Annotated in this window: 57 protein-coding genes (1 of these 57 running past the window's edge); 29 read left to right on the top strand and 28 right to left on the bottom strand. The window is 65.2% G+C overall.

The annotated features are described in order from the left end of the window. The 4 genes from queA to lpdA all read left to right on the top strand — a co-directional run. Positions 1–743: the 3' portion of a tRNA preQ1(34) S-adenosylmethionine ribosyltransferase-isomerase QueA gene (gene queA, locus EV662_RS06245; RefSeq protein ID WP_132461301.1), read on the top strand. The gene continues 346 nt to the left of window position 1, outside the view; only the last 743 of its 1089 coding nucleotides appear in the window; its start codon lies off the left edge, out of view; it ends in the stop codon at positions 741–743. Between the two features lie 52 nt (positions 744–795). Beyond that, positions 796–2070 (top strand): MFS transporter, encoded by a 1275-nt coding sequence (locus EV662_RS06240; RefSeq protein WP_132461300.1) that lies wholly within the window; start codon positions 796–798, stop codon positions 2068–2070. 83 nt (positions 2071–2153) lie between these two features. Further along, a complete protein-coding gene (locus EV662_RS06235) occupies positions 2154–2732 on the top strand; it encodes a DUF924 family protein (RefSeq protein WP_132461299.1) in 579 nt (192 codons plus the stop codon). Between the two features lie 44 nt (positions 2733–2776). Beyond that, positions 2777–4171: a dihydrolipoyl dehydrogenase gene (gene lpdA, locus EV662_RS06230; RefSeq protein WP_132461298.1), complete on the top strand. Its 1395-nt coding sequence runs from the start codon at positions 2777–2779 to the stop codon at positions 4169–4171. A gap of 126 nt (positions 4172–4297) precedes the next feature. Here lpdA and EV662_RS06225 read toward each other — a convergent pair whose 3' ends face one another. Next, a complete protein-coding gene (locus EV662_RS06225) occupies positions 4298–4672 on the bottom strand; it encodes a rhodanese-like domain-containing protein (RefSeq protein ID WP_132461297.1) in 375 nt (124 codons plus the stop codon). Positions 4673–4851: 179 nt separating this feature from the next. Between EV662_RS06225 and uvrA the strand changes: the two genes are divergently transcribed. Together uvrA and EV662_RS06215 are read left to right on the top strand one after the other, a co-directional pair. Next, positions 4852–7710 (top strand): excinuclease ABC subunit UvrA, encoded by a 2859-nt coding sequence (uvrA, locus tag EV662_RS06220; RefSeq protein ID WP_132461296.1) that lies wholly within the window; start codon positions 4852–4854, stop codon positions 7708–7710. A gap of 141 nt (positions 7711–7851) precedes the next feature. Next, a complete protein-coding gene (locus tag EV662_RS06215) occupies positions 7852–8232 on the top strand; it encodes a hypothetical protein (protein ID WP_132461295.1) in 381 nt (126 codons plus the stop codon). 40 nt (positions 8233–8272) lie between these two features. Here the strand turns inward: EV662_RS06215 and EV662_RS06210 are convergent, their stop codons facing one another. From EV662_RS06210 to EV662_RS06180, 7 genes are all read right to left on the bottom strand, one after another. Further along, positions 8273–8476: a YgaP family membrane protein gene (locus tag EV662_RS06210; RefSeq protein ID WP_132461294.1), complete on the bottom strand. Its 204-nt coding sequence runs from the start codon at positions 8474–8476 to the stop codon at positions 8273–8275. Positions 8477–8659: 183 nt separating this feature from the next. Further along, positions 8660–8854: a YgaP family membrane protein gene (locus EV662_RS06205; protein ID WP_132461293.1), complete on the bottom strand. Its 195-nt coding sequence runs from the start codon at positions 8852–8854 to the stop codon at positions 8660–8662. Positions 8855–8951: 97 nt separating this feature from the next. Then, complete coding sequence (locus tag EV662_RS06200; protein WP_132461292.1) at positions 8952–9611, bottom strand: Crp/Fnr family transcriptional regulator; 660 nt, start codon at positions 9609–9611, stop codon at positions 8952–8954. Further along, positions 9608–10480, bottom strand: coding sequence for a 3-hydroxyisobutyrate dehydrogenase (gene mmsB, locus EV662_RS06195; protein WP_132461291.1), 873 nt, complete (start codon positions 10478–10480; stop codon positions 9608–9610). The genes EV662_RS06200 and mmsB overlap by 4 nt, the downstream gene beginning before the upstream one ends. Further along, positions 10477–11523, bottom strand: coding sequence for an enoyl-CoA hydratase/isomerase family protein (locus EV662_RS06190; protein ID WP_132461290.1), 1047 nt, complete (start codon positions 11521–11523; stop codon positions 10477–10479). The genes mmsB and EV662_RS06190 overlap by 4 nt, the downstream gene beginning before the upstream one ends. Beyond that, positions 11520–12665 carry an acyl-CoA dehydrogenase family protein gene (locus tag EV662_RS06185; protein ID WP_132461289.1) on the bottom strand — a complete coding sequence of 382 codons (1146 nt, stop codon included), beginning with the start codon at positions 12663–12665 and terminating at the stop codon, positions 11520–11522. Before EV662_RS06185 ends, EV662_RS06190 begins: the two co-directional genes overlap by 4 nt. A 74-nt stretch (positions 12666–12739) precedes the next feature. Then, on the bottom strand, positions 12740–13873 hold the full coding sequence (locus tag EV662_RS06180; RefSeq protein WP_132461288.1) for a carboxylate-amine ligase: 1134 nt from the start codon (positions 13871–13873) through the stop codon (positions 12740–12742). 318 nt (positions 13874–14191) lie between these two features. Between EV662_RS06180 and EV662_RS06175 the strand changes: the two genes are divergently transcribed. Continuing rightward, the gene (locus tag EV662_RS06175; RefSeq protein WP_243695789.1) at positions 14192–14854 is read left to right on the top strand and encodes a VPLPA-CTERM sorting domain-containing protein; all 663 of its coding nucleotides are present in this window, start codon (positions 14192–14194) and stop codon (positions 14852–14854) included. A 61-nt stretch (positions 14855–14915) separates the two neighbouring features. On the opposite strand, the gene EV662_RS06170 is transcribed toward EV662_RS06175, so the two are convergent. Then, positions 14916–16415, bottom strand: a complete 1500-nt coding sequence (locus EV662_RS06170) for a CoA-acylating methylmalonate-semialdehyde dehydrogenase (protein WP_132461287.1) — start codon at positions 16413–16415, stop codon at positions 14916–14918. Positions 16416–16520: 105 nt separating this feature from the next. Between EV662_RS06170 and EV662_RS06165 the strand changes: the two genes are divergently transcribed. The 3 genes from EV662_RS06165 (at position 16521) to coaD (ending at position 18500) form a co-directional block, all read left to right on the top strand. After that, positions 16521–17414: a LysR family transcriptional regulator gene (locus EV662_RS06165; protein ID WP_132461286.1), complete on the top strand. Its 894-nt coding sequence runs from the start codon at positions 16521–16523 to the stop codon at positions 17412–17414. Positions 17415–17473: 59 nt separating this feature from the next. Continuing rightward, positions 17474–17908: a CBS domain-containing protein gene (locus tag EV662_RS06160; RefSeq protein WP_132461285.1), complete on the top strand. Its 435-nt coding sequence runs from the start codon at positions 17474–17476 to the stop codon at positions 17906–17908. A 100-nt stretch (positions 17909–18008) separates the two neighbouring features. Next, positions 18009–18500 (top strand): pantetheine-phosphate adenylyltransferase, encoded by a 492-nt coding sequence (gene coaD / locus EV662_RS06155; RefSeq protein WP_132461284.1) that lies wholly within the window; start codon positions 18009–18011, stop codon positions 18498–18500. Positions 18501–18595: 95 nt separating this feature from the next. Here coaD and EV662_RS19475 read toward each other — a convergent pair whose 3' ends face one another. Then, positions 18596–18739, bottom strand: coding sequence for a hypothetical protein (locus tag EV662_RS19475; protein WP_165915541.1), 144 nt, complete (start codon positions 18737–18739; stop codon positions 18596–18598). A gap of 251 nt (positions 18740–18990) precedes the next feature. Here EV662_RS19475 and EV662_RS06150 point away from each other — a divergent pair, with 251 nt between their 5' ends. Continuing rightward, the gene (locus EV662_RS06150; protein ID WP_132461283.1) at positions 18991–19479 is read left to right on the top strand and encodes a hypothetical protein; all 489 of its coding nucleotides are present in this window, start codon (positions 18991–18993) and stop codon (positions 19477–19479) included. Beyond that, entirely contained in the window at positions 19472–19879 is a 408-nt protein-coding gene (locus tag EV662_RS06145) for a cell division protein ZapA (protein ID WP_132461282.1), read from the top strand. The genes EV662_RS06150 and EV662_RS06145 overlap by 8 nt, the downstream gene beginning before the upstream one ends. A 573-nt stretch (positions 19880–20452) precedes the next feature. On the opposite strand, the gene grxD is transcribed toward EV662_RS06145, so the two are convergent. From grxD to EV662_RS06120, 5 genes are all read right to left on the bottom strand, one after another. Next, positions 20453–20815: a Grx4 family monothiol glutaredoxin gene (grxD, locus tag EV662_RS06140; RefSeq protein ID WP_132461281.1), complete on the bottom strand. Its 363-nt coding sequence runs from the start codon at positions 20813–20815 to the stop codon at positions 20453–20455. Between the two features lie 5 nt (positions 20816–20820). Further along, the gene (locus EV662_RS06135; protein ID WP_132461280.1) at positions 20821–21063 is read right to left on the bottom strand and encodes a BolA/IbaG family iron-sulfur metabolism protein; all 243 of its coding nucleotides are present in this window, start codon (positions 21061–21063) and stop codon (positions 20821–20823) included. Between the two features lie 139 nt (positions 21064–21202). Beyond that, on the bottom strand, positions 21203–23362 hold the full coding sequence (purL, locus tag EV662_RS06130) for a phosphoribosylformylglycinamidine synthase subunit PurL (protein ID WP_132461279.1): 2160 nt from the start codon (positions 23360–23362) through the stop codon (positions 21203–21205). Positions 23363–23440: 78 nt separating this feature from the next. Then, positions 23441–24235, bottom strand: coding sequence for a lytic murein transglycosylase (locus tag EV662_RS06125; protein ID WP_132461583.1), 795 nt, complete (start codon positions 24233–24235; stop codon positions 23441–23443). 367 nt (positions 24236–24602) lie between these two features. Further along, positions 24603–25502 carry a LysR family transcriptional regulator gene (locus EV662_RS06120; protein WP_132461278.1) on the bottom strand — a complete coding sequence of 300 codons (900 nt, stop codon included), beginning with the start codon at positions 25500–25502 and terminating at the stop codon, positions 24603–24605. 155 nt (positions 25503–25657) lie between these two features. Between EV662_RS06120 and EV662_RS06115 the strand changes: the two genes are divergently transcribed. From EV662_RS06115 to EV662_RS06065, 12 genes are all read left to right on the top strand, one after another. Beyond that, positions 25658–29062, top strand: coding sequence for an indolepyruvate ferredoxin oxidoreductase family protein (locus EV662_RS06115; protein WP_132461277.1), 3405 nt, complete (start codon positions 25658–25660; stop codon positions 29060–29062). Between the two features lie 557 nt (positions 29063–29619). Next, positions 29620–30432, top strand: a complete 813-nt coding sequence (locus EV662_RS06110) for a glutamate racemase (RefSeq protein WP_132461276.1) — start codon at positions 29620–29622, stop codon at positions 30430–30432. Between the two features lie 54 nt (positions 30433–30486). Continuing rightward, entirely contained in the window at positions 30487–31515 is a 1029-nt protein-coding gene (gene argC, locus EV662_RS06105) for an N-acetyl-gamma-glutamyl-phosphate reductase (protein ID WP_132461275.1), read from the top strand. A 15-nt stretch (positions 31516–31530) separates the two neighbouring features. Further along, the gene (gene ccmE / locus EV662_RS06100; RefSeq protein WP_132461274.1) at positions 31531–31992 is read left to right on the top strand and encodes a cytochrome c maturation protein CcmE; all 462 of its coding nucleotides are present in this window, start codon (positions 31531–31533) and stop codon (positions 31990–31992) included. Positions 31993–32252: 260 nt separating this feature from the next. Next, complete coding sequence (locus EV662_RS06095) at positions 32253–32864, top strand: holin-associated N-acetylmuramidase (protein ID WP_132461273.1); 612 nt, start codon at positions 32253–32255, stop codon at positions 32862–32864. Beyond that, positions 32855–33490: a holin family protein gene (locus EV662_RS06090; protein WP_132461272.1), complete on the top strand. Its 636-nt coding sequence runs from the start codon at positions 32855–32857 to the stop codon at positions 33488–33490. Before EV662_RS06095 ends, EV662_RS06090 begins: the two co-directional genes overlap by 10 nt. Then, entirely contained in the window at positions 33487–33633 is a 147-nt protein-coding gene (locus EV662_RS19470) for a hypothetical protein (RefSeq protein WP_165915540.1), read from the top strand. Before EV662_RS06090 ends, EV662_RS19470 begins: the two co-directional genes overlap by 4 nt. 82 nt (positions 33634–33715) lie before the next feature. Continuing rightward, entirely contained in the window at positions 33716–35692 is a 1977-nt protein-coding gene (locus EV662_RS06085; RefSeq protein ID WP_132461271.1) for a heme lyase CcmF/NrfE family subunit, read from the top strand. 7 nt (positions 35693–35699) lie between these two features. Further along, positions 35700–36161 carry a cytochrome c-type biogenesis protein gene (locus EV662_RS06080; RefSeq protein WP_132461270.1) on the top strand — a complete coding sequence of 154 codons (462 nt, stop codon included), beginning with the start codon at positions 35700–35702 and terminating at the stop codon, positions 36159–36161. A 438-nt stretch (positions 36162–36599) separates the two neighbouring features. Beyond that, positions 36600–37484, top strand: a complete 885-nt coding sequence (locus tag EV662_RS06075; RefSeq protein WP_132461269.1) for an ABC transporter permease — start codon at positions 36600–36602, stop codon at positions 37482–37484. Continuing rightward, entirely contained in the window at positions 37484–38287 is an 804-nt protein-coding gene (locus EV662_RS06070; RefSeq protein ID WP_132461268.1) for an ABC transporter permease, read from the top strand. Before EV662_RS06075 ends, EV662_RS06070 begins: the two co-directional genes overlap by 1 nt. Continuing rightward, positions 38284–39393 carry an ABC transporter ATP-binding protein gene (locus EV662_RS06065; RefSeq protein ID WP_243695788.1) on the top strand — a complete coding sequence of 370 codons (1110 nt, stop codon included), beginning with the start codon at positions 38284–38286 and terminating at the stop codon, positions 39391–39393. Before EV662_RS06070 ends, EV662_RS06065 begins: the two co-directional genes overlap by 4 nt. Before the next feature lie 190 nt (positions 39394–39583). Here EV662_RS06065 and EV662_RS06060 read toward each other — a convergent pair whose 3' ends face one another. From EV662_RS06060 to metA, 6 genes are all read right to left on the bottom strand, one after another. Then, positions 39584–40207: a TetR/AcrR family transcriptional regulator gene (locus EV662_RS06060; protein ID WP_132461267.1), complete on the bottom strand. Its 624-nt coding sequence runs from the start codon at positions 40205–40207 to the stop codon at positions 39584–39586. After that, on the bottom strand, positions 40200–41072 hold the full coding sequence (gene ppk2, locus EV662_RS06055; RefSeq protein WP_132461266.1) for a polyphosphate kinase 2: 873 nt from the start codon (positions 41070–41072) through the stop codon (positions 40200–40202). The genes EV662_RS06060 and ppk2 overlap by 8 nt, the downstream gene beginning before the upstream one ends. A 37-nt stretch (positions 41073–41109) precedes the next feature. Further along, positions 41110–41340 carry an alpha/beta fold hydrolase gene (locus EV662_RS19850; RefSeq protein ID WP_243695787.1) on the bottom strand — a complete coding sequence of 77 codons (231 nt, stop codon included), beginning with the start codon at positions 41338–41340 and terminating at the stop codon, positions 41110–41112. Between the two features lie 25 nt (positions 41341–41365). Continuing rightward, on the bottom strand, positions 41366–41923 hold the full coding sequence (locus EV662_RS19845; protein WP_243695786.1) for an alpha/beta fold hydrolase: 558 nt from the start codon (positions 41921–41923) through the stop codon (positions 41366–41368). A gap of 204 nt (positions 41924–42127) precedes the next feature. Next, positions 42128–43000: an alpha/beta fold hydrolase gene (locus EV662_RS06045; protein WP_132461265.1), complete on the bottom strand. Its 873-nt coding sequence runs from the start codon at positions 42998–43000 to the stop codon at positions 42128–42130. Positions 43001–43002: 2 nt separating this feature from the next. Next, entirely contained in the window at positions 43003–43929 is a 927-nt protein-coding gene (gene metA, locus EV662_RS06040; protein ID WP_132461264.1) for a homoserine O-acetyltransferase MetA, read from the bottom strand. 139 nt (positions 43930–44068) lie between these two features. Here metA and EV662_RS06035 point away from each other — a divergent pair, with 139 nt between their 5' ends. Both EV662_RS06035 and EV662_RS06030 read left to right on the top strand, forming a co-directional pair. Then, positions 44069–44992, top strand: coding sequence for a hypothetical protein (locus tag EV662_RS06035; RefSeq protein WP_132461263.1), 924 nt, complete (start codon positions 44069–44071; stop codon positions 44990–44992). A 3-nt stretch (positions 44993–44995) separates the two neighbouring features. Beyond that, the gene (locus EV662_RS06030) at positions 44996–45355 is read left to right on the top strand and encodes a hypothetical protein (protein ID WP_132461262.1); all 360 of its coding nucleotides are present in this window, start codon (positions 44996–44998) and stop codon (positions 45353–45355) included. Here the strand turns inward: EV662_RS06030 and EV662_RS06025 are convergent. From EV662_RS06025 to guaA, 5 genes are all read right to left on the bottom strand, one after another. Next, positions 45348–46214 (bottom strand): ATPase, encoded by an 867-nt coding sequence (locus EV662_RS06025; protein ID WP_132461261.1) that lies wholly within the window; start codon positions 46212–46214, stop codon positions 45348–45350. The two genes, EV662_RS06030 and EV662_RS06025, sit on opposite strands and share 8 nt — an antisense overlap. A 102-nt stretch (positions 46215–46316) precedes the next feature. After that, on the bottom strand, positions 46317–47420 hold the full coding sequence (locus tag EV662_RS06020) for a hypothetical protein (protein WP_132461260.1): 1104 nt from the start codon (positions 47418–47420) through the stop codon (positions 46317–46319). A 77-nt stretch (positions 47421–47497) separates the two neighbouring features. Next, positions 47498–48394 (bottom strand): DMT family transporter, encoded by an 897-nt coding sequence (locus tag EV662_RS06015; protein WP_132461259.1) that lies wholly within the window; start codon positions 48392–48394, stop codon positions 47498–47500. Further along, positions 48391–48666 (bottom strand): putative quinol monooxygenase, encoded by a 276-nt coding sequence (locus EV662_RS06010; RefSeq protein WP_207903597.1) that lies wholly within the window; start codon positions 48664–48666, stop codon positions 48391–48393. Before EV662_RS06010 ends, EV662_RS06015 begins: the two co-directional genes overlap by 4 nt. Beyond that, positions 48663–50222, bottom strand: a complete 1560-nt coding sequence (gene guaA / locus EV662_RS06005) for a glutamine-hydrolyzing GMP synthase (protein WP_132461257.1) — start codon at positions 50220–50222, stop codon at positions 48663–48665. Before guaA ends, EV662_RS06010 begins: the two co-directional genes overlap by 4 nt. Before the next feature lie 164 nt (positions 50223–50386). Between guaA and EV662_RS06000 the strand changes: the two genes are divergently transcribed. Continuing rightward, entirely contained in the window at positions 50387–51940 is a 1554-nt protein-coding gene (locus EV662_RS06000) for a trimethylamine methyltransferase family protein (RefSeq protein WP_132461256.1), read from the top strand. Between the two features lie 12 nt (positions 51941–51952). Here EV662_RS06000 and EV662_RS05995 read toward each other — a convergent pair whose 3' ends face one another. Next, complete coding sequence (locus EV662_RS05995; RefSeq protein WP_132461255.1) at positions 51953–52258, bottom strand: DUF6477 family protein; 306 nt, start codon at positions 52256–52258, stop codon at positions 51953–51955. A 230-nt stretch (positions 52259–52488) separates the two neighbouring features. Between EV662_RS05995 and EV662_RS05990 the strand changes: the two genes are divergently transcribed. Then, positions 52489–53583 (top strand): DUF6456 domain-containing protein, encoded by a 1095-nt coding sequence (locus tag EV662_RS05990; RefSeq protein ID WP_132461254.1) that lies wholly within the window; start codon positions 52489–52491, stop codon positions 53581–53583. On the opposite strand, the gene EV662_RS05985 is transcribed toward EV662_RS05990, so the two are convergent. Next, positions 53580–54305: a VIT1/CCC1 transporter family protein gene (locus tag EV662_RS05985; protein WP_243695785.1), complete on the bottom strand. Its 726-nt coding sequence runs from the start codon at positions 54303–54305 to the stop codon at positions 53580–53582. The genes EV662_RS05990 and EV662_RS05985 overlap by 4 nt on opposite strands. A 277-nt stretch (positions 54306–54582) precedes the next feature. Between EV662_RS05985 and EV662_RS05980 the strand changes: the two genes are divergently transcribed. Further along, positions 54583–56015, top strand: a 1433-nt coding sequence (locus EV662_RS05980) for a methyl-accepting chemotaxis protein (protein ID WP_132461253.1), incomplete at its 3' end; no start/stop codon positions are given.

Below are 56015 nucleotides of genomic sequence, written 5' to 3'. Positions count from 1 at the left end.
AGAAGCTGTCGGCCGAGGTGGTGGCGAAGGGCACCCAGGACGTGACGCTGGCCTTCAACCTTGTTGGTGAGGATTTCGACGCCGCGCTGGCCGAGGCGGGCGCGATGCCGTTGCCGCCCTATATCGCCGCGAAACGGCCAGCCGATGCGCAGGATACCGAGGATTACCAGACCGTTTGGGCCGCACGCCCGGGTGCCGTCGCCGCGCCCACGGCCTCGCTGCATTTCGACGATGCGCTGCTGGCCGCATTGCGGGCGCGGGGTGTGAGTTTCACGCATGTCACGCTTCATGTCGGCGCGGGAACCTTCCTGCCGGTCAAGACCGACGATGTCTCGGCGCACAAGATGCATGCCGAATGGGGCGAGGTGACCGAGGCCGCTGCGGCGGAAATCAACGCGACACGGGCGGCGGGTGGGCGGATCATTCCCGTTGGCACGACGGCGCTGCGCCTGATCGAAAGCGCCGCCGACGAGGCGGGCCGCCTGCACCCCTGGGTGGGGGAGACCGATATCTTCATCCGCCCGGGCTATCGGTTCCGCATCGCCGATGCGCTGATGACCAATTTCCACCTGCCGCGATCGACCCTGATGATGCTGGTCTCGGCCTTGATGGGAACGGAAACGATACGAAAGATTTACGCCCATGCCGTTACGTCGCGCTACCGCTTCTTTTCCTATGGCGACGCCTCGCTCTTGATCCCGGCGGCGCAACCCGGCAGGCAGGGGTCGCAGACAGGCATTTGACGCGTGTCGATCTCCCCTAGACAGGGGCCAAGTACGCGAAAGGATTTGCCCCGTGTTCCAGGTCTTGACGAGCTCTTGGGCGCTGCTTCTCGGCATGTTGCTGCTGATGGTCGGCAACGGCATCCAGGGCACGTTGCTGGGGATCCGCGGCGGTATCGAAGGGTTCTCGACTTTCGAGATGTCGATCGTCATGTCAGCCTATTTCGCGGGTTTCCTGGGCGGGTCGCGGCTTGCGCCGGAACTGATCCGGCGGGTTGGCCATGTCCGAGTCTTCGCCGCGCTTGCCTCGCTGATCTCGGCGGTGCTGATCCTGTATCCGGCGTTGGCCGACCCGATCGCCTGGACCATTGGCCGGGTGCTGATCGGGTTCTGTTTCTCGGCGGTCTACGTCACCGCCGAAAGCTGGCTGAACAACGCTGCCACGAACGAGACCCGCGGCAAGGCGCTGTCGCTTTACATGATCGTGCAGATGGCCGGTATCGTCAGCGCGCAGGGCTTGCTGCTGATCGCGGACCCCGCGGGATTCATTCTGTTCATCATCCCCTCGGTGCTGGTGTCGATCTCGTTTGCGCCGATCCTGTTGTCGGTCAGCCCAACGCCGGCCTTCGAGACCACGAAACCTATGTCTCTGGCCGCGCTGGTGCGGACCTCGCCCACGGGTGCAGTTGGCATCTTCCTGATGGGTGGGGTCTACTCGGCGCTGTTCGGGATGGCCTCGGTCTATGGCACCAATGCGGGGCTCAGCGTGCCCGAAATCTCCGGCTTCATCGCGACGATCTACCTGGGCGGGCTGCTGTTGCAATATCCGATCGGCTGGTTGTCGGACCGGATGGACCGGCGCACGCTCATCCTGGCTGCAGCGGCCACCGGTGGCGCGGCGGCGGGGGCGGCGATGGCACTGGGGGGCGGGTTCGCTGGGATGCTGGTCGCGGCCTTCCTGATCGGGGGGATGTCGAACCCGCTTTACGCCCTGCTCATCGCCTATACCAACGACTATCTCGAACCCGACGACATGGCCGCGGCGTCGGGCGGGCTGATGTTCATCAACGGGGTGGGCGCGATCCTGGGGCCGATCCTGACCGGCTGGATGATGGGGATGATCGGGCCGCAGGGGTTCTTCCTTTTCGTTGCCATCCTGATGCTGTCGCTGGCGGTGTTCACCGGCTACCGGATGACCCAGCGCGCCGCGGTTCCCGTGGACGAGACCGCGTCTTATGCGCCGGTGCTGCCGACGGCCTCGCCGGTTGCGGTCGAGGTTGCCCAGGAGGTGGCGATCGAGGCCCAGCATGACGAGGCCGAGCACGCCGCCGAGGATGCGCGACCCTAGGCCGAACGGCTTGCGCCGCTGGGGTGAATCTGAAACGATCCACGGGCGTGCGGGCAGGCACGAACCGGAGCAGGAGGAAGCGGATGTCGCGCAAGGCGGAGATCATCGAGTTCTGGCTGAACGAGGTCGGCCCGGGGGGCTGGTACAAGGCCGATCCGGCGGTCGACGAGGCGATCACGACGCGCTTCAAGGGCCATTGGGAATCCGCCCATGCGGGCGAGTTTCACGATTGGCCGACCAATCCCGAGGGAGCGCTGGCTTTCCTGATCCTGACCGACCAGTTCCCGCGCAACATGTTCCGCGGTGACTGGCGGTCCTTCGCTACCGATGTGCTGGCGCGCGCCGCCTCGAAACAGGCGATCGAGCACAATTTCGACATGCGCTATCCCGAGCCCGAGCGGCAGTTCTTCTACATGCCGCTTATGCATTCGGAATGCCTGATGGACCAGGACCGCTGCGTGCGGCTGATGCTGACGCGGATGCCCGAGACCGGGGCCGACAACCTGTTGCACGCCAAGGCGCATCGTGAACTGATCCGCCGCTTCGGCCGCTTTCCATTCCGAAACGAGGCATTGCATCGCGGGTCGTCCGAGGAAGAGGTCGCCTTCCTCGAGGCGGGCGGTTACGCAGCCTGCGTGGCGGAACTGCGTGCCTCGGCCTAGGGCCCGGGCGCAACAAGCGGGACAACCTGACAGGGAGAGGCGCCATGGCCGCGCGAAACTTCGACATGATCGTGATCGGTGCGGGGCCGGGCGGCTATGTCGCCGCGATCCGGGGGGCGCAACTGGGACTGAGCGTCGCCGTTGTGGAACGCGAGCATCTGGGCGGCATCTGCCTGAACTGGGGCTGCATCCCGACCAAGGCGATGCTGCGCTCGGCCGAGGTGTTCCACCTGATGCACCGGGCCAAGGAATTCGGCCTCAATGCGGACGGGATCGGCTATGACCTTGACGCGGTGGTCAAACGCTCGCGCGGGGTGGCGAAACAACTGGCCTCGGGCGTGGGGCATCTGCTCAAGAAAAACAAGGTCACGGTGGTGATGGGTGCGGCCAGCCTGCCTGCGAGGGGCAAGGTGGCCGTAAGGACGGACGCCGGCACCGAGGAAATGTCGGCCCCGGCCATCGTGCTGGCCACCGGCGCCCGCGCGCGCGAATTGCCGGGGCTGGAACCCGACGGCAAACGGGTCTGGAACTACAAGCACGCGCTGAACCCGCCGCACATGCCCAAGAAGTTGCTGGTCATCGGCTCGGGCGCGATCGGGATCGAATTCGCCAGCTTCTTCAACACGCTGGGCGCCGAGACCACGGTGGTCGAGGTGATGGAGCGCATCCTGCCCGTCGAAGACGCCGAGATTTCCGCCTTTGCGAAGAAGCAGTTCGAAAAGCAGGGCATGACGATCCGCGAAAAGGCCACGGTGAAAAAGCTGGATCGTGGCGCGGACAAGGTCACGGCCCATGTCGAACAGGGCGGCAAGATCGAGACGATGGAGGTCGACACGGTGATATCGGCCGTGGGCATCGTCGGCAATGTCGAGGGGCTGGGGCTGGAGGCGTTGGGGGTCAAGATCGACCGCACCCATGTCGTGACTGATGAGTACTGCCGCACCGGGGTCGAGGGACTGTATGCCATCGGCGATGTCGCCGGCGCGCCGTGGCTGGCGCACAAGGCATCCCACGAGGGCGTGATGGTGGCCGAACTCGTCGCCGGCGGCCATCCTCACCCGATCAGGCCGGGGTCCATCGCCGGTTGTACCTATTGCCACCCACAGGTCGCCAGCGTCGGGCTTACCGAGGCGCGCGCGAAGGAAAAGGGGTTCGAGATCCGGGTCGGGCGTTTCCCCTTCATCGGCAATGGCAAGGCCATCGCGCTGGGGGAACCCGAGGGGCTGGTCAAGACGGTGTTCGATGCCAAGACCGGCGAGTTGCTGGGCGCGCATATGGTGGGCGCCGAGGTCACCGAACTGATCCAGGGCTATGTGGTGGGTCGGGCACTGGAGACGACCGAGGCCGAGTTGATGGAAACGGTTTTCCCGCACCCCACGCTGTCCGAGATGATGCACGAATCCGTGCTCGATGCCTGGGGGCGGGCCATCCATTTCTGACCGGACGCCGGGTGGGACGGACAACATGCCCGCCGGTTACAAGGCACGTTGGGGGATTTTCCACTTTGGGAACATCCCCCGGGTCGTATCGGTGGATACTGAGCAGAAATGCGAGGGCTTGGCGCGCTATTTGTCCACAGGCAGTTTGGCGTTCTGCCATTCGCGGAAGGCGCCCATGTTGTAGACGCGTTCGTACCCGAGCTTTTTCATGATCCGTCCAGCCATCAGCGACCGCGCCCCGTTCTCGCAATACAGCACGAAAACCTTCGACGGGTCGAACGCGGGGTCGAAATGCTTGCTTGCCGGGTTCGCCTTGTGCCGCATGTAGGGCAGTTCGACATGCAGCGCGTTCCGCGCCTTGCCGGTCCGCGCGATTTCATGCGCGGCGCGCACGTCGAGCAACACGACCTCGCCGCGTTCGGCGGCTTCGGCGGCATCCTTGGCGGACATGCGCTCGACATTCGGATAGATGCGGGTGATCAGGTCGAAAGCCTTGAACATAGTGGCGCGCTCCTCATGGGGTGGCTTCGCGGCGACTATATGCAGCGTGGGCACGATTGTGAAAGGCCGTTGCGGTCGCACGGGGCCGCACCGCAGATGTTCGCGGAAGGTTCCGCAATTCCAGTTGGGAATCGCGCGGCGCTCCTCTATGTGTAGGATTGGTTTTCCCGGGGGCAGACATGGCCGAGATGAAACGCATCGAGGTGCGCGGCGCGCGCGAGCACAATCTCAAGAATGTCGATGTGGACATTCCCCGCGACACGCTGACGGTCATCACCGGGCTGTCGGGATCGGGCAAGTCCAGCCTCGCCTTCGACACGATCTATGCCGAAGGTCAGCGGCGTTATGTCGAGTCGCTGTCGGCTTATGCACGGCAGTTCCTGGACATGATGGAAAAGCCCGATGTGGATCACATCAGCGGCCTGTCCCCCGCCATTTCCATCGAGCAGAAGACGACCTCGAAAAACCCGCGGTCGACGGTCGGCACGGTGACGGAAATCTATGACTACTTGCGGCTTCTCTTTGCCCGCGCCGGTACGCCCTATTCGCCTGCGACCGGCCTGCCCATCGAGGCCCAGCAGGTGCAGGACATGGTGGACCGCGTCATGGCGATGGAGGAGGGCACCCGCGCCTATCTGCTGGCGCCCATTGTCCGCGACCGCAAGGGCGAGTACCGCAAGGAATTCATCGAGCTTCGCAAGCAGGGCTTTCAGCGTGTAAAGGTGGATGGGGAATTCCACGATCTCGACACGCCGCCGACGCTGGACAAGAAATTCCGCCACGACATCGACGTCGTCGTCGACCGGATCGTCGTGAAAGAGGGGATCGAGACGCGGCTGGCCGACAGCTTCCGCACCGCGCTGGACCTGGCCGACGGGATCGCCGTTCTGGAAACCGCGCCGAAAGAGGGCGACCCGGAACGCCATACCTTCAGCGAGAATTTCGCCTGTCCCGTCTCGGGCTTCACCATCCCGGAAATCGAGCCGCGGCTGTTTTCCTTCAACGCGCCCTATGGCGCCTGTCCCGACTGCGATGGGCTGGGGGTCGAGCTGTTCTTTGACGAACGGCTCGTGGTGCCGGATGCCGCGCTGACTGTTTATGACGGGGCCATCGCGCCCTGGCGCAAAGGCAAGTCGCCCTATTTTCGCCAGACCATCGAGGCCATTGCACGCCATTACGAGTTCGACAAGGACACGCCGTGGAAGGACCTGCCCGCCCATGTGCAACAGGTGTTTCTGTATGGCTCGGGCGACGAGGAAATCCCGTTCCGCTATGACGAGGGCGGGCGCATCTACAACGTGACGCGGCCCTTCGAAGGGGTGATTCCCAACATGGAACGGCGTTATCGCGAGACCGACAGCGCCTGGATCCGCGAGGAGTTCGAGCGCTATCAGAACAACCGGTCCTGCCACAGCTGCGGCGGTCACCGGCTGAAGCCCGAGGCATTGGCGGTCAAGATCGGCGGGCTGCATGTCGGCGAGGTCGTGCAGATGTCGATCCGCGAAGCGCTGGCTTGGGTCGAGGGCGCGCCGGACAGCCTGAGCAAGCAGAAGAACGAGATCGCGCGGGCGATCCTGAAGGAAATCCGCGAGCGACTTGGGTTCCTCAACAATGTCGGACTGGAATACCTGACGCTAAGCCGCAATGCCGGCACGCTGTCGGGTGGCGAAAGCCAGCGGATCCGCCTAGCCAGCCAGATCGGCAGCGGGTTGACCGGCGTTCTGTACGTGCTGGACGAACCCTCCATCGGGCTGCACCAGCGTGACAACGGACGGCTGTTGCAGACGCTGAAGAACCTGCGCGACCAGGGCAACACGGTGATCGTGGTCGAGCATGACGAAGAGGCGATCCGCGAGGCCGATTACGTGCTGGACCTCGGACCCGGGGCAGGGGTGCATGGCGGTGTGGTGGTCAGTCGCGGGACGCCGGCCGAGATCATGGCCGATGCCGCCTCGGTGACGGGGCAGTACCTGTCGGGCACGCGCGAGATCGCGGTGCCTGCCGAACGCCGCCCTGGCAACAAGAAAAAGATCACCGTGGTCAAGGCCTCCGGCAACAACCTGCAGAATGTGACGGTGGATTTTCCGCTGGGCAAGTTCGTCTGCGTCACGGGTGTCTCGGGCGGTGGCAAGTCCACGTTGACCATCGAGACGCTGTTCAAGACCGCCAGCATGCGTCTGAACGGCGCACGCCAGACCCCCGCACCCTGCGAGACGATCAAGGGGCTGGAACATCTGGACAAGGTGATCGATATCGACCAGCGCCCCATCGGGCGTACGCCCCGGTCGAACCCCGCGACCTATACCGGCGCCTTCACCCCGATCCGTGACTGGTTTGCCGGCCTGCCCGAGGCCAAGGCGCGCGGCTACAAGCCCGGTCGCTTCAGCTTCAACGTCAAGGGGGGGCGTTGCGAGGCCTGCCAGGGCGACGGCGTCATCAAGATCGAGATGCACTTCCTGCCCGATGTCTATGTGACTTGCGAAACCTGCAAGGGGCACCGCTACAACCGCGAGACGCTTGAGATCAAGTTCAAGGGCAAGTCCATCGCCGACGTGCTGGAGATGACGGTCGAGGACGCGCAAGACTTCTTCAAGGCGGTGCCCGCGATCCGCGAAAAGATGGATGCGTTGGTGCGAGTTGGCCTTGGCTATATCAAGGTGGGCCAGCAGGCCACGACCCTGTCGGGCGGAGAGGCCCAGCGGGTCAAGCTGTCGAAAGAGTTGTCGAAACGCGCCACGGGACGGACGCTTTACATCCTCGACGAACCGACTACGGGGCTGCACTTCGAGGACGTGCGGAAACTGCTGGAGGTGCTGCACGAACTGGTCGAGCAGGGCAACACGGTCGTGGTGATCGAGCACAACCTGGATGTCATCAAGACCGCCGACTGGATCATCGACATTGGTCCCGAGGGTGGCGACGGGGGCGGAACCATCGTCGCCGAAGGTACCCCCGAAGAGGTGGCCGAGGTCGAGCGCAGCCATACAGGGCGCTATCTCAAGGACATGCTGAAACCGCGCAAGGTGGCTGCGGAATAGCCGTGCGGGCACCTTTGGCGGAAGGCGCGGTTTGACGTAACTGGGGCGACGATGATCGGGCAGGGTTCGGCCCCGCGAGCGCCTGATTTACGCCTTTGCCACCCGCTAGAATACCGAAATCCCGTAGTTTAGGTCCAGCCGATGTTCCGCGCCGTCGTTTTTGCCTGTCTCGCCGGTCTTTCCGCCGAACCTGCCTTGGCTGGCCAGCGCGCCACGAGCGAAAGCCTCGTGGACTGTGCGGCGCTTTTGACCATTCCGGCGCGTGCCTATCCCGACCGCGCCGCCGCGCAACCCGGAGGCGGGCTGTCTGCCGTGGCCGAGGCGTTCCTCGATGGTGCCGAAGGATGCGCCGCCGCCGAGGGGCACGCCGCCCCCGATGCGCATATCGCGGCGCTGTTCCAGCGCAAGGCGGCGCTTTGGGACGGGCGGGGGATGGGGTTCACGGTCACCGAGGATTTCCGCGACTGGATGGTCTATTGCCGCGATCTGGCCGGCAGGCTGGACATCCCGCTGGGGCGGTGATCGGCGGGCGCAGGTTTTTGCACCCGCCGGGCGGATTGCGTCAGCTGGTCTTGCAGGTGCTGATGCCGAAGATCGAATAGGCCGGGCAGGTCGACATCACGCCGGTGATCAGCGGGATCACGCCGATAAGGTAGAGGTAGCGCCAGGCCGACTCGCTGTCGTTCAGGAAGAACCCGGCGATCAGGCCGAGGCCGACCACGATCCGTGCGATCCGGTCGACGGTGCCAACGTTCTTTGCAAACATGGTCTTTTTCCCCTGTGATGCGGCAGGCCGGCCATCCGGTCCGCCATGGCTGCGATGCCCGTAATATGGCATGGCGCCGCGATTCAGTCACGGCGCCATGAAACCAATCCGGCGACAGGGAGAGGGGAGACAGGGTGCAGGCGGGGCCGTGACCCCGCCTGCGGCCGGATCAATGCGCCGGCGTCACTTGGTCGGGCAGGTGTTCAGGCCGATCAGGTTGTAAAGCGGGCAGCTGGACATCAGACCGGTGACCAGCGGCACGATGCCGATCAGCCAAAGCGGGCTCGGGTCGGTCATGAACGCCCAGATCAGCAGCATCATGGCGCCACCGCCGATACGGGCCATGCGGTCGATGCCGCCGACATTTTTCTTGAACATGGGACTTCCTCCGATGAAGTGGAAAGCATTGCGCCCGACTCGCTCGGGCGGTGTGAGAACACAGTGCCGTATGCCGCCAGGTCCGTCTGTGACAGTGTCACGCAGCCCCGTCGGTCGCCGCGATCCGGGCCAGCCCGGCCTGGTCATCGAGCGTGACAACGCCGCGGTCCAGGCGCACCAGCCCGGCCTTGGCCAAGGCATCCAGGCGACGCGAGACGACTTCGCGCGCGGTGCCGATCCGGGTCGCGATCTCCTGGTGGGTGGCATGCACCGCGCCGGCCTCTGCATTGGCCAGCAGGTCCGCGGCAAGGCGGCTTTCGACCTTCTGGAAGGCCACCCGCTCCAGCAGCGCCATGATGGACTGCATCCGCGTTGCGAAGGCGCTGAAGACGAAGCGGCGGAAAACCTGAGACTTGTCCATCATCGACAGGAACAGCTCGCGCGGGACCAGCACCGCCTCGCAATCGGTGACAGTGATCGCCTCGCCCGTGTAATCCTCGCCACCCAGCAGGCCAAGGGTGGACTGGACGCAGGATTGCCCGGGCTCGATCGCGTAAAGCAGGATTTCCCGTCCCGTCGGCCCGACAAGAAACACCTCGACCCGCCCCGAGATCAGCATGGTGAAGCCGCGCGCCGCCTCGCCGGGGCAGAACAGCACCTTGCCCTTTGGCAGCCGCATGACCGGCAGACCCTCCAGCCGGGCGGCGATGCCCGGTTCCAACCCTTCCAGCCCCTGGGCGCGCGCGGTCCAGTTCATCCGCGGCCCCGCTTTTCGAAACGGGGCAGCATCGCTGAGAAATCCTTGCCCTTGCCATCCTCGTCCTCGACGAAGGCGGCGTAGAGTTCGGCCGCGCGCGCGCCCATGGGCGTGTCGGCATCGGCCGCCTCGGCGGCCTGTTGCGACAGGCGCAGATCCTTCAGCATCAGCTCGGCGGCGAAACCGGGCTTGTAGCCGTTGTCGGCGGGGCTTTGCGGCCCGACGCCGGGGGCCGGGCAATAGGCGTTCATCGTCCAGCTGTAACCGGACGAGGTCGAGACCACGTCGAACATCTTTTTGCGGTCAAGCCCCAGCTTGTCGGCCAGAGCGAAGGCCTCGCAGGTGACGATCATCGTCGCGCCGAGGATCATGTTGTTGCAGATCTTGGCGGCCTGCCCGGCACCCGAAGCGCCGCAATGGACCGCCTTCTGGCCCATCACGTCGAACAGCGGGCGCACCTTCTCGAACGCCGCCTCACTGCCGCCGGCCATGAAGGTCAGCGTGCCGGCCGCAGCCCCGCCCACGCCGCCCGACACCGGCGCATCGACCGCCATGATACCCGCAGTTTCGGCCTCGGCGGCGACGGCGCGGGCGCTTTCGACATCGACGGTGGAACAATCCAGCAGCACCGCGCCCTTGTCCATGATCGGAAGCACCTCGGCGGCGACGCTGCGCAGGATCGCGCCATTGGGCAGCATGGTGATGACCACGTCGCGGCCGGCCGCGGCCTCGGCGGCGCTGGCCGCCGGGCTCACGCCCTCGGGGCAGGGCGCGGCCAGGTCGAAGCCCGTCACCTCGTGGCCCGCGCGGGCGAGGTTGCCTGCCATGGGCGCGCCCATGTTTCCCAGACCGATGAAGCCCACCTTCATGTCCGTTCCTCCTCCAGCTTGAGTTCGTCGTTGCCCAGCGGCGCCAGCATGTCCGATACGTCGGCCTGTGGAACCGAGGTCAGGTCCGGGTGGCGCCAGGCGGGGCTTTTGTCCTTGTCGATGATCGCCGCACGGATGCCTTCGAGGAAATCCGAGTGTTCTGGCGCGCGGTGGGTGAACCGGTATTCCAGCGCCAGCGCGTCGCGGATCGTCGAGTCGGGACCCAGCCGGTGCTGCATCTCGATGGCGCAGGCGATGGCCAGCGGACTGCCGCGCGACAGCCGGTTCAGCGCGTCCTCTGCGAAGGGCGAGCCATCCGCGCGCAAGGCGTCTATCACCCCTTGCAAGGTTTCGGCGGCGAAAAGCCTGTCGACCTGCGGCTGCAGGTCGCGCAGTTCGCCCGCCGGCGCGGACATGGCGGCGCGGTCGACAGAGCGCGCATCGCCCGTCGTCACCAGTTCGGCAATCAGATCGGGCCAGCGCGCCTCGGGCAGGTAATGATCGGCAAAGCCCGCGTGGATCGCATCGCCCGGCCCCATCCGGCGGCCCGTGGTGCCCAGGTATTCCCCCAGCCGTCCCGGTGCCTGCGCCAGGATCAGCGACCCGCCCACATCGGGCACCAGTCCGATCCCGCATTCCGGCATCGCCACCTGGCTGGTTTCACCGACCACCCGGTGGCTGCCATGACAGCCCACGCCCACGCCGCCGCCCATGGTGAAGCCCTGCATAAGGCTGACCACCGGTTTCGGGTATTCGGCGATCTTGGCATTCATACGGTATTCGTCGCGCCAGAATTTCTGGCCATAGGCAAAGTCGCCCCTGGTGCCGGTGTCGTACATCACCGCGATGTCGCCGCCCGCACAGAAGGCCCGGTCGCCCGCCGCGTCGATCAGCACCAGCGCGACGGCGTCATCCTGCCGCCATTGATCCAGCGCCGCCTCGATCGCAAGGCACATCTCGTAGGTCAGCGCGTTCAGCGCCTTGGGCCGGTTCAGGGTGATCCGGCCCGCGCGGCACTCGACGCGGATCTCGATATCGCTCATCCACGCGCCTCCAGCATCTGCCGAGCCACGATCAGGCGCATGATCTCGTTGGTGCCTTCCAGGATTTGGTGGACCCGCAGGTCGCGCACGATCTTCTCGATTCCGTAATCGGCAAGGTAGCCATAGCCGCCATGCAACTGAAGGCATTGGTCGGCCACGCGCGAACCTGCCTCGGTCACGAATTTCTTGGCCATGGCGCAGAATTTCGTGGCGTCGGGCGCGCCCTGGTCGAGCTTCCACGCCGCCTGGCGCAAGAAGGTGCGGGCGGCCTGCAATTCGATCTCGGCATCGGCCAGCCGGAACTGCAGTGCCTGAAACTGGTCGATGGGTTTGCCGAACGCCTTGCGCTCGCCCATATACGCAAGGGTCGCGTCCAATGCGGACTGTGCCGCCCCAAGGGAACAGGCGGCAATGTTCAACCGCCCGCCATCGAGTCCCATCATCGCGTACTTGAAGCCCTGGCCTTCGTCGCCCAGCAGGTTCGCAGCGGGCACGGCGCAGCCGTCGAACTGAACCTGCCGCGTGGGTTGCGCGCGCCAGCCCATCTTGTCCTCCAGCCCGCCGAACGACAGGCCCGGGGCGCCGTCTTCGACCACCAGGGCCGAAATGCCCTTCGGACCTTCCGCGCCTGTGCGTGCCATGACGATGTAGGCGTCCGAATAGCCGCCGCCCGAGATGAACGCCTTGGTGCCGGTCAGGCTGTAGCCCTCGTTGGTACGCGCGGCGCGGGTTTTCAGCGCCGCCGCGTCCGAACCCGAACCGGGCTCGGTCAGGCAGTAGGACAGCACCGTTTCCATCGGGATCGCGGGGGCGAGAATGCGCGCCTTCAGGTCATCCGATCCGAATGCGTCCAGCATCCTGGCGCACATGTTGTGGATCGACAGGAAGGCCGCGACCGAGGGACAGGCCATGCTGAGCGCCTCGAAGACCAGCGTCGCATCCAGCCGCGTCAACCCGGCACCGCCCGACGCTTCGCTGACGTAAAGCCCGCCAAAGCCCAGCGCGCCCAGCTTGGGCCACAACTCCTTTGGGATCGTCCCGGTCTTTTCCCAGCCGAGCGCGTGCGGGGCGATTTCCTCGGCGCCGAAGCTGCGCGCCATGTCGAAGATCGCCGCCTGTTCCTCGCTCAGTGCGAAATCCATCGTTCACCCCCCGAAGTTATTGAACGCGCGTTCATGTGGCAGACAGCCCCCCCCGATGGCAAGAGGGGCGCGCGTCACAAATCGGCGTTGTATTCCTCGATCAGCGAATGGATCACCGCGCGCACTGCCCCTTCGCGGTCGGCACCGCCCTCGAGTGCCGCAGCGTGAACCTGGCGCTGGCGGTCGGCGGATGTGCCTTGGGCGATCACATCGCGCGCGGCGTGAACCTCGTTCAAACAGCCAAGGATCGCGGCATCGGGTTCGACGAAGGTCACCAGTTCGTCCAGCAGTTCGGCGAAGGGCACCAGCTCCTTGCGGCCGAAATCGATCAGCCCCTCGTTCACGCCATAGCGTTGCGCCCGCCAGCGGTTCTCGCCCACAAGGAAGCGTTCATAGACCCGCCAGCGCTGGTTCAGACCGGCCAGCCGCCACAGCATCCGGGTGATGCATTGCGTCAGTGCAGCGATGGACAGCGTGTGTTCGAGGCGGGGTGAGACATCGCAGATGCGCGTTTCCAACGTCGGGAACCGGGCCGAGGGGCGCAGGTCCCACCAGATCTTGGTCGCATCCTCGATCAGGCCCAGCTTTACCAGCGCGTCCACGGATCGATCGTAGTCCGACCAGCTTTCGAAGCGCGGCGGCAAGCCGGTGCGGGGCAGGTTGTCGAACACCGTCAGCCGATACGAGGCAAGCCCCGTATCCACCCCCTGCCAGAACGGCGAGGAGGTCGACATCGCCAGCAGATGCGGCAGGAAATAGGACAGCTGCGCCATCAGGTCGATCCGCTGATCGGGATCGGGTATGCCGACATGGACATGCATCCCGCAAATCAGCATCCGACGCGCGACGCCCGCCAGCGCTCGTTCCAGGTCGTTATACCGGTCCTTGTCCGTGTGGTGCTGTTCCTTCCAGTCGGCCACCGGGTGACAAGAGACGGCGATCGGCGCCAGCCCGTGGGTCGCGGCATGTTTCGCCACCGTGGCGCGCAGCCGGCGCAGGTCGTCGCGGGCCTGGCCAATATCGCGGCAGACCCGTGTGCCCACCTCGATCTGGCATTGCAGGAACTCGGGCGTCACCTGTGTGCCAAGATCGGCCATGCAGGCCTCCATCAACGCCTTGGGCGCCTCGACCAGCGCGCAGGTGTCGGTGTCGACGAGAAGGTATTCCTCCTCGATGCCGATGGTGAAGTCGGGCGCGCTGGCGCTCATCGGGGCCTCCGGAGGTAGCGGACCGATCCATTGTCAGCAGGAAAATCCCGCGGCGGCAAGCCTTTCACGGTGCGGGGTGCGCAAGCCCGGAAATGATTCGCCAATGCGCAACGCCTGGTAGATGTCCCAGGGGAAACGCCCGCCCTGCAAGAATTCGCGGGGGGGGGTGACCCTCGCCGCCACACGCAGGGGTAGCATAAAGGGCCAGGCTGGCTGTTTCTTCTTCGGGCGGACATTTGGAAGCATTATACTTTATTCGTGCGAATGCAGTTTGGGGCATCGCGCTTTCGGTGGGCGATTTGCCTTGGGGGAAGTCAAATGATTAGTATCAAGACAGCGGCGGCAGCTTCGGTTGCCGCGTTGATGATGGTGGGCAGCGCATCGGCGGTGACGTTGCCCGAGCCGACCGTGCATTTCGACACGTTGACCTCGAGCTTCAACGGGCCGGGTGCGTACACGGAAAACGGGTTCGATTTCGATCCCACGTCTTTCCAAAGCGGGAACTGTTCGGATTATCCGGACCCCAGCGACCCGTGCATCAAAGAGGTGCAACAGACCGGCGTGGTCACGACGATGACCAGGAACGGGGGCGGCACCTTCACTTTGACCGGCTTCTATTTCGACCTGCAGGGGCGGGGAAGCGAGTTGCGCCTCGTGACCGACAAGACCGCGGCGCCACTTGTTTTCGCGGTTGACGCATTGGCGCCATCTGGAACGCAACTGTATGATAACTATCAATATCTGCCGCCGCTCACCGGCAGCGTCTACAATGGTGCGATCGGGAACAATGACTCTTATTTCGTGATGTTCGATCTGCCGGAATTCAATGACGTTTCGTTCGTGACCTGGTCGACATACCAAGCGCAGAACCTTCGGATCGACGATATCCTCGTCGCTCCGGTTCCGCTGCCCGCAGCGGGCTGGCTGCTTCTGGCAGGTGCCGGCGGTGTGGCCGCGATGACGCGCCGCAAGAAGATGTGACCGATCGCGTCTTTGTGCAAAGGATGAATAAGGGCGGCCGAAACGGCCGCCCTTTCTCGTTTCAATCCATCTGCTTGAAGTGGAACTCGCCGCCCTCCTTAAGACCCGAGGGCCAGCGCGAGGTGACGGTCTTGGTCCTGGTGTAGAAGCGGAAAGCGTCGGGGCCGTGCTGGTTCAGGTCGCCGAAGCCCGATTTCTTCCACCCGCCGAAGGTGTGATAGGCCAAGGGCACGGGGATCGGAACGTTGATGCCCACCATGCCCACGTTGACGCGCGCCGCGAAATCGCGCGCGGTGTCGCCGTCGCGGGTAAAGATCGCGGTTCCGTTGCCATATTCGTGATCCATCGCGTAGCCCAAGGCCTCTTCATAGGTCTTGGCGCGGACGGTCGACAGGACGGGGCCGAAGATCTCCTGTTTATAGATCTCCATGTCGGGCGTGACCTTGTCGAACAGGCTCGGCCCGATGAAATAGCCGCTTTCGTAGCCTTGCAGGTTGAAGTTGCGGCCATCCACGACCAGTTCGGCGCCCTGTTCGACGCCCGAATTGATCAGGCCCAGCACCCGCTCCTTGGCCTGTGCCGTGACCAGCGGGCCATAATCGACGTCATTGCCGGCCGTGTAGGGGCCGACCTTCAGTTTCTCGATGCGGGGCACCAGTTTCTCGATCAGGCGGTCGGCGGTCTCGTCACCCACCGGCACGGCCACGGAAATCGCCATGCAGCGTTCGCCCGCCGCGCCATAGCCCGCGCCCACCAGCGCGTCGGCGGCCTGATCCATGTCGGCGTCGGGCATGATGATCATGTGGTTCTTGGCGCCGCCGAAGCATTGCACCCGCTTGCCGTTGGAACAGCCGCGGCCATAGATGTATTCGGCGATCGGGGTGGAACCCACGAAGCCGATGGCCTGGATCGTCGGGTTGTCGAGGATGGCGTCCACGGCCTCCTTGTCACCGTTCACGACCTGCAGGATGCCATCGGGCAGGCCGGCCTCTTTCAACAATTCGGCCAGCATCAACGGCACGGACGGATCGCGTTCGGACGGTTTCAGGATGAACGCGTTACCTGCCGCAAGCGCCGGGCCCATCTTCCACATCGGGATCATGGCGGGAAAGTTGAACGGCGTGATGCCGGCCACCACGCCCAGCGGCTGGCGCATGGAATACATGTCGATGCCGGGGCCGGCGCTGTCGGTGAACTCGCCCTTGAGCAGATGCGGTGCGCCGATGCAGAACTCGATCACCTCGAGGCCGCGCTGCACGTCGCCCTTGGCGTCGGGGATGGTCTTGCCGTGTTCTGAGGACAGCGCCTCGGCCAGCTTGTCCATGTCGCGGTTCAACAGGCGCACGAACTCCATCATCACGCGTGCGCGGCGCTGCGGGTTCGTCGCACCCCAGGCGGGTTGTGCGGCGGCGGCGGCCGCCACCGCGGCGTCCAGTTCGGCCTTGGAGGCCAGAGGCACGCGCGCCTGCACCTCGCCAAGCGCCGGGTTGTACACATCGGCAAAGCGGCCCGAGGTCCCCTTGACCTGCTGGCCGTTCACGAAATGGGTCAGTTCCTTCATCGCATCCTCACACGATCCGCGTTGACCGGAGGATAGTCTTGCAAAATTCCCGGGAAAAGCGGCAGTTTTCCAAAAGCGTTTTGCGAAAATGCAAGGGTAGGGCCGATGAACTGGGACGATATGCGGCTGTTTCTGGCGGTAGCGCGCGCCGAGAGCCTGACCGGGGCGGGCCGGGCGCTGCGGTTGGACCCGGCCACGCTGGGGCGGCGTATCGCGCGGCTGGAGGACGGTTTGGGCACAGCGCTTTTCGTCCGGTCCCCGCGGGGATACGGGCTTACCGAGGCCGGGGAACGGCTGATGGCGCGCGCGGTTCAGGCCGAGCAGGCGCTGACCGAGGGCGCAGAGGAGTTGCGCGGGCAGGAGGGGCAGTTGACCGGCTCGGTACGGATCGGCGCGCCCGACGGGGTGGCGAACTACCTGCTGCCGCAGGTCGCCGCGGCAATCTGCGATGCGAACCCGGGACTCGAGGTGCAGATCGTCGCCCTGCCGCGGGTGTTCAACCTGTCCCGGCGCGAGGCGGACATGGCGATTGCCGTCAGTCCGCCCGAAACCGGGCGGCTGACCGTGCAGCGGATCACCGACTACCGGCTGCATCTCGTCGCCCATCGCGACTACCTGGAGCGCCACCCGCCGATCCGCGGGTTGGACGATCTCAGGACCCATCGGATCGTCGGCTATATCCCCGACATGATCTTCGACAGCGAACTGGACTACCTGTCCGAGATCGGGGTCGATCGGGTGACGCTGGCGTCGAATTCGGTCGCGGTGCAGTTGAATTGGCTCCGCGCGGGCGCGGGGCTGGGCATTGTCCACGATTTCGCCATGCCCGCGGCGCCGGGGCTGGTCAAGGTGCTGCCCGGGGCGGTGTCACTACGGCGGAGCTTTTTTCTGATCCGTCACGGGGACGACCGGAAATTGGCGCGGCTGACGCGGTTTGCAGGGCTTCTCTCGGACGGAATTCGCGCCGAGGTCGCGCGCCTGGAGGCACAGTTTGCTTGACAGGATGTCGCAGCAAGGGCGACCCTATCTTCATTGCTCCGTTCCGGGGGAGGTGTGCGATGCAAGTCCATCAAATCCTGAAATCAAAGCTGGTGCCCGGTGTGGCGACCGTGACCCCTGCGACCACCGTGTCGCAGGCGGCCGCGGAACTGGCGGCACGAAGGATCGGTTCGCTGGTGGTAAGTCCTGACGGGACCGAGGCGACGGGCATATTGTCCGAACGCGATATCGTGCGTGAAATAGGTCGGCGCGGCGCGTCGGTGCTTTCGGAACCGGTGTCGGCGATCATGACCTGCGAAATCCAGACCTGCGAGCTGGAGGATACCGCCGACGAGGTTCTGTCGCGGATGACCGAGGGCCGGTTCCGCCACATGCCAGTGGTCGAAAAGGGCCGCATGGTCGCGCTGATCTCGATCGGCGATGTGGTCAAGGCGCGGCTTTCGGAACTCTCGATGGAGAAGGACGCGCTGGAAGGGATGATCATGGGCTTCTGAGGCGCGGCTGCACCGCGCCGGATCCGCCGCCGATGCTGCACTTGCAAAACGGGCCGTGATATTGTTGCCTGCGGGGGCAGACTGGCAAGAGGGGCGCCCCATGCGCATCGGCCTATATCCCGGAACGTTCGATCCGCTGACCCTTGGTCATATCGACATCATCACGCGTGCCTGCGCTTTGGTCGACCGGTTGGTGATCGGGGTGGCGATCAATCGGGACAAGGGCCCGCTGTTCACGCTGGAGGAACGCGTGGCGATGATCGAGGCCGAATGCACGGTTCTTAGCGATAAAACCGGGACGGAGATCGTCGTTCATCCCTTCGACAACCTGTTGATCGACTGCGCAGGCGACGTGGGGGCATCAATGATCGTCCGCGGTCTGCGCGCGGTCGCGGATTTCGAGTACGAATTCCAGATGGTGGGCATGAACCGTGCGCTTGATTCGTCGATCGAGACCGTTTTCCTGATGGCCGATGCACGGCGCCAGGCGATCGCATCGAAGCTGGTCAAGGAGATCGCGCGGCTGGGCGGTGACGTGTCCAGTTTCGTGACGCCGGCCGTGCGTGACCGGTTGGTCGCCCGCTTCGCCTGATCCCGATCACCCAAAGGAGCGCCTGCGGCGCAAGCCTTTCGGTCAGGCGGCCCGTTCCGGGCCGCCGCATGAGTATTTCGACCAAGAAAAAGAGCTTAGCGCCAGATCGCCAGACGATCGATGAGATCGACGAATCTCTGCGCGAGAAACAGCATCGCTGAACCGTTGTTCAAAATGAAATCGGCAGAGAGGGCGGTGAGTATCATCGCCATCAGTGCAAACGCGATGCGGTTGCTCATGGGTGGACCCCGGCGGAGCGTTGGGCGGCAGGGAGGTAGAGGGTCGGCATGGGCGCGTGGCTCCGATCGGCGGCTTGTCGCTGGTGCATCATTGTCCGATGCTGTGGATCAAGCATAGGCGGTAAGTCCTTGACCGGAAAGGGGGCGCAATCGGCTGCGCCTTGAGATAAACTGTCCGAAAGGCCCGCTGCCCCGATTCGATCCCGGGGGTGGACGGGGAACTGGAAGAACAGTCCGGGGAACAGGCAGAAATGAGCGACATCACCGAGTTTGAGCGCCGGATCACCGCCGCGCTGGAACGGATCGGGGCGGGGCTGGGGGGACTCGAGCGGGTCGATCCCGACCGGCCAAATCCCGCCGAAGTCGAGGGACTGCGCGAGGCACTGGAAAGCGAGCGCACGGCCAATGCCCAGCTTAACGAAAGGGTCAAGGCGATCCGCGAGCGCCAGGAGACGCAGGTCGCGCGGTTGGACCAGCGCGCCCACGAGATGACGGAGCGCGCCGAGAAGCTGGAAGTCGAGCTGGACCGGTTGCGCGCCGTGAACGCGCGTTTGCGCGAGACGAGTGCCGCGCTGAGGGCTGCCAATGCCCAGGGGCTGGGCGACCCGGCGGCGATCGATGCGGCGATGGCGGCTGAACTGGATGCGCTGGCCGCGCTGCGCGAGGGCGACCGGGCTGATTTGGAGGCGATCCTGGCGGAATTGAAACCGCTGGCAGATGGGGGGGCGTCGCATGCCTAATGTCGAGGTCATGATCGGCGGGCGCAGTTTCGAGGTGGCCTGCCAGTCCGGTGAAGAGCCGTTCCTGGAGGCTGCGGCGCGTGCGCTGGATGGCGAGGCATCGGTGCTGTTGTCTCAGGGTGGGCATTTGCCGGAGTCGCGGATGTTGCTGATGTCGGGCCTGATGCTGGCCGACAAGACGGTGGGGCTCGAAGAGCGGCTTAGGGGCCTCGAATCCAAGCTTGCCGCCGCCGAGGCGAAGATCGCCGAACTGGAAGGAGCCCCGGCACCCGCGCCAGAACGCGTTGAAGTGCCGGTGATCCCTCCCAGCGTTACCGAGACCTTGGCGGAGCTGGCAGCGCGAGCGGAGTCGCTGGCCGATACCGTCGAGGAGAAGGTGCTGGGGGCGGCAGGCGGCTAGCCTCGGGCCAGAACCGGGCCCCCGGCAGTGCCACCCGACCGGATGGGCCGGGGCGCAGTGCGAGCCAACTCAGGGCGATCCCGAGCCCCGCGACCAGGCCCGTCAATGCGGTATCCACCACCGATCGTTTCGGTGGGGTTGGCAGAGTGAAGAACAGCAATCGCCCGCTGGCCACCTCTTCGATGATCCCGTCCATGGCGAAGGCGAGCGGCACCAGGACGCTGCGCGAGGTTGCCGTGGCCGGCACCAGACGCACGCCCTCGGGACCGTCGCACAGATCGAGGCGCGCAGTGCATCCGGCGAGTTTTCCGGCCAGCCCGGGCGGTGCGGCCGATGGAAGCCGATCCACGAGGTCGGCGGCTTCGGCCCTGACCTCGGGACGGCGGTCGATCTCGATCATGGTGTGGATCGGCTCGTGCAGCACGACCTGTTCATGGCTTTGGCCGAACCGTTGCACCATGCGCAGCTGCGCGCGACAGGCCAATGGACCCGCGAGGTAACTCGCAACGCGGTCTAGCCCAATCCCGTGCCCGGCCGGGCCATACCAGAGCCGCGCCCGCAGCATGTCGGTCCTCAGGCGTTTGCGGCGCGGATCTTGTCGGCGGCCTCCTTGGAATAGGCCACGCCCTTGTCTTCGAACAGCTTGTCCAGCTCGCCCGACAGCGTCATCTCGGTCACGATATCGCAGCCGCCGATAAACTCGCCCTTGACGTAAAGCTGCGGGATGGTCGGCCAGTCCGAGAAATCCTTGATCCCCTGGCGGATGTCGTCATCGGCCAACACGTTGATGTCGGCAAACGCCACCCCCATGAAGTTCAGCACGCCCGCCACGCGGCTGGAGAACCCGCATTGCGGCATGTCTTTGGTCCCTTTCATGAAAAGGACGACGTCGTTGCCTTCGATGGTCTGCTTGATCTGGGTTTCGGCGTCGGACATGGGGATCACTCCGGGGCTTTGGTGGTGAGGGCGAGCGCGTGGAGCGCGCCGTTCGAGCCCTCCATCTGCTCTTTCAGCGCGGCATAGACCGCGCGCTGTTGCTGGACGCGGTTCATGCCGCGAAAGCTTTCGTCGATCACCTCGGCGGCATAGTGGTTCCCGTCGCCGGCAATGTCGGTGATGGTGATGCGCGCGTCGGGAAATTTCGCGCGGATCAGGGTTTCGATTTCTTCGGGGGCGATGGCCATTCCGGGCTCCATCCTGTTCGTTGGGGTCAACCTAAGCGCGTCGCGAAAGCGCCGCAAGAGGCGCAGTAACTCGCGGCCGCGCGCCACCCCCCACGGGCCAGCCGAGCGCGTCGGGCAGGGCGGCGACGCGGGGCCCTTCTCAGCCCAGTGCGCCCGCGAAGCATCCCCGGTATAGCGCAGACAGGTCCGAGAGCGGGGCGGACACCCCGCCGAAACTGACCATGTCGCCGCCGAACTTGCCGACTGCGGCCAGGGGCACGCCCGCCCGCCCGGCCTCGACCATCAGGGCCTCGGCCGAGTCGAAGGTACAGGCGATCAAGTAACGCGCCTGGTCCTCGCCGAAGAGGGTGGGAGTATCGCCGGCGTCCAGATGGACGCCCACGCCGGCGGCCTCGGCCATTTCGAAGGCGGCCAGCGCAAGGCCCCCATCCGACAGGTCGGTCGCGGCGGCGATCAGGGCGCGGTTGGCGCGCAGGAATTCGCCGTGCCCGCGTTCGGCGTCCAGGTCGACATGGGGCGCGTCGCCGTCCTCGCGGTGGAAAACCTCGTAGAGGAGCGCGGACTGCCCCAGGTGGCCGTGGGTTTCCCCCAGCACCAGTGCCACATGCCCATCCTCGGGCAGCCCGCCGATCATCTCGTCCAGATGGGTCAATAGGCCCACTGCGCCGATGGTGGGCGTGGGCAGGATCGGTGCGCCGTCGGTTTCGTTGTAAAGCGACACGTTGCCCGAGACGATGGGCATGTCCAGCGCTGAACAGGCTGCGCCGATGCCTTTGATCGCGCCGACGAACTGGCCCATGATCTCGGGCTTTTCCGGGTTGCCGAAATTCATGTTGTCGGTGGTGGCCAAGGGCCGCGCGCCGACCGCGCAAAGGTTGCGGTAGGCCTCGGCCACGGCCTGCTTGCCGCCCTCGAACGGGTTCGCGCGGACATAGCGCGGCGTCACGTCCGAGGTGAAGGCCAGCGCCTTTTCGGTGCCGTGCACCCGCACGATCCCCGCGCCCAGCCCCGGGCGGCGGACAGTATCGGCCATGACCTGGGTATCGTATTGTTCATAGACCCAGTTTTTCGCGGCGTAATTCGGGGTGCCGATCAGCGCCTTGAGGCCGTCGATGGGGTCGATGCCGGGCACCTCGGCCATCTCGGGGGCGGGGGGCGTTTCGACCCACGGGCGGTCGTATTCGGGGGCCGAGGAGGAGAGTTTCGACAACGGCAAGTCGGCCCGGCATTCGCCCTGGTGCAGGATGACGAAGCGGTCTTCGGGGATGGTTTCGCCCACGATGGCGAAGTCTAGGTCCCATTTCTCGAAGATCGCGCGTGCCTCGGCCTCTTTCTCGGGTCGCAGCACCATCAGCATGCGTTCCTGGGATTCCGACAGCATCATCTCGTAGGCGGTCATGTTGGTTTCGCGCTGGGGTACGGCATCGAGGTCGAGCCGGATTCCCAAGCCCCCCTTGTCGCCCATCTCGACCGCCGAACAGGTCAGCCCCGCCGCGCCCATGTCCTGGATCGAAATGACCGCGCCCGATGCCATAAGTTCCAGGCAGGCCTCCATCAGGCGTTTCTCGGTGAACGGGTCGCCGACCTGCACGGTCGGGCGCTTTTCCTCGATCCCCTCGTCGAACTCGGCGCTGGCCATCGTTGCCCCGCCGACGCCGTCGCGGCCCGTCTTGGCGCCCAGATAGACCACGGGCATACCGACGCCCGACGCGGCCGAGTAGAATATCTTGTCGGTATCGGCCAAACCGGCGGCGAAGGCATTCACCAGGCAGTTGCCGTTATAGGCGGGATGGAACCGGACTTCGCCGCCCACGGTCGGCACACCGAAACAGTTGCCATAACCGCCGATCCCCTCGACCACGCCATGCACAAGTTGCCGTGTCTTGGGATGGTCGACCTCGCCGAAGGACAGGGCATTCATCGCCGCAATGGGGCGGGCGCCCATGGTGAACACGTCGCGCAGGATGCCGCCCACCCCGGTCGCCGCGCCTTGGTAGGGTTCGATGTAGCTGGGGTGGTTGTGGCTCTCCATCTTGAAAACCACCGCCTGCCCGTCGCCGATATCGACCACGCCCGCGTTCTCGCCCGGTCCGCAGATCACCTGCGGCCCCTCGGTCGGCAGGGTGCGCAGCCATTTCTTGGACGATTTGTAGGAACAATGCTCGTTCCACATCGCAGAAAAGATGCCAAGCTCGGTAAAGCTCGGCTCGCGGTTCAAGATCCGCAGGATCTCGGCGTATTCCTCGGGCTTCAACCCGTGCGCCGCGATCAGCTCGTCGGTGATGGCCGGTTCCTGCATCTGTATCCCCCGCATGTCGGCTGGCTTGCGGCTGTTTAAGCCAAGGGCGCGGAAGGGGGAAGGGGGCGGCGTGCGGGTTCAGTCGTCGATACCTGTGCCGATCTCGGCCAGGGCGCGCTGATAGACCGATGCGGCGTTCCATTCCTTGAGTACTTCGAAATTCCGGCTGCCCGGCTGATAGGGCTGGCCTGGGCGCCAGCCCTTGCGCCGCAGGTAGTTCGCCGTCGAGGCCAGGGCGTCCGTCATGTCGGTCAGGTCGATCCGGCCGTCGCCATTTCCATCCTGTCCATAGGTCAGCGCGTTGCCAGGCAGGAACTGGGTATGGCCCAGCTCGCCATGCATCGCCCCGATACTGGCCGGCGACATCATCCCGCGGTCGATCATCTTCAGCGCGCCGATCAGGTGCGGCCGAAAGAACTCGGGGCGGCGGCAGTCATAGGTCAGTGTCGCGGTGGCGTTCAGCACGTTGGAATCGCCCATGAACCGGCCGAACCCGGTTTCCATGCCGTGGATCGCCAACAATACGCCCGCGGGCACGCCATAGGCCCGTTCCAGCGCGGCGTAAAAGCCCGGGCTTCGCGCCTTGCGCTGACGGCCTTGCGACACGATCGCATCGCAACCGCGCTTGCGGCAGAACTCGGCATAGCTGAGCCGAAAGCTTTTCTGGTTGCGGTCCGCATTGATCGTCCGCTGCGCGTATTGCGTGGCCGCAAGGGCCGATAGTCCGCGCGGGCCAACACCGGCGCGCGCGGCCTCGGCGGCGAAGGCGGTTTTCCAAGCGGAAAACCCACTGGCCGAGTTCCCGCAGGGCGCGGCCATTGCTGCGGCCGCAAGGCCTATCGCGGCCGGTATCGATAGGGCAAGGGCGCGCATGCGCATGGTGGTCCTCCGCTATGACGCGAGCAGGTTAGCGCGAGCGTGGCGGCCATCCAAAGACCCAGAACGCGGGTGACCGGAAATCGAGTCGCATCGGTGCTTTTCGTGCCATCCCACCCGGCCCCACCGTTTTCCTGCTGCAGGGCTGTGCAGGCTGGCATCGATCTTGCCTGTTTCGAAGGCAAAGCATGTTTCGGAACAAAAAAAGGCCGAGCATAAGCTCGGCCCAAGTCCAACAGGGAGGTAAAGACGAAAGCGCTACTTCCGCCTTCGTCTAAGCAATTATGGACGGTTTTGGTGGCGTTCAAGCCAAAAAACGCCGCAAGGCAGCATGCCCGTCATGCGTGTGACAGATATCTCACAATCATGACGTGTCTCGCTGCCGTTGCCGCTTTTCCATGATCTGTTCGGTGATGAACTCCCGGAAGGCCGCGATCCGGCGCGAGGCGCGCAGTTCTTCGGGATAGGCAAGGAATACCGGAACCTCGTTCGATTCGACCTGGTCCAAAACCCGGATCAGTTCGGGATGATCCTCGGTCACGTAGTCCGGCAATACACCGACGCCCAGCCCGTTCAGCACCGCCTGAAGCACGCCGAAATAGTTGTTCACCGTCAGGGTCGACCGGATCGGGTGTGTCATCAATTCACGCACCAGCCGGGCGCCGGCGCTGACCTGGGTGGAACTGGTGTTCTGGCAGATCAGCCTATGCTCGCCCAGGTCATCCATCGTGCGGGGCGTGCCATGCGCATCGAGATAAGAGCGCACGGCGTACAGCTGCATCTTGACGCTCATCAGGCGCAGGCGGATCAGGTCGGCCTGGCTGGGTTCCTTCATGCGGATCGCGACATCGGCTTCGCGCATCGGCAGGTCCAGAACGTTCTCTTCCAGCATCAGGTCGATCTTTAGGTCGGGATACTTCTGGTAAAGCTTGGGCAGCCGCTTGGCGAGCCAGAGCGATCCGAAACCGGTGGTCGTGGTCACGCGAAGTTCCCCGAACACCTCTTCGACACTGTCGCGGATGCGCGCCACTGCGGCGTCCAGCCGCTTGGTCATTGCGGTGGTGGCGTCGAACAGCAATTCGCCCTGCTCGGTCAGAATCAGTCCGCGGGCGTGCCGGTGGAACAGGGTCGATCCCAGCGACTCTTCCAGCGCGCGAATCTGTCGCGAGACGGCCGATTGCGACAGGTGCAGCGTGTCACCTGCGTGGGTCAGGCTGCCGGCATCCGCGACCGCGTGAAAGATCCTGAGCTTGTCCCAATCCATCGTTGCATTTCCCGCAAGGCTGCCATCCTGTTCGCGCAAGATACCTACCCGTGCGCTTTCCCCCTTGGCAAACCCCGATTTGCCAGTGAATTGATTTTGTAGGTCATGGGTTTTGACCTAATATGGTGCGCAAAGTTGCCAAGGGAGGGGTGACGATGGTCCGCCAGGACATCAGCCTCAAGGATCGTTACGATCTGTCTAAATCACCGGTGCTGCTGAACGGCACCCAGGCGCTTGTCCGGCTGATGCTGATGCAGAAGGCCCGCGACCGGGCGGCCGGGCTGAACACGGGCGGTTACGTCACCGGCTATCGCGGTTCACCGCTGGGGGCGGTCGACCAGCAGATGGCGCGGGCCGAGGCCCAGCTGAAGGCCGCCGATATCGTGTTCCAGGCTGGCCTGAACGAGGACCTCGCCGCCACCGCGCTGTGGGGGACGCAGCAGGCCGAACTGCGGGGCGAGGGCCGCTATGACGGCGTCTTCGGCCTGTGGTATGGCAAGGGGCCGGGGGTCGATCGCTCTGGCGACGTGATGCGGCATGCGAACCTCGCCGGAACATCGCCCCATGGCGGCGTGCTGATGGCCATGGGCGACGACCACACCGGTGAATCCTCGACCACCTGCCACCAGTCCGACTGGGCGATGGTCGACGCCTACATGCCGGTCCTGTCGCCTGCGGGCGTGCAGGAAATCCTCGATTTCGGACTCTACGGCTTCGCACTGTCACGCTTTGCCGGGGTCTGGGCGGGGCTCAAGCTGATGAAAGACACGGTCGAGGTGACCTCGGTCGTGGACGGCCGGCCCGACCGCATGGCATTCGTCACCCCCGATTTCCAGATGCCGCAGGGCGGCTTGAACATCCGGCTGAACGATCATTGGGTCGCCCAGGAGGCCCGCCTGGTCGATCACAAGAGGTTCGCCGCCGAAGCCTTTGCCCATGCGAACAAGATCGACCGCAAGGTCTGGGGCGGACCAGGGGCCAAGATCGGCCTGGTGGCGGCGGGAAAGAACTGGCTCGACCTTGTGCATGCGCTGGGGCTGCTGGGGATCGACGAGGCCGAGGCGGCGCGGCTGGGGATCGCCACCTACAAGGTCGGCCAGACCTTTCCGCTGGACATGAAAGGCTTCGCGGCTTTTGCCGATAGGCTGGACTTGATCGTCTGTGTCGAGGAAAAGCGCAAGCTGATCGAGGTGCAGGCGAAAGAAGCGATCTTCCACGACCGGCGCGGCCGGCGCATCTATGGTTGGCAAACCGACCGCGGCGAGGAGTTGTTCCCCACCCGCTATGCGCTGGACCCGGTGATGATTGCCGAAAAGCTGGGCCAGATCCTGATCGAGGAGGGGCGCGGCACCGAGGCGATATCGGCCGCGCTGGCCCGCATCCGCGAGGCCCGCCGCGCCGACAATGCCGAGGACCTGGCCGCGCGTCTTCCCTATTTCTGTGCGGGCTGTCCGCACAACACCTCGACGCGCCTGCCCGAGGGCAGCCGCGCCTATGCCGGGATCGGCTGTCACATCATGGCGATGTGGATGGACCGCGAGACCAGCGGCTACACCCATATGGGCGCCGAGGGGGCGAACTGGATCGGCGAGGCGCCTTTTTCGACGCGGGGTCACGTGTTTCAGAACATCGGCGACGGCACCTATAACCATTCGGGCCGGATGGCGATCCATGCCGCCATCGCCGCGGGGACCAACATCACCTACAAGATCCTGTATAACGACGCGGTCGCGATGACCGGCGGGCAGGGCAATGACGGCGGGCTGACGCCTCAACAGATCGTGGCCGAACTGCAGGCCGCCGGGGTCGAGCGGGTGGAGGTCGTCTATGACGAGAAAGAGGCGTTTGATCCCAAGACCATGCCGGCGGGTGTCGCCTGCCATCCGAGGGAACAGCTGATACCGGTTCAGGAAAACCTGCGTCAGTTCAAGGGCGTGACGGCCATCGTCTATGTCCAGACCTGCGCTGCCGAGAAACGCCGGCGCCGCAAGAAGAGCACGTTTCCCGACCCCGATACGCGCGTCTTCATCAATACCGAAATCTGCGAAGGCTGCGGCGATTGCGGGGTGCAGTCGAACTGTGTGGCCATCGTGCCGGTGGAGACCGAACTTGGCCGCAAGCGTGCCATCGACCAATCCGCCTGCAACAAGGATTTCTCTTGTCTGAAGGGCTTTTGCCCCAGCTTCGTGACGCTGAAAGGCGCCAAGCTTCGTAAGGAGGCCTCGGCCAAGGTCGAGATCGGACAATTGGCCGAACCGGCTTTGCCGACCATCAAGGGTACGCATAACATCGTCATCACCGGAGTCGGCGGCACGGGTGCCGTGACCATCGGCGCGATTCTGGCCATGGCGGCCCATGTCGACGGCAAAGGTGCCGGGATGATGGAGATGGCAGGCCTCGCCCAGAAGGGCGGCGCGGTGCATATCCACTGCCGGATCGCGGAAAAACCATCCGATATCAGTGCGATCCGCGTGGCGACCGGCGAGGCCGACGCGGTCATCGGCGGTGATCTGGTGGTCACTGCGGGGGCGCGCACCATTGGTCTGATGACCACGGGGCGCACCGGGGCTGTGGTGAACAGCCACGATATCGTCACCGGCGCGTTCACCCGCGACCCGGAATTTCGCGTGCCTTCGGACCGGCTGGAACTTGCGTTGCGCTCACGCCTGAAGAATGGGCTGCTACTCTTTGATTCCACGGAGCTTGCGCGCCGTCTGATGGGAGACACGATCTATGCCAACATGATCCTCACCGGCGCGGCCTGGCAGCGCGGCCTGCTGCCGCTTTCCCATGACGCGATCCTGCGAGCGATCGAGTTGAACGGCGCGGGTGTCGAGGGGAACCTTCGGGCGTTCGAGATCGGCCGCTGGGCCGCCGAAAACCCCGGGTCCGCGGCCCGCCTGATCGCCGCCGAGACCGTAGAGAAGCCCAAAAGCCTGGCGGAGAAGATCGCCTTTCGCGAGGACCATCTGCGCGCCTATCAGTCTGCCCGGCTGGCCCGGCGCTATCGTCGCCTGGTGGACCGCGTCTCTGACCCGCGGCTGAAAGAGGCCATGGCGATGGGCTATCACAAGCTCTTGGCCTACAAGGACGAATACGAGGTCGCCCGGCTGCATTTGCAGACTGCAGAAAAGGCCCGGGCCGCGTTCGGAGGCGAGTTCGAGGTGTCCTACCTGTTGGCGCCGCCTTTCCTGGGTGGGCACGATGCCGACGGTCGTCCCGCCAAGCGGCGGTTCGGGCGGAGCATGGAAACCGGGTTCCGTGTGCTGGCGGCAATGCGCAGACTGCGGGGTACGCCGTTCGATCCGTTCGGTTGGCAGGGTGAGCGGCGGCGCGAACGTGCGGCGATCCGCACCTACGAGGCGGATATGCGTGAGCTGTTGGCGGGGCTGACGCCCGACCGGGTGGAGGCGGCGGTCGCATTGGCCGAACTGCCGTTGAGCATCCGGGGCTTCGGTCCGGTCAAGGAGAAGGCCGCGCGGATCGCAGCCGCTCGGCGCGACGAGCTTCTCGCGGAGTTTCACGCGGGCGGGGCGCTGCGCAGGACGGCGGCGGAATAGAGCGTTATCATTGCCGTGGTGCGGGCTCTCGCGCAAATGCATCGGGCCGCTGCGCGTGACATCAAGGCGCTTTGCCGAAACGAAAGAGGCGGCGCAAGAAAATATCCAGACCCTCGAGGCGGCGCTGTCCTGTCTTGCGGCGGGCGGTGCGGTCAGGGTGTTTCCGGGCGGCAGCGTCTGGACCTCGGCACGCCCCTTTTCATGTCCGATGGATCCGGGCTGGCGCAGTTTCACGGCACGCATGGTCGCGAAATCCGATGCCGCGATCGTGCCGATCTTTTTCGACATCCATAATTCGCGCCTGTTCCAGCTGGCCAGTCACCTGCGCGAAACACTTCGCCTGGCCCTGCTGATCAAAGAGTTCCGTGCGGGTGTCGACGAAGCCGTTCGCGTCGCCATCGGCCAGCCCATCGACAGGGCGCGGCTGAATGCCCTTGCCCGAGATACCAATGGGGTGATGGATTTCCCACGCAACTCCACCTATGAGTTATCATCGAGGCCTCTGAAGTCGTTTGATTACGGCTACGAGTTCAAGAAGCGCTACGAGGGCGAGGACGATGGCGGTTGGCGTGTTCGATTCCGGGCTGGGCGGGCTGACGGTGCTGGACGCGGTGGCGCGGCGCCTTCCGGACGTGCCCTTCGTCTATTTCGGCGACAATGCACATGCGCCCTACGGCATCCGAGACGCCGAGGACGTTTATCGTCTGACCACCGCGGCGGTCAGCCGGTTGTTCGATGCAGGCTGCGACCTGGTGATCCTGGCCTGCAACACCGCCTCGGCCGCTGCACTTCGGCGAATGCAGGAAAGCTGGGTGCCCAAGGATAAGCGCGTGCTGGGCGTCTTCGTGCCGCTGATCGAGGCGCTGACAGAACGGCAATGGGGTGACAATTCCCCGCCGCGCGAGGTCGCGGTGAAACACGTGGCGCTGTTCGCCACACCCGCGACGGTGGCCAGCCGCGCCTTCCAGCGCGAACTGGCATTTCGCGCCATCGGCGTCGATGTCGAGGCGCAGCCTTGTGGCGGTGTGGTCGACGCGATCGAACAGGGCGACGAGATGCTGGCCGAGGCGCTGGTGCGGTCGCATGTCGAGGCACTTAAACGACGCATGCCGCATCCCGAGGCCGCGATCCTTGGCTGCACGCATTACCCGCTGATGGAAAAGGCCTTCCAGGAGGCTCTTGGGCCGGGGGTCAAGGTCTATTCCCAAGCCGATCTCGTGGCGGAAAGCCTGGCGGACTATCTGGGGCGCCATCCCGACATGATTGGGTCCGGCACCGAGCGGATGTTCCTGACCACGGGCGATCCGGCCACGGTATCGGACAAGGCCACGCAATTCCTGCGCCGTCGCATCGAATTCCGCGTGGCGTGATTGCGGGCGCGCACGTTCGCGTCTAGAACCGCTGCGATATCGCAGGAGCCTTCGATGACCCATTCCGTCGCCATTCTGGGTGCCTCGGGCTATACCGGGGCGGAACTTGTCCGGCTGATCGCCACGCACCCGGGGCTGCGCATCGTCGCGCTTTCGGGCGAACGAAAGGCGGGCCAGCCAATGGCGGACGTTTTCCCGCATTTGCGCCACCTTGATCTGCCGGATCTCGTGAAGATCGATGATATCGACTTTTCGGGGGTCGACCTCGCGTTTTGTGCCTTGCCGCACGCGACCAGCCAGGCAGTGATCCGCGAGTTGCCGCGTGATCTCAAGGTCGTGGACCTGTCGGCCGATTTCCGGCTGCGCGACCCCGCAGCCTACGAGAAGTGGTACGGCAAGCCCCATGCCGCGCTCGAATTGCAGGCCGAGGCAGTCTACGGCCTGACCGAGTTCTATCGCGACGAGATTCGCACCGCACGTCTGGTTGCGGGCACCGGTTGCAACGCGGCGGCGGGGCAATACGCGATCCGTCCGCTGATCGAGGCCGGCGTGATCAACCTTGACGAGATCGTGATCGACCTAAAGGCGGGGGTGTCAGGGGCGGGCAGGGCGCTCAAGGAAAACCTCCTGCATGCCGAACTGTCCGAAGGGTTCCATGCCTATGCCGTGGGCGGGATTCACAGGCATTTGGGGGAGTTCGACCAGGAGTTTTCCAAGGCCGCGGGACGCCCGGTCGAGGTACAGTTCACCCCCCACCTGATCCCCGCGAACCGCGGAATCCTGGCCACCTGTTGGGTGCGCGGCGAGGCACAGGAGATTCATTCCGTCTTGGCAAAGGCCTACGAAGATGAAATCTTCATGCAGGTTTTGCCCTTGGGCGAACATCCCTCAACCCGGCATGTGCGCGGTTCGAACTTTGTGCATATCGGTGTGGTGGGTGACAGGCGGCCGGGGCGGGCGTTGGTGATCGCCGCGCTCGACAACCTGACCAAGGGGTCTTCGGGGCAGGCGATGCAGAACGCCAACCTGATGCTGGGGATCGCGGAGGAGACGGGGCTGATGTTGGCTCCCTGCTTCCCCTGAGGTGGAGAGAGACGGATGCGCGGACTGAAAAAGAAACGCCGGGTTCAGATCATCGTGGTGGCCTTCGTGGCGCTTGGGTTGTCGACCGGGCTGATCGGCTACGCGATGCGGGACGGGATCAACTTTTTCCGCGCGCCCAGCCAGATCGTCGAGGCGCCCCCGCCGCCGACCGAAACCTTCCGCATCGGCGGACTGGTCGAGGCCGGCAGCCTACAGCGGGGCCAGGGCGAGACGATCCGCTTCAACGTGACCGATGGCGGCGCGGTGGTGCCGGTGGCCTATACCGGCGTGCTGCCCGACCTGTTCGCGGAAAACCAGGGCATGATCGGAACCGGCCGTTTGATCGACGGCGTGTTCGAGGCCACCGAGATCCTGGCCAAGCATGACGAAAGCTACATGCCCAAAGAAGTCGTCGACGCGCTGAAGGAACAGGGTGTCTATCGCCACGACCCCGGCAATCCGCCAAGCGGCAGCTAAGGCCGGAAGGCCGAGACCCCGGACGGCGCGCCGTCGGGCGCGCTGTTCCTGAAAATTCGATTCTCCCTCAGTTGCTCGCGGCCGTCCACTGCGCAGCGCTCAACAACTCGGACAACCTTGCAGCGCCCGCATTCGACAGGCGCGACATCGGATGATCCGCACCCTTTATCACGGGTGAACCGGGCGTCCGCCGCCAACGCCCGACCTTAACCAACATCGCCAAGAATGCCCTTCGCTTCGACCAAAGGACGGGGGGTTCGATGGAAAAGATCCGGATTCTTGCCGAGGAGATCGTTATCCGCGAAGGCGGCTTCGTGAACGATCCCGACGATCCCGGTGGCGCCACCAAACACGGGGTCACGCTTGCCACCCTGCGCCGTCTGAAAGCCGATATCACCGGCGATGGGCTGGTCACCGTGGACGATGTCAAGGCGCTTTCACCCGAAGAGGCGGTGGACGTGTTCATCGTTCACTATTTCCAACGGCCGCGGATCCATCTCTTGCCCGAGGTCCTGCAACCCTCGGTCTTCGACATGTTCGTGAATGCCGGATCGAATGCGGTGCGCATTCTGCAACGGTTGTTCAACGACATGGGGCAGCGCGTGACCGTCGACGGGGTGATCGGTCCTCATACTGCGCTTGCAGCCGAAACAGCCGCGGCCGCGGCGCCGGATCATATCGCAGACGCCTATGGCATCGCCCGGCGCAACTATTACTACGCGATCGCCGACCGGCGCCCGGCCAGCCGTAAATATGCCCGCCGCCGGGACGGTGGCAAGGGCGGCTGGATACTGAGGGCCGAGGAATTCATCTCGCCTCGCTATCACCTCAGCGATGCCGAGCATCGAGAGAGGACATCGAAATGGGACTGATCCAGGGACTGGCCGGTATCTTGTTCGGCAGCGGGCGTAATGTTGTCGCCGAAGCGGCAGAGGTGTTCCGCGTCAATTCCGACGCCGCCGACCGGCGTGCGGCCGAAATCCAGACCGCGGCGCTGCAGCAGTTCGCCCAGGAATTCGCGCACCCCAATCGCTGCGTCTTCGATCGTGTGATCGACGGGATGAACCGGTTGCCGCGGCCGCTTCTGGCGCTGGGAACGGTGTTCCTTGCGGCCTCGGCAATGGTCGACCCCGTCTGGTTCGCCTCGCGAATGCAGGGGGTGGCGCTGGTGCCCGAGCCGCTGTGGTGGTTGCTGGGTGCGATCATCAGCTTCTATTTCGGCTCGCGCTATCAGGCCAAGGGCCAGGAATTCCAGCGGTCGATCGCTGAAACCGTTGCGCGTGCGCCAGTGGTGGTCGACAACCTGCGGGCCTTGGGCGAGTTGGATGCGCCTTCGGCGCCGCGGACGCCTGCAGCCCCCCCCACGCCGCCGCAGCCTGCGCCGGGTGGGCGTGGCGCCGGGTCTGTACCGGCCGATGCGCCCGCCACGTCCGGCGCGACGCCCCATCGAAGCACCGGGCCAAATCCTGCGCTCGAGGCGTGGAGGTCGCAGGGATGACCGTGCCTTTCGCCGCCGATCTTTGCGCGCTCATGGCGCTCGGAAGCCTCGCGGCATTCTGGCAACAGGACCGCGCCGAGCCGCTGTGCCGTGACCTGCTGATCGCCCTGGCCGGGGTCGCACTGGTGCTTGCGCTGTTCTAGTCGCTCACGATCCTGTCAGCACCCCGGCCGGGCAGGCGAAAAGCGATTGGCGCGGGCCGCCGGGGCGTCTAATACTTTACTCATGTTCATCGAGCTTGGTCACTTCGCCCTGACGCTTGCCTTCGCGATTTCGCTGGTGCAGGCCATCGTTCCCCTGATCGGCGCCCAAAAAGGCTGGAGTGGCTGGATGGCCATGGCCGAACCGGCCTCCATCGCGCAATTCCTGCTGACCGCGTTCAGCTTCGCCGCGCTGACCTATGCGTTCGTCACTTCGGATTTTTCGGTCAGCCTGGTGGTCAACAACTCGCACACGCTGAAACCGATGCTTTACAAGGTCTCGGGCGTTTGGGGAAACCACGAAGGTTCGATGCTCTTGTGGGTGCTGATCCTGACGCTTTTCGGCGCCATGGCCGCCTGGTTCGGAGGCGGGCTGCCGCCGACCTTGCGGGCGCGCGTGCTGGCGGTGCAATCCTCGATCTCGGCGGCCTTTTTCGCCTTCATCCTGTTCACCTCGAATCCGTTCACGCGCATGCAGGCGGTGCCCTTCGACGGGCGCGACCTGAACCCGCTGTTGCAGGATCCGGGGCTCGCCTTCCATCCGCCTTTCCTCTATCTCGGCTATGTCGGCCTTTCTATCTGCTTTTCCTTCGCGGTCGCGGCGCTGATCGAAGGGCGGGTCGATGCCGCCTGGGGGCGTTGGGTGCGGCCCTGGACATTGGCGGCCTGGATCTGCCTGACTATCGGCATCGCGCTGGGGTCGTGGTGGGCCTATTACGAACTTGGCTGGGGCGGCTTCTGGTTCTGGGACCCGGTCGAGAACGCGTCCTTCATGCCCTGGCTGATTGCCGCGGCGCTGCTGCATTCCGCGATCGTCGTCGAGAAACGCGAAGCGCTGAAAAGCTGGACGGTCCTGCTGGCGATCGTGGCGTTCGGCTTCTCGCTGATCGGGGCATTCATCACTCGGTCCGGGATCATCACCAGCGTGCACGCCTTCGCCTCGGACCCCGAGCGGGGCATGTTCCTGTTGCTGATCCTCGGTGTCTTCATGGGCGGCGCGCTGATGTTGTTCGCCGCGCGGGCCAGCGCGATGGAGGCAAAGGGAATTTTCGGGATCGTCAGCCGCGAATCCGCCCTCGTGTTCAACAACATCCTGCTGGCTGTTTCGGCCCTTGTGGTGTTTGTCGGAACGATCTGGCCGCTGGTGGCCGAGATGGCCTTTGCCCGCAAGCTTTCGGTGGGTGCGCCCTTTTTCAACATAGCGTTCACGCCCTTCATGGTGGCGCTGGCGATCATCCTGCCGGTCGGGGCGATGTTGCCTTGGAAACGTGCGCGGCTTGGCCGGGCTGTGACCCGGCTGGTGCCGGCCATGGTACTGGCGCTGGCGCTCGGTGCGCTGGCCTGGGCGATGCAGACCGGGCGAAGCGCGTTTGGACCGGTGGGGGTGGCGCTTGGAACCTGGCTGATCGCGGGGGCGGCGGTCGATCTTTGGACACGCGCGGGCAGGGCCCCGCTGGCCCACAAGCTGGGCCGGATCTGGCGTTTGCCCCGTGCCGACTGGGGTAAAACGGTGGCCCATTCCGGTCTTGGTATCACGATCATCGGGGTGGCGGGCGTCATGGCCTGGCAGATCGAGGATATCCGCGTGGCCAAGGTGGGCGAACGGTTCGACCTGGGCAGCTATGGCATCACCCTCGACTCCGTCGAACGGGTGCAGGGGCCGAACTATATCTCGACAACCGCCACGATGGGCATCTGGCAGGGCGAACGCCGGACAGCGACGCTTTACCCTGAAAAGCGCGTTTATCCGGTGGCCGGCATGCCGACGACCGAGGCCGCTCTGGATAACGGTTTCTTCCGTGACATCTATCTGGTCATCGGAGACCCGCAAGAAAGCGGGGGATGGGCGGTGCGCGGCTATATCAAACCCTTCGCGAACTGGATCTGGATGGGCGCGATCATCATGGCGCTGGGTGGCGGGCTGAGCCTTTCGGACCGCCGGGTGCGCGTCGCGGCAGGCGCGCGCAAGGACCGGGGCGCGGCACCGATGCCGGCGGAGTGAGGGTGCGATGCTGAAACGGTTCATGCTGGTGCTGTCGCTTGCCCTTGGCCTTAGCGGACCTGCGTTTGCGGTCGAACCATCCGAGGTTCTGGAAGATCCGGCCGAGGAAGCCCGCGCGCGGGAGATTTCCAAGGGGCTGCGTTGCCTGGTTTGCCGCAACGAGAGTATCGACGATTCCAACGCGTCGCTTGCAAAGGACCTGCGCCTGCTGGTGCGCGAGCGGATCGAGGCCGGCGACTCGGATGAAGAGGTTCTGGACTATGTCGTCGGCCGGTATGGCGAATACGTCTTGTTGAAACCGACGGCCACGGGGTCGAACCTGGTGCTTTACGTGGCGGGGCCCGCGATGCTGGGGCTTGGCCTGCTGGTGGCCTTTGCCTATATCCGTGGACGCCGCGGCCGCGAGGTCGGCTCGGAGGGGTTGAGCCCCGAGGAGCAGGCGCGGCTGAAGGAGATCATGGGCGACTAGCGTTTGGCGGCGAGCGCGGGCGCCAATCCGCCCTGACCGGTGGCGTTTTCGCCTTGGCTATCGCCAAGGCGACCGGCTGGGAGCTCTGCCCCCTGACCCCCGGGGAATTTTACCCAAGAAGAAGACACCCTGCTTTTTTGGGGCGCTTGTGGCCGGTCGGTTCCTTGAACGATGCAGAGATGATCGGCCGTTTTCGGTTTTGCATGGCGCCGGCCATCGCGGCCATCTGCGGCAGCGCTAGGCGACGGGATGGGGAGGGGAGGTCGGACTGGCGCCGACCAGCGCAGGGTCCGGAGAGAGCCACGGGATCGGCGGTTTTCCGATCTGCCGTATTTTTAGGCAAGCGCCGGGATTTTCGCCGTTCGCCGTTCGCGCACTCTTGCACCTGAGCGCAACGCTTCCCATGATCTGCGCGGGCTTGGGAGGCATGCACGCCGGATGAACGAAGGACGCACGAAGCGCCGCCATGGGCGCAGCGAGACGGCGCAGGGCTACCTGCTGGTGGCCACACCTTTCGCCTATGCGCTGCTGCTTCTGGCGGTGCCGCTGGGCGCGATCGTGATGTTCAGTTTCTGGACACAGGATTACCTGACCCTCGACAAGACCCTGACGTTGAAGAACTATCGCGAGGCTTTCAGCGAACCGCTGTATGGCGAGTTGTTGATCCGGTCGCTTCTGGTGTCGGGGGCGGTGACCCTGGCGACGGTCCTGACCGCCTTTCCCATCGCGTATTTCGTGTCCTTCTATGTCCCCCCCGAACGCAAATCGATGTGGATCTTCCTGATCACCATCCCCTTCTGGACGAGCTATCTGATCCGCGTGTTCCTGTGGAAGGTCATCCTGGGATACAATGGCGTGTTCAACACCACGCTCCTGGGGCTGGGGATCATCGATGAGCCGCTGACCTTCATCCTTTACAACGTGAACGCGGTGGTGATCACGCTGGCGCATGCCTATGCGCCGTTCGCGATCCTGCCCATCTTCGTGGCGCTGGAGAAGATCGACCGCACCTTGCTTGAGGCCGGGCGCGACCTGGGAGAGAGCTATGTGATGACGTTCTTCCGGGTGACGCTGCCGCTGGCGATGCCGGGCGTGGTGGCGGCGGTGTTGATCGTGTTCATCCCGACCATCGGTGATTACGTCACGCCCCGGCTGGTAGGGGGGCCCGACGGGCTGATGATCGCGAACATGATCCAGACCCAGTTCCTTAAACTCAACAACGCGCCGATGGGGGCAGCGCTTGCCGTGCTGGCCATGGCGATGGTGGGCGCGGTGGCCCTGGTCTTCCTGGCGCTGACCCGCCGCTTTCTGCGGGGGCAGTGATGAAACGGCCGCTTCGCGTCTACGCGATCCTGTACCTTGCGTTCCTGTATGCGCCGATCGCGTTGTTGCCGCTTTTCGCCTTCAATGACGGTACGGTGATCGCCTTTCCGCTGAGGGGATTCACCTGGGAATGGTTCCGCCAACTGGCCGAGATCCCGGCGTTGCATGCCGCTGTCCTGAACAGCCTGACCATCGCGTTGTCCTCGGCGGCTTTGGCCACCTGTCTTGGGATCCTGGCTGCGCGCGCGGCCACCCGCTTTGCCTTTCCGGGCAAGAAGGGGATCATGGGGCTGATCATGCTGCCGCTGGTCCTGCCGGAAATCATCGTCGCGGTGTCTCTGCTGGTGGTGTTGCTGCAGCTGGGCCTGTCACTCGGCGCCTGGACGGTGATCTTGGGGCACGTCCTGATCTGCACACCGTTTTCCATCGCGATCCTGAACTCGGCGTTCCAGAGCCTCGATCTGTCGCTGGAAGAGGCCGCGATCGACCTGGGCGAGACGCGCTGGTCCAGCTTTCGGCTGATCACGCTACCGCTGGTGATGCCGGGGATTATCTCGTCGCTCCTGATCTCGTTCACGATCTCGCTGGACGAGTTCATCATTGCCTTCTTCCTGACCGGGACCGAGCCGACGCTGCCCGTCTACCTCTGGGGCCAGCTCCGCTTCCCGCAGAAGATACCTGTGGTCATGGCCCTGGGGACGATCTTGGTCGTCGCCTCGGTGATCCTGCTGACCATCGCCGAATATTTCCGCCGCCGGGGTGCCGCGCGCACCGGGCAGGCCGACACCGGAGGGTTCCTGTGAAAGACACGCTGGGGGTCACCCGTCCCATCATCACGCTGGACAACGTCGAGAAGTACTACGGCGACTATTACGCGCTCAGGGGGATCACCGCCGAGATCAACCAGGGCGAGTTCTTCTCGCTGCTGGGGCCGTCGGGCTGCGGAAAGACCACGCTCTTGCGCACGATCGCCGGGTTCGAGGAACCCAGTTCGGGCCGGGTGACGATCGACGGCAAGGACATGGCAGGGGTGCCCGCGAATGTGCGCCCGACCAACATGGTGTTCCAGTCCTACGCGATCTTTCCGCACCTGACCGTGGCTCAGAACGTGGGCTTCGGCCTTCGGCGCGAGCCCCTCACCCGCAAGGAAAAGGAGCGCAAGGTCGTCGAGGCCCTTGAGATGGTGGGTCTCAAGGGCTTTGGCGCGCGCGCCGCGCATGCGCTGTCGGGCGGGCAGCGCCAGCGTGTGGCACTGGCCCGCGCGCTGATCCTGGAACCCAAGGTTCTGCTTCTGGACGAGCCTCTGTCCGCGCTCGACAAGAAGATGCGCGAGCAGATGCAGATGGAGCTGCGCAGGTTGCAACGGCAGGTGGGCATCACCTTCATCCTCGTCACACACGACCAGGAAGAGGCGCTGATCATGTCCGACCGGATCGCGGTAATGTTCGAGGGGCAGATCGCCCAACTTGATACACCGCAGGTCCTGTATCGCCGCCCGGTCAGTCGCCAGGTGGGCGAGTTCATAGGGGTGATGAACTTTTTGCCGGCCAAGGCCACGGTGGGCCCCGACACCCATATCGAGGTGGAGGCCGCGGGCCTGGGGCGCGCGGTGATCGGCGCGGACCAACTGCCCGGGGGCTGGCATCCCGGCCAGACCCAGAGCGTCGGCATCCGACCGGAGACGATGTCGATCCTGTTCGAGGGCGAAACGACCGATCGGCGGGTGGCCACGGGGATCGTGGAGGACCGGGCCTATTACGGCGACATGACCTATTACGAGGTTCGTCTGGACGGGGTGGAAAAGCCGATGACCATCTCGATGAAGAACCTCGTCGGCCGGCCGGTTCTCGAGCGTGGATCGCAGGCGCGGGTGGCCTGGGACGCGCGGTCCTTGGTGTTGTTTGCCTGAACGCGCCCGTCCGCGGACGACCGCGTTCGGTTGTCCGTTTTCATCTTGCTGTCGCAAGGCGACCCGCCGGGGGGGCGCTGCCCCCCGGACCCCCTGGAGTATTGGATCCAAGGAAAAGCCAGCAGGTCGGCGCCGGAGGGGGCATGGCGTTCACCGGCGGGCGGCGTTTGAGCGGAGCGGGAAAAGGCAGTCAGCTCTGGGCATCGGCCGGGATCAGGCCCAGGCCGCGCAGGTAGATGCCGATGCCGCTTTCGAGTAGGTCCTCGGCCGGGAAGGGTGCCCGCGCACCGGGCGTGCCGCGGGTATAAAGCTCGACGACGCCGTGGCTCAGCGCCCAGATATGCGCCGAGACCATGGCCACGGGCGGGCGTTTGCCGGGTGGGATGTGCTGCGAGAGTTCGCGCGCGGCGCGTTCCAGAACCTCGCTCGCCCGGTTCGCGACCGTGCAGAGGTCTGGATTGGCATTGAGCGAAAGACCGGATTCGAACATCGCCATGTAGTGGCCCGGGTATTTCCGGGCAAAGGCGAGATAGGCGCGTCCGGCCGCCTCCAGGCTGGCCAGTGCCGAGGGCTGGCCGGTCGCGTAGGCATGTTCCATCAGATCCGCGAAGATGACGAAGCCTTGGCGCGCGCATTCCGCGATCAGGTCCTCGCGACCCTGGAAATGGCGGTAGACCGCGGCCGGCGTGACGCCGGCGGCCTTGGCAGCCTCGGTCAGGGTGAACCCTTGCGGGCTTTTCTGGCGGATCAGCTCGAGTGCGGCGTCGACCAGCGCCTGGCGCAGGTTGCCGTGGTGATAGCCGCGCTTAGACATCCCAGATCTCGGGGCCGCCGCAGATTGCCGGGTCGGGCGAAGCGACCACGCCCACGTCCTTTCCAGTGTAGTCGAGGCTGGACAGCACCCGCCGGATGGCCGCGATCCGCGCGCGCCGCTTGTCGTCCGAGCGGATCACCGTCCAGGGCGCAAGCCCGGTGTGGCTGCGGGCAAGCGTTTCGCGGATCGCGTCGGAATAGCTGTCCCATCGCCGCAAGCCTTCGACGTCGATCCAGCTGAGTTTCCACTGTTTCAGCGGGTCGCGCTCGCGGTGGAGGAAGCGGCGCAGTTGTTCGGCGCGGCCGACATTGAGCCAGAGCTTGACGAGATGGACGCCCTCGTTGACCAGCAAGTCCTCGAAATCGGGCAATTGGTGAAAGAAATGCTGCCGTTCCATCGGCGTGCAGAACCCGAAGACATGTTCCACCACGGCGCGGTTGTACCAGGACCGGTCGAAGAAAACGATCTCGCCGCCCGAGGGCAGGTGCTGGACGTAGCGCTGGAAATACCACTGGCTCGCCTCACGGTCCGAGGGTTTCGAGAGGGCGACGACGCGGGCCACGCGTGGGTTCAGGTTCTCGCGGAAACGCTTGATCGTGCCACCCTTTCCCGACGCATCCCGGCCCTCAAACACGACGCAAAGCCGGATGCCCTCGGCCTTGACGAAGGATTGCAGCTTGACCAGCTCGATCTGAAGTGCGTCCATCTCGGCCTTGTAGGTATCGCCGTCCAGCCGCGTGGCATAGGGATAGGTGTCGGACAGGATGTCCTTCTTGTGGCCGTCCTTGACGGCTTGGCGCAGCTCTTCGGGGGCCTCGTCCCGGTAGAATTTCGTGATCGCGCCGTCGAATGGCAGGTCCTTCATGCACGCCTCCGCTAAGCGTTTCCCGCCAGTATGGCGATCAGGCGCGGCTGTGCAATCCGGCCCGGCGTGCAGCCCGTTCGACCGCGGCCAGGGTTGCCCTCTCGGCGGCATGATGGGGCATGTGTCCGATCCCGGGCAATGCGGTCAGCCGGGCGTTGGGCAGCTGGCGGGCCAGCGGGCGGGCATGAATGTCGATGCCCACTATGTGGTCGGCGGTGCCGTGGATGATTTCGACCGGGCTGCGCAGGTCGGGGTAGCGTGCGGCCATCGCCGGAGATGGGGTTTTAAGTTATTCACCTGGCGCGCAGTGCGGCCGGGCGGAGCGCGAGGTCTATGCCGACATGGTCGATATAACCCCGTGGCGGGCGCTGTGGCGCAAAGATCGAACGCAGCGCGCGCGTGGCTGTCTCTTGGGTGGCGAAGGCCGAGATCAGGGCGCTGCCCAGCCCCGAGGACGCAACCGTGTAGAAGGACTTCAGTGCGCCGGGCCAGGGCATGGTGGCACCGGCCAGCGTGACCACGCCTGCCGCGCGGCCCGGTTGGGTCAGTGCCCATGCCATGGCGACCGCGGCGCCGTAGGAATGGCCGACGATCACCGCCTGTCCGACCCCCAGTTGCGCCGCCGCCGCGTCGAGTTGCGCGGCCTGTTCGGCCGGGCTTTCGCCCCGCCCGTGCAGCGCACCGGAATAGCCAAGCCCCGGTCGGTCGAACGCGATAACCCGGTAGCCCTTTCGGGCCAGCTGCCCGCTGAGCGAAAAGGTGAAGTCGCGCAGGTTGCCCGAGGCGCCATGCACCAGGATCACCGCGGGGCCCCGCCCCTCGACATGGGCATGTACGGTACGCCCGCGCACCCGGAGAAGCCGGCCCGAGGGCGGGGTTGCGCCGGCGCCGCGACCCGGCGGGGCATTGGGGGCAGGACGTCCCGCCGGGGAGCAGGCGCCCAGCAGGGCGGCCGCCAAAAGGCCAGTCAGTGTGCGTCGGGTGGGCATGGCGTCGCGCGTTGTTTCAGCGACAGATAGCGGGCCATCGCATGACGGCCAGCCCTGTCCGCCGGATCAGGTAGTATTCTGCAGCCCCGCCCGCTGGGCCGCGCGCCCGATCGCGGCAACGGTGGCGTCGGGCCGGGCGTGGTGCGGCATGTGGCCGACGTCGTGCAGCTCGATCAGGTTGGTCGAGGGGACAAGCGCCGCGAAGGGGCGGGAATGGATCTCGATCGGCACGATCTCGTCGGCGGTGCCATGCAGGATCTCGATCGGCATGCTTAGCTCGCCATAACGTGCGGCCATGGCGCGGATATGTGGCTTCAACCCGTTGACCTGACGGGTATTGGCCCGCAGCGTGTCCGGCCGCAGTGACAGCTCGATCCCGATATGGTCACCATATCCCTCGGGCACCGGGTCGGGGTCGAAGATGCGTTCGATGGCGCGGTCGGCCAGCATGCGGGGTGCAAAGGCCGAGATGAACGGGATCACGAAGGCCGACCCGAAATCCGACGAGGCGACGGCATACCAGGGCCCCAGCCCGCCCGGCCAGGGCATCGCCGCCCCGGCCAGCGACACGATGGCCGCCGCGCGCGCCGGGTAATTCAGCCCCCAGGCCAATGCGACCGTCCCGCCAAAGGAATGCCCCACCAGCACCGCGGGTTTCAGCCCCAGCCGAACCGCTGCGGCCTCGAGTATCTCGGCCTGCTCGAACGGACTTTCGCCGTGGGGATGCAGCGGATCGGTATGCCCCAGCCCCGGCCGGTCAAAGGCGGTCACGCGGAACCGGTCGCTCAGCCGGGCCATCAGGTCGAAGGTGAAATCGCGGGTATTGCCGCCGGCCCCGTGCAGCAGGATCACATCCGGCCCGTCACCCTCCTGGTGGGCATGAACGCGGGTGCCGTCGATATCGAGAACCCGGCCGGTAGGCGGAAAGCGGTCGGACATGCTCAGACGCACCCGATCCGTTCGGGATCGAACGGCGTTGTCTGGTAGATCTGGTTGATCCAGTTGCCGTAAAGCAGGTGCGCATGGCTGCGCCAGCGGTTCTGCGGCGTATTGGACGGGTCGTCCGCAGGATAATAGTTCAGCGGCACGTTGATTGCTGTGCCATTGGCGACGTCGCGATCGTATTCCTGTTTCAGCGTGTCGCTGTCATATTCGAAATGGTTGAAGATATACAGCGCGCGGTGCCCCGGATCCTCGATCAGGCAGGGGCCGACCTCGTCGCTGCCCAGAAGCGTGACCAGTTCCGGGACCGCGTCGATCTCGGCTTGGCGCATCTCGGTCCAGCGGCTGACCGGGATCACGAAATCGTCCGAGAAGCCGCGCAGATAGGGCGAGGCCGGCATCAGGTTGCGGTGCCGGAAACAGCCGAACGCCTTATGCGTCAGCAAGTGTTTCTGGACACCGTGGAAATGATAGATCATCGCCATCCCGCCCCAGCACACCCCGAAGGTGGAATGCACATGGGTCTGGGTCCAGTCCATCACGCGCACCAGTTCGTCCCAATAGGTCACCTCGGTAAAGGGCAAATGCTCGATCGGGGCGCCGGTGATGATGAAGCCGTCGAATTTCTCGCCGCTTGCCTCGACATCGGCGAAGGGACGATAGAACGCCTCCATGTGTTCGGCAGCGGTGTTCTTTGTCTGATGCTCGGTCATCCGGATCAGCGACAGTTCGATCTGAAGGGGCGTGGCCCCGATCAGCCGGGCGAACTGGGTTTCGGTCTGGATCTTCTTGGGCATCAGGTTCAACAACCCGATCCGCAGAGGTCGGATGTCCTGGCGTGCCGCGGCCTCTTCGCCCATCACCATCACGCCCTCGCGCGTCAGCACGTCATAGGCCGGCAGGCTGGTGGGAATCTTGATCGGCATCTGGCGGAGGAACCTGTTGGAGACCAAGGCAGATAATCCCATCCGGCGGCGAAGTCCATCTGCGGCGCCGAAAAAGAATGGCCCGGGCGATCTCGCCGTGTAGGATGGGGCCGCGGGACCGGCCAGTGGGGGAGTTCCGATGAGACCGACATGGGGCGTTCTTGCCGTCGCGATCCTGATCCAGGGCTGTTCGACCGACCGGGTCCAGCCCGAACTGACCGGCCTGGGCAGGGCGTTCGAGGACACCCGAAAGGCGATGGCGCCGCGCCTGGCCGCGGGGCTGGAGCGCGACCGGCAGGCCGAGATCACCGCGGCCGCGCAGGCCGGCGATGTCTGGACTCTGGGCGAGGGCTGCGCGGCGCAGGCGGCCACCGGCGTTTTCGTGCCCGACATCACCTGTTCGCTGGAAAAAATCCGCATGGGCGACCGCCCGCCCGTGGTGGGCGAGGCAACCGCGCTGAACCGCAAGATGACGGCGCTGTCGGTCTATCTTGGCGCGCTGGAGGCACTGTCGGACGCCAAGGCCGAGGAGGATTTGAACGACGCCTACCTGCTGGCGCTCGGGGCGCTGTCGGATTTCGGCGCGGCGGCAGAGTTGGAAGGTCTGTCCGGGTTTCTGGCCGAACGCCGGGCCAATCGCGAAAAGGCCGGTGCGGCGATCATGAGCGGTGTTTCGGCGCTGCGCTTCGCGCGGATGCGCGCGGTGGTTCGCGCCGCCGATCCGGATGTGCGGCGCCTGGCGGGCGAGGCGATCCTGCATGTGCTGAACCTGAACCTCGATCCCGGCTTCACGGACCGCTTGGCCGCGTTGCGCGCCGCCGACGAGGCCGTTTTGCTGACCGACAGTTCGGACCCCGTGGCCTATCGCGCGGCGCTGGCCGCGCTGGAAACCGAGCATGCCGATTTCATGGAGTATTACGAGGGCACGCTGGTCTACCGCCTGGCGCTGGTCGCCGAATTGCATCACGACCTGGCGCGGGTCCTGGACCGCCCCGGCGAAGCCAAGGCCGTGCTGTCCTATCTCAAGCGCCTCAAGGCCTTGTCGAAACTGTTGCGGGAGTAGGTAATGGCCCGTCTCGACCCGATTTCCTCGGAGCAATTCGACACGATCCGCCGCGCTCACCTGGAACTCTTGCGCATCAACCTGCAGGAACTCAGGAAATACGCGCGCGCCGGCGATGCCGCGAAAGTCGCCGCACTGAAACGCGCCCGCGCCGATCTGTCGAAGGCGGCCGGCACGATCCTGCAGGCCCAGCGGGCCTACCAGGCCACGCATCTGTCCCCAAGCGCGGCCGAGCAGCGCGTGCGCGCCCATGCCGCTCAGGCCGAAGACCTGGTGCGGCGCATCGGCTCCCTCACTGATGTCTTGGAAAGCGTGGCGAAATTCGCCTCTGTCCTGACGCGGCTCGTCGGCGCCCTCAGCTAAGCTTGCTGTCGATCGCGGCCGCGATCACATCGGTAAAATCCCGCGCGTCGCGCAGCCCTGCCATGTCGGCGGCGGCGACCTTGACCCCCCAGTTCCGCGCCATCGCCGCATAGCGCGGCTGGCGGTGGGCCAGGGCGCGCGCATAGGTCCAGCGCACGAAGGCGTCGGGGTCGATCTCGGCTTCGCTCAGCCCGGTCTCGTCCAGGTATTCCGCCCATGCCGAATGCAGAAACTCGGGCTGGTAATACATCGGCTTGGGCGCCCGGTCGAAACGGCGCACCAGTTCCTCGGTATGGGCGTCCGTGCCCTCGATCCAGACCAGCAGCAGGCGTTCCGACAGCGCTTTCAGAACCTCGTCCTCGGGGTTGTCGGGGTCCACCACCTCGCAGATTGACCCGCCTGAATCGCAGACGAAATTGCCGTAGCCATACAGCTCCTCGGCCCGGTCGATGAAACGCGGCGTGTCCAGAAGCGCGCTGATCTCGGCACCACGATGTTGTTCCTGGCGGCGCATGTATTCCTCGAAGGGAAGCCCGCCCTTTTCCGGTGCGCCGGGCTTGCCCAGATAGGTCGACAGCGGCGCAAGGTTGTCGAAGGTGATGTTCGACGCGATGTAGACGCTGTCCGACAGCAACAGTTCGCGCAGCAGCGGCACCTTCATCGCCTCGCGCTTGAAGTTGTCGGCGATGAATTCGCCCATGTAACGCGTGCCGATGCGGTAATCGATCGAGTAGTGGAACCAGCCGCCGGCCTCGCGCAGCATGGTCGAGACATGGGTCTTGCCCAGCCCCGACATGCCGAAGAGCAGCACCCGTTTTTTGGCGGCTGCCCGCCAGGCCTCGCTGGTCGCGTAGATCATCTTGCCCGCTCGTCTCAGGAAATCCGGCCCATCTGGTAGCGGGAGGCCGCGGGGCGGTCAAACGAAACCGCCCGACCACGGCGGGCCGGGCGGTCGCCACGTTCAGAAATAATAGCCCACGCGCACGCCAAAGGCGACGGCGGTGTTGTCTTTGAAACTGCCAAGTGGCACGCCTGTTGCGCCGGCCAAGGCCGGCGGCGCTTCGGTCTCGGCATCGCCAATCCAGACATAGCGCGCTCCGGCGGTGATCTTCATGTTCCCCCGGGTATGGGTCACGGCCAGGCCAACCGAGGTGAACCCGTCCGTCGGGCCCAGGTTGCCGGCGAAATCGTTGTTGGCCGGTTCATAGCCGATGGTGATCGCGCCCGACCATGCATCGTTGAACTTGCGCCCGACGCCAAGGTTGTAGGTGATCGTGTCGCTTTCGTAATCGACGAAAACACCACCGGCGGTCGCGCGATAGATATCGGGGTCGATACTGAACTGTGTCCAGTTCACCCAGCGCACCGAGCCGAACAGCAATGTGTCCGCGGCAATCCCCGTCTGGAACTCCAGGTTGACCGACTCGGGAAGCTTGGTTGTGAATTCCGTGGGAATTCCGTTCTCGACGGCATCGAAGTCATGCGTGATCGCCGAGTTGTAAGTCAGCGCGACGCGCGCTGCGATTTCCGGCTTTTCCCAGGCAATGCCGACGAGATAGCCGAAATCGGTCTCGGTGCTGGTCGTCAGCGAATACCCGGTGAACAGGTCTGCCGTCCCCGAGGTTCGGACGCCCCGGATGCCGCCGTAGATGCTCACCTGGTTATCGAACTTGTAGCGCAGCATCCCGGTAACACCGACGCTGTCCAGGGAGGCGGTGGACGGCGCGTAGATGTAGTCGAGATCGCCATAGGTCAGGTCCGCGCCGATGGGTTCGTCGATTACCAGCGCGAAACTGATCCTTTCGCTCAGATCGGTTTTGAAACCGAGCGACCAGGTCGTGTAGTCGTCGCTCATGTCGCCGGAGCTTGCGCCGGCAAACTTGCCCAGGGCATCGAAAAGCTGCACGCCGCTGACATCGGGTGCGACCCGGGCAAAGCCCAGTTCGACATAGTTGCCCTCTTCGAACAGGATGCCGACGGATTGGGTCGAGCGTTCCACGCCCCCTGCGGACGCGGCACCCGCGCAAGCCACCACCGCAGCGGCGCCCATCAACACATGCCTCATGTTTTCCCCCCAACGTTCTTGGTTTGTCGGCCAACGCTAATGTGGGGGGCTTACACCGGTCAATTCGAAACGCGGCGTCAGGTGTCGGAGCGCGTCCTTTCCGCCCCTGCGTGTCCAAGGGGTCGCACCTCGGCCCGCAGGTTGAAAACATTCGCCGCCAGGATCAGCGCCGCGCCCGCGAAGACCGCCACCTCCAGGGGCTCGCCGTAAAGCGCCATGCCGACGATGGCGATCACCGGCAGGCGCAGGAAATCGAGCGGCATGACGATGATCGCGGGGGCCACCATCAGTGCGTTTGTCAGGCAGAAATGCGCCATCAGCCCGGCGCAGCCGATCACCGCCAGCGGGGCCCAGGTCGCGGCCGAGGGCAGGGCGATATCGCCGTCGATCCCGGCGCAGACCAGCCCCAGCCCCGCCTGCATCACCGTCAGCCAGAACAGGATCGACACGATGCCCTGCGTCGCGGTCAGCCGCTTGGTGAACAGCGCCGATCCCGCAAATCCCAGCGCGGCGCCCAGCGCGGCCAGCGCGCCGGGGTCCAGTGCCGTGGGATCGGGGCGCGCAACGATCAGGATGCCGATGAACCCCGTCAATGCCGCCAGCGCACGTGACCGGGTCAACCGTTCGCCCAGAACCAGCGGCGCCAGCAGCGCCACCCAAAGCGGCGCGGTGAATTCCAGCGCGAAGACTTGCGCCAGCGGGATCATCGTGATCGCCAGAAACCAAAGGTTCTGCCCGGTGAAATGGCTGATATTGCGCACGAGGTGCAGGCCGAGCTGCCGCGTCGACACCTCGCCCAGCCGCCCGAACAGCGCCGCGACCGAAACCACCAGCAGGATCCCGATCAGTGAGCGGTAAAGCATCAATTCGAACGTATCGAGTTCGATCGACACCATGCGCCCGGCCACCGCCATCGACGAGAACGACACGATGGCGCCGGTCATCCAGACCGCGGCGCGTGGCAGGCCGCTCATTCGTTCAGGCCGGTCACGGTATAACGGCGGTCGGCGTCGCGCGCGATCCAGCCCCACCGCGACGCGTCACACCGCCGCCTGTGGGCGCGCAGGGCATCGGCGTCGATGAATTCCTCGTACACATCGAACCGGCCCGGCACGTCCGGGTCCTCGGTCACATCGAAACAAAGACAGCCGGGCTCTGCCCGGCTGAGGCGGATATGCTCGGGCAAGGCCGTGCGGATCGCCGCAAGCTGGGTCGGCGGCGCCAGGAAATATCCCGACAGGATCACTCCCACTCGATGGTCCCCGGCGGTTTCGAGGTGATGTCATAGGTCACGCGGTTGATGCCCTTGACTTCGTTGATGATCCGCGTGGCGGTCTCGCCCAGGAATTCGTGCGTGAACGGGTAGTAATCCGCGGTCATCCCGTCGACCGAGGTCACCGCGCGCAGGGCACAGGCGTAATCATAGGTCCGCCCGTCGCCCATCACGCCCACGGTACGCACCGGCAGAATGGCGACGAACGCCTGCCAGATCTCGTCATACAGCCCGTGCTTGCGAATCTGGTCGATATAAACCGCGTCGGCCTTGCGCAGGATCTCCAGCTTTTCGCGCGTGATTTCGCCGGGGCAACGGATCGCGAGGCCAGGGCCGGGGAACGGATGGCGACCGATGAAGGACGCGGGCAGGCCCAGCTCGTGGCCCAGCGCACGCACCTCGTCCTTGAACAGCTCGCGCAACGGCTCGACCAGCTTCAGCCCCATCTTTTCGGGTAGGCCGCCCACGTTGTGGTGACTTTTGATCGTGACCGAGGGGCCGCCGGAAAACGACACCGATTCAATCACATCGGGGTAAAGCGTGCCCTGTGCCAGAAACTCGGCCCCGCCAACCTCGGCGGCGTGCTTCTGGAACACGTCGATGAACAGCTTGCCGATGGTCTTGCGCTTGACCTCCGGGTCCGAGACGCCTTCCAGCGCGCCCAGGAACAGCTCGGACTCGTCGGCATGGATCAAGGGGATGTTGTAGTGGTCGCGGAACATCGAAACCACTTCCTGCGCCTCGTTCTGCCGCAACAGGCCGTGATCGACGAAGACACAGGTCAACTGATCGCCGATCGCCTCGTGGATCAGCACCGCGGCAACCGATGAATCCACGCCGCCCGACAGCCCGCAGATCACCTTGGCATCGCCCACCTGCGCGCGGATTTTCGCAATCGCTTCCTCGCGATAGGCGCCCATCGTCCAGTCGCCGGTGAACCCGGCCAGCCGGACGAAGTTTTCATACAGCGTCCGGCCGTTCGGCGTGTGGTGCACCTCGGGGTGGAACTGCACGGCATAGAATCGGCGGGCGGGGTCGGCGGTGATCGCGAAAGGTGCGCCGGGCGAGGTGCCCAGAACCTGGAAGCCGGGTGCGATTTCAGCGACATGGTCGCCGTGGCTCATCCAGACCTGTTCGCGGCCCTCCAGGAACCAGCCGAACAGGAAATCATCGCCCTCGCCCGCCTGCTCGACATAGGCGCGGCCGAATTCGGCGGTGGCATGTTCGCCCGCTTCGACCCGGCCGCCAAGGTCCTGCATCATTACCTGCTGGCCATAGCAGATGCCCAGGATCGGCACGCCCAAGTCATACACCGCACGCGGTGGCCGCGGGCTGCCCTCGCGCATCACCGAATCCGGCCCGCCCGAAAAGATCACCGCCCGGGGGGCGAAGTCGGCCAGGAACGCGTCGGTCACCGCCTGGTAGGGGTGGATTTCGCAATAGACGTTCAACTCGCGCAGGCGGCGCGCAATCAACTGCGTCACCTGAGAGCCGAAATCGATGATGAGAAGGCGGTCATGCTGGGTCATGCAGGTCTGATAGGGCCGGGCGCCGGAACGCGCAAGCCCGCGCCGGGCCGGGGCGGGGTGCCAATGTCGCTCATGGCGAAGGAAGGGACGCAATCCGGCCGCAACGGGGGCGGGTGGCCGCGCTAGATACAAGGCGAAGGTAAGTCCATCGACGGGAGAGTTTCATGGCCGAGGCGGAAGTGCGGGGCGCGCGCGGGCGGGGCCGGGGTGGCGGCGGCGCGGCGCGGCGAGCGGCACGCAGCGCGGTTTCGGTCGAGACCGCGCGGTTCATCGAGCGCAACATTCCCGATTTCGAATTGCTGAACGCCGAGGCGCTGGAACTGATCGAACACAACGCCGAACGCGTGTTGGAAGAGATCGGCGTCAATTTCGTCGAGAACCCCGCCGCACTGGATCGCTGGCGTGCGGCTGGCGCCGACGTTCAGGGCGAACGGGTGCGTCTGCCCCGCGGGCTGGCCCGCCAGTTGTGCGCCACCGCGCCCGCCCGCTTTACCCAGCACGCCCGCAACCCCGAGCGCAATGTCGAGATCGGCGGGCGCAGCCTGGTGTTGGCTCCGGTCTACGGCCCGCCCTTCGTGCGCGACCTGGACGGTGGGCGGCGCTATGCCACGATCGAGGATTTCCGCCGTTTCGTGCGCCTTGGCTACATGTCGAAATGGCTGCACCACTCGGGTGGCACGGTCTGCGAACCCACCGACATCCCCGTGAACAAGCGTCACCTCGACATGTTGCTGGCGCATATGACCTTGTCGGACAAACCGTTCATGGGGTCGGTCACCGAACCCTCGCGTGCGCGCGATTCCGTCGAGATGTGCGAGGTCCTGTTCGGCAAGGATTTCGTCGCCGAGAACGCGGTGATGACCTCACTTATCAACGTCAACTCTCCGCTGACCTTCGATTCGACCATGATGGGCGCCCTCGAGGTCTATGCCGCGGCGAACCAGGCCTGCATCCTGTCGCCGTTCATCGTGGGCGGCGCCATGGCGCCGGTCTCGGTGGCCGGCACCTTGACGCAGGTCCTGGCCGAGGTGATGGCCGGCGTGGCCTATTCACAGCTTGTCCGCCCCGGTGCGCCGATGATCTTCGGCGCCTTCGTGACCTCGATCGACATGAATTCCGGTGCGCCCACCTTCGGCACGCCCGAGGCCAGCCAGATCCTGTTCGGCGCGGGCCAGTTGGCGCGGCGGATGGGGCTTCCGTTCCGGTCGGGGGGCGGCCTGTGCGGGTCCAAGCTGCCCGATGCCCAGGCCGCCTATGAAACGGCCAACACGCTGAACGCGGCCCTGTTGGCGGGGGTCAACTTCATGCTGCACGCCTGCGGCTGGCTGGAAGGCGGGCTGGTGGCCAGTGTCGAGAAATTCGTCATGGATGCCGACCAGCTGGGGGCTTTGCACAAGATGGCGCGCGGCGTCGCCCTTGACGAAGAGGCCCAGGCGATGACCGCGTTGCAAGAGGTCGGCCCCGGGGGACATTTCCTGGGTTGCGCCCATACTCAGGCGCACTTCAAGGACGCGTTCTGGCGCTCGGACCTGTTGGACTACAAGCCCTTCGAGACATGGGACGAAGAGGGCGCGCGGGATACCGCGACGCTGGCTTCGGCCCGGGCACAAAAGCTGTTGTCGCAATATCAGCAGCCGGCGCTGGACGAGGGCCTGCGCGAGGCGCTCGAGTCCTATGTCGCAAGGCGCAAGGCCGAGATGCCCGACGCCTTCGTCTGAGCCGAACTCGGCTCAGGCGGCATCCAGCAATTGCGGATGGGTCGCCGCCAGCGCGCGGGCCTCGGCCATCAGCGCGATCAGCAGTTCGATGTGGCGGGCATAGGAATAGCCCGCATCGCCCGCGCGCCGGCGCTCGTCCATCCGTTCCTCCAGGTCCATCAGCCGGTCGATGACTGCGGCCGACGTCCCCACATGCGCGCCCTGCAACAGGCGCGGAAGATAGCGGTCGCGGCGGTAATCGGCCAGGCCGAACCGCGCGGCACTGACCATCAGGCGGGGGCGGCGAAGCCCGGCGAGGGCGGCGGGAATATGGGTCATGGCAGAACCTCCGATGCGTCGATCGTGGCCACCATGACACAACCTACACGGGTGTTGCGGTGTTGTGGATAACTGCGTACGGAGGTTTCAGAACTCTTTACCGTTTAGAAACAATACTCAGCATCATGTTTTTTGTTAACCGAACGGTAACGGAATCAACCTTGGATTGCATTCGGCTCTAAAGGTCCAAAACCCGACCGGGTGCATCACGATCAGGAGGATGTCGCGACATGGAGTGTATCTCGCAGTCGAATTGTGCCCCGGACTGGCTGCCCCAGGCAGCGCGTTGGTATCTGGCCCATACCGAGGATGGATGCTCGCTGCGCGAACTCGCGCGCAAGGAAGGCTGCCATCCCTCGACGGTGCTCCGGCAGGTGCGGCGGGTCGAGACGCGGCGCGACGATCCTCTTGTCGACGAGGCGCTCGCCCGGCTGGGCGCAGCACGCCGGACCGCCATACCGCAAGAGGAGAGCCATCCGATGACAGCCAGGACGCGACCGGCGCAGGCCACGGAGGACGACACCAGGATTACGCGCGAGGCGCGGCGCATCCTGCGCCGGATGAACGAACCGGGCGCCTTTCTTGCGATCGCGCGCGACATGGAAAAGGCGGCGGTCCTGCGCGAGGGTCCGGACGGGCACACCACGCGTGTCGCCGTCGTCGACCGCGCAGTGGCCGAGGTCTTCGCCCTGAAGGACTGGATCGCGTGCAAGACGCGCGGCCGGGTCACTATCTACCAGATCACCCAGGCTGGCCGGGCCTCGCTGAAACGCCTTCTGGCCGCCGAGGCTGCGGAGCAACCCGGCATTGCCGAGACCTCCAGCTCCTTTGGCGACCAGCACCGCGACTGGGAAACCCGCACCAGCGAAAAGGCCGAGCGCATCCGCTATAACCGGGCGGAATCGCCGCTCTCGATCCTGGGACGGCGCCGCGACAAGGACGGCACACCGTTCCTTTCGCCCGATCTCGTGGCCGCCGGCGAACGCCTGCGCGAGGATTTCGAGGTCGCCCAGATGGGGCCGCGTGTCGCCCAGAACTGGGATCGGTTCCTTACCGGGTCCGAGCGCGGCGCGTTTCAGCCGGGCAGGGGTCCGGGCGACGGGCCGATGGGCGCGCGCGATCGCGTCGCCTCGGCGCTGCGTGACCTTGGGCCGGGCCTCGGCGACGTCGTGCTGCGCTGCTGCTGTTTTCTAGAGGGAATGGAGCAGGTCGAACAGCACATGGGCTGGTCGGCGCGCTCGGGCAAGATCGTGCTTCGGATCGCGTTGCAGCGGCTCAAGCGCCACTATGACGGGCTCGGCGACAGCGCCGGGATGATCGGCTAGCCGCCGACCGCCGCCCCCACCGCGAAAGCCACCATCGCACAGATCCCTCCCACCAGGACCGTTTCCCCCACCGAACGCCCAAGGCCAAGCCCGGTCGCGTTCCAACGCAGCAATCCCAGCGCGATCAGGGCGAACAGGGTCGCCGCCATCGACAGCCCAAAGGTGCCGCTATCCGCCGGCAGCAGGAAATAGGGCATCAGCGGCACGATCCCGAACGTGACGAAGGCGATGAAGGTCACCAGCCCGTTGATCGCGGGGCTGTCATCGTCGGGATGGCCCAACCCGTCCTCGTAGCGCAACAGCATCTCGGCCGTCATGCTGGGGGTCCGCGCCAGGATCGCGGCTGTCGAATCGGCGTCGGTCGGCGACAGGCCGCGCGCCCGCAGATGGCGGCTCAGCCGGGTCCGGGCCTCGGCCGGATCCCGGCCGATCCCCTCCATCCGGCGGCGCATCCGCGCCCCGTAAAGGTCGCGCTGCGCCCGGCCTGAAAGGAATTCTCCAAGGCCCATCGAAATCGCATCTGCAAACAGGTTGGCCATTCCGAACACCAGAACCGCCACCGCCCCGATCTGCGCCACCCCCTCGGCCCGGGCGCCGGCAAAGCCTGCGACCACCGCAAATGTGGTCACGATCCCGTCGTTCCCGCCATAGACGATCTGCTTCAGGAATTCCTGGGTCCGGCCCATCCGGCGGGACGGGGGCGGGGCGGGATCTGCTTGCATTTTCGGGCCTCTTCGGTGGCGGGCGCAGGATATCGTGGCGGCGGTCTCTGGCCAACGCCTGCCGCGATGCATCGGAAACCGTTAACCTTAACGCGTTCCTAATTTGCGAACAGCACCCTTCAGGCTGCGGAAATTAAACGGCTTTTGTGAAACGGCTTCGCAATTATGCCCGAAAAACGTGCGCCATTTAGGCGATTGTTCACGCAATTCGGTCACCCTCCCGGACCAGAAGTCACGTCCAGAATGTAAAATTTGAACGATCGCAGGACCCCCTTTCATGTCCCTCAAGACCAAGATCATCCTGGCCATCGCGGCCTCTGTCGCGATTTCGGCCCTTCTTGTCCTCGTGCCGATGCTGTTCGGCATGACCAGCCTTATCGAGCAGGGCACCAAGCGCGAACTCGAACAGGTGCGCCTGCGCTTCGAAACGGCACTTGAAGACCGGTTCCACAGTTCGCTGTCGATGGCCTCGATGGTCGCCCGCATGCCCGAGGTGCAGCGCGCCGTGGCCACCGGCGACCGGCAGGTGCTGAACGACGCCTTCGTGCCCGGTTTCGCGGCCCTGCGCGACGACCAGGGGGTGCGTCAGTTCCATTTTCATACGCCCGCGTCGCACTCCTTCTTCCGCGTGAACAAGCCCGACACATTCGGCGATGACCTGTCGGGGTTCCGCCAGACCGTGGTGAAGGCCAACGCGACCAAGGCGGCGGTCATCGGGCTGGAACTGGGCCGGGGTGGTCTGGGCGTTCGGGGTATCGCGCCGATCGCCCATGGTGGCGCCCATGTCGGCACGGTCGAGATCGGCCTCAGCCTCGATGATGCGTTCTTTCAGTCGCTCGTCGCGGATTCGCCCGCCGAGATGGAATTCTACGTGCTGCCCAAGGGCGACATCTCGAATTTCGCCACTTCCGATTCCGATGCTTTCAACCGCACGGTCGCCAGCATCGAGCTTGACCCGCTGCTGACCGCCCAGGACGTGCGCGCCGCGCGCGAGACCGGTATCGAGGCGCATGAAATCGCGGTGGGCGACGAAAAGTTCAGTGCGGCGGCCTTCCCGATCCGGGATTTTTCCGGTGATACGGTGGGCCTGCTGCATGTCATGGTGCCCCGCTCGTCCTACCTTGCCGTGGTGAACGAGGTGCGCATGATCGCTCTGGGGGCCACGGGCGCGGCGCTGATCATCGGCCTTCTGGGCGCCATGCTGTTCGGCGGGCGGATCACCTCGACGCTCGCCGGTCTGATCGACAAGCTGGGCCGCCTGGACCAGGGCGATCTTGATATCGACGTTTCGGCAGAACAGGCGGCCGGGGGCGAACTTGGCCGCTTGGCCGACGGGATCGCCGCCTTCCGCGACCATCGCCTGCACGAGGTCGAAACCCTGTCCCGCGAACGCGCCACCGCCCAGGCCCATCGCACCGCGCTGGTCGAGGTGCTGGGCGCCGGCCTGCACCGGTTGTCCGAGGGCGATCTTTCCACGCCGATCACCCAGGACCTGGGAGAGGGCTATAACAGCGTGCGTGACGACTATAACGCCAGCCTCGACAGCCTGGCCCAGCTGATCGGGTCGCTGACCGAGGCCGCGACGGAGATCCACGCGCGTGCGGAGGAGATCGGCGGGGCGTCGGACGACCTGTCGCACCGGACCGAGAACCAGGCCGCGACGCTGGAGGAGACGGCGGCGGCGCTGGACGAGCTGACCGGTTCGGTGCG

This window comes from Rhodovulum marinum (assembly GCF_004343075.1).
GTDB classification, from domain to species: domain Bacteria; phylum Pseudomonadota; class Alphaproteobacteria; order Rhodobacterales; family Rhodobacteraceae; genus Rhodovulum; species Rhodovulum marinum.
This window is presented reverse-complemented; position numbering and strand designations above follow the sequence as displayed.

Coding starts and splice junctions, on each gene's coding strand:
- EV662_RS06235 (WP_132461299.1), top strand. CDS start 2,154: ATGTCGCGCAAGGCGGAGATCATCGAGTTCTGGCTGAACGAGGTCGGC.
- lpdA (WP_132461298.1), top strand. CDS start 2,777: ATGGCCGCGCGAAACTTCGACATGATCGTGATCGGTGCGGGGCCGGGC.
- EV662_RS06225 (WP_132461297.1), bottom strand. CDS start 4,672: ATGTTCAAGGCTTTCGACCTGATCACCCGCATCTATCCGAATGTCGAG.
- uvrA (WP_132461296.1), top strand. CDS start 4,852: ATGGCCGAGATGAAACGCATCGAGGTGCGCGGCGCGCGCGAGCACAAT.
- EV662_RS06215 (WP_132461295.1), top strand. CDS start 7,852: ATGTTCCGCGCCGTCGTTTTTGCCTGTCTCGCCGGTCTTTCCGCCGAA.
- EV662_RS06210 (WP_132461294.1), bottom strand. CDS start 8,476: ATGTTTGCAAAGAACGTTGGCACCGTCGACCGGATCGCACGGATCGTG.
- EV662_RS06205 (WP_132461293.1), bottom strand. CDS start 8,854: ATGTTCAAGAAAAATGTCGGCGGCATCGACCGCATGGCCCGTATCGGC.
- EV662_RS06200 (WP_132461292.1), bottom strand. CDS start 9,611: ATGAACTGGACCGCGCGCGCCCAGGGGCTGGAAGGGTTGGAACCGGGC.
- mmsB (WP_132461291.1), bottom strand. CDS start 10,480: ATGAAGGTGGGCTTCATCGGTCTGGGAAACATGGGCGCGCCCATGGCA.
- EV662_RS06190 (WP_132461290.1), bottom strand. CDS start 11,523: ATGAGCGATATCGAGATCCGCGTCGAGTGCCGCGCGGGCCGGATCACC.
- EV662_RS06185 (WP_132461289.1), bottom strand. CDS start 12,665: ATGGATTTCGCACTGAGCGAGGAACAGGCGGCGATCTTCGACATGGCG.
- EV662_RS06180 (WP_132461288.1), bottom strand. CDS start 13,873: ATGAGCGCCAGCGCGCCCGACTTCACCATCGGCATCGAGGAGGAATAC.
- EV662_RS06175 (WP_243695789.1), top strand. CDS start 14,192: ATGATTAGTATCAAGACAGCGGCGGCAGCTTCGGTTGCCGCGTTGATG.
- EV662_RS06170 (WP_132461287.1), bottom strand. CDS start 16,415: ATGAAGGAACTGACCCATTTCGTGAACGGCCAGCAGGTCAAGGGGACC.
- EV662_RS06165 (WP_132461286.1), top strand. CDS start 16,521: ATGAACTGGGACGATATGCGGCTGTTTCTGGCGGTAGCGCGCGCCGAG.
- EV662_RS06160 (WP_132461285.1), top strand. CDS start 17,474: ATGCAAGTCCATCAAATCCTGAAATCAAAGCTGGTGCCCGGTGTGGCG.
- coaD (WP_132461284.1), top strand. CDS start 18,009: ATGCGCATCGGCCTATATCCCGGAACGTTCGATCCGCTGACCCTTGGT.
- EV662_RS19475 (WP_165915541.1), bottom strand. CDS start 18,739: ATGAGCAACCGCATCGCGTTTGCACTGATGGCGATGATACTCACCGCC.
- EV662_RS06150 (WP_132461283.1), top strand. CDS start 18,991: ATGAGCGACATCACCGAGTTTGAGCGCCGGATCACCGCCGCGCTGGAA.
- EV662_RS06145 (WP_132461282.1), top strand. CDS start 19,472: ATGCCTAATGTCGAGGTCATGATCGGCGGGCGCAGTTTCGAGGTGGCC.
- grxD (WP_132461281.1), bottom strand. CDS start 20,815: ATGTCCGACGCCGAAACCCAGATCAAGCAGACCATCGAAGGCAACGAC.
- EV662_RS06135 (WP_132461280.1), bottom strand. CDS start 21,063: ATGGCCATCGCCCCCGAAGAAATCGAAACCCTGATCCGCGCGAAATTT.
- purL (WP_132461279.1), bottom strand. CDS start 23,362: ATGCAGGAACCGGCCATCACCGACGAGCTGATCGCGGCGCACGGGTTG.
- EV662_RS06125 (WP_132461583.1), bottom strand. CDS start 24,235: ATGCGCGCCCTTGCCCTATCGATACCGGCCGCGATAGGCCTTGCGGCC.
- EV662_RS06120 (WP_132461278.1), bottom strand. CDS start 25,502: ATGGATTGGGACAAGCTCAGGATCTTTCACGCGGTCGCGGATGCCGGC.
- EV662_RS06115 (WP_132461277.1), top strand. CDS start 25,658: ATGGTCCGCCAGGACATCAGCCTCAAGGATCGTTACGATCTGTCTAAA.
- EV662_RS06110 (WP_132461276.1), top strand. CDS start 29,620: ATGGCGGTTGGCGTGTTCGATTCCGGGCTGGGCGGGCTGACGGTGCTG.
- argC (WP_132461275.1), top strand. CDS start 30,487: ATGACCCATTCCGTCGCCATTCTGGGTGCCTCGGGCTATACCGGGGCG.
- ccmE (WP_132461274.1), top strand. CDS start 31,531: ATGCGCGGACTGAAAAAGAAACGCCGGGTTCAGATCATCGTGGTGGCC.
- EV662_RS06095 (WP_132461273.1), top strand. CDS start 32,253: ATGGAAAAGATCCGGATTCTTGCCGAGGAGATCGTTATCCGCGAAGGC.
- EV662_RS06090 (WP_132461272.1), top strand. CDS start 32,855: ATGGGACTGATCCAGGGACTGGCCGGTATCTTGTTCGGCAGCGGGCGT.
- EV662_RS19470 (WP_165915540.1), top strand. CDS start 33,487: ATGACCGTGCCTTTCGCCGCCGATCTTTGCGCGCTCATGGCGCTCGGA.
- EV662_RS06085 (WP_132461271.1), top strand. CDS start 33,716: ATGTTCATCGAGCTTGGTCACTTCGCCCTGACGCTTGCCTTCGCGATT.
- EV662_RS06080 (WP_132461270.1), top strand. CDS start 35,700: ATGCTGAAACGGTTCATGCTGGTGCTGTCGCTTGCCCTTGGCCTTAGC.
- EV662_RS06075 (WP_132461269.1), top strand. CDS start 36,600: ATGAACGAAGGACGCACGAAGCGCCGCCATGGGCGCAGCGAGACGGCG.
- EV662_RS06070 (WP_132461268.1), top strand. CDS start 37,484: ATGAAACGGCCGCTTCGCGTCTACGCGATCCTGTACCTTGCGTTCCTG.
- EV662_RS06060 (WP_132461267.1), bottom strand. CDS start 40,207: ATGTCTAAGCGCGGCTATCACCACGGCAACCTGCGCCAGGCGCTGGTC.
- ppk2 (WP_132461266.1), bottom strand. CDS start 41,072: ATGAAGGACCTGCCATTCGACGGCGCGATCACGAAATTCTACCGGGAC.
- EV662_RS19850 (WP_243695787.1), bottom strand. CDS start 41,340: ATGGCCGCACGCTACCCCGACCTGCGCAGCCCGGTCGAAATCATCCAC.
- EV662_RS06045 (WP_132461265.1), bottom strand. CDS start 43,000: ATGTCCGACCGCTTTCCGCCTACCGGCCGGGTTCTCGATATCGACGGC.
- metA (WP_132461264.1), bottom strand. CDS start 43,929: ATGCCGATCAAGATTCCCACCAGCCTGCCGGCCTATGACGTGCTGACG.
- EV662_RS06035 (WP_132461263.1), top strand. CDS start 44,069: ATGAGACCGACATGGGGCGTTCTTGCCGTCGCGATCCTGATCCAGGGC.
- EV662_RS06030 (WP_132461262.1), top strand. CDS start 44,996: ATGGCCCGTCTCGACCCGATTTCCTCGGAGCAATTCGACACGATCCGC.
- EV662_RS06025 (WP_132461261.1), bottom strand. CDS start 46,214: ATGATCTACGCGACCAGCGAGGCCTGGCGGGCAGCCGCCAAAAAACGG.
- EV662_RS06020 (WP_132461260.1), bottom strand. CDS start 47,420: ATGAGGCATGTGTTGATGGGCGCCGCTGCGGTGGTGGCTTGCGCGGGT.
- EV662_RS06015 (WP_132461259.1), bottom strand. CDS start 48,394: ATGAGCGGCCTGCCACGCGCCGCGGTCTGGATGACCGGCGCCATCGTG.
- guaA (WP_132461257.1), bottom strand. CDS start 50,222: ATGACCCAGCATGACCGCCTTCTCATCATCGATTTCGGCTCTCAGGTG.
- EV662_RS06000 (WP_132461256.1), top strand. CDS start 50,387: ATGGCCGAGGCGGAAGTGCGGGGCGCGCGCGGGCGGGGCCGGGGTGGC.
- EV662_RS05995 (WP_132461255.1), bottom strand. CDS start 52,258: ATGACCCATATTCCCGCCGCCCTCGCCGGGCTTCGCCGCCCCCGCCTG.
- EV662_RS05990 (WP_132461254.1), top strand. CDS start 52,489: ATGGAGTGTATCTCGCAGTCGAATTGTGCCCCGGACTGGCTGCCCCAG.
- EV662_RS05985 (WP_243695785.1), bottom strand. CDS start 54,305: ATGCAAGCAGATCCCGCCCCGCCCCCGTCCCGCCGGATGGGCCGGACC.